At 37.0% G+C, this 57,671-nt stretch carries 48 protein-coding genes and 9 pseudogenes (2 of these 57 running past the window's edge); 37 read left to right on the top strand and 20 right to left on the bottom strand.

The genetic code is table 11. The features are described 5' to 3' along the window. Nucleotides 1–931, bottom strand: partial view of an IS701 family transposase gene (locus tag V3224_RS03510; protein ID WP_334468556.1) — the 5' portion only. 44 nt of this gene lie to the left of the window's left edge; the window shows 931 of its 975 coding nt (coding positions 1–931); the start codon lies at nucleotides 929–931; its stop codon lies off the left edge, out of view. A gap of 178 nt (nucleotides 932–1,109) precedes the next feature. Between V3224_RS03510 and V3224_RS03505 the strand changes: the two genes are divergently transcribed. The 3 genes from V3224_RS03505 (at nucleotide 1,110) to dapE (ending at nucleotide 3,498) form a co-directional block, all read left to right on the top strand. After that, complete coding sequence (locus tag V3224_RS03505; protein ID WP_334468555.1) at nucleotides 1,110–1,730, top strand: response regulator; 621 nt, start codon at nucleotides 1,110–1,112, stop codon at nucleotides 1,728–1,730. Between the two features lie 260 nt (nucleotides 1,731–1,990). Then, nucleotides 1,991–2,365 carry an ArsC family reductase gene (locus V3224_RS03500; RefSeq protein WP_442889797.1) on the top strand — a complete coding sequence of 125 codons (375 nt, stop codon included), beginning with the start codon at nucleotides 1,991–1,993 and terminating at the stop codon, nucleotides 2,363–2,365. 2 nt (nucleotides 2,366–2,367) lie between these two features. Further along, nucleotides 2,368–3,498 (top strand): succinyl-diaminopimelate desuccinylase, encoded by a 1,131-nt coding sequence (gene dapE, locus V3224_RS03495; RefSeq protein ID WP_334468553.1) that lies wholly within the window; start codon nucleotides 2,368–2,370, stop codon nucleotides 3,496–3,498. A 51-nt stretch (nucleotides 3,499–3,549) separates the two neighbouring features. Here the strand turns inward: dapE and V3224_RS03490 are convergent, their stop codons facing one another. Continuing rightward, complete coding sequence (locus V3224_RS03490; protein ID WP_334468551.1) at nucleotides 3,550–3,927, bottom strand: DUF454 family protein; 378 nt, start codon at nucleotides 3,925–3,927, stop codon at nucleotides 3,550–3,552. Between the two features lie 84 nt (nucleotides 3,928–4,011). On the opposite strand from V3224_RS03490, the gene V3224_RS03485 reads away from it, so the two are divergent. Beyond that, the gene (locus V3224_RS03485; protein WP_334468549.1) at nucleotides 4,012–4,194 is read left to right on the top strand and encodes a hypothetical protein; all 183 of its coding nucleotides are present in this window, start codon (nucleotides 4,012–4,014) and stop codon (nucleotides 4,192–4,194) included. On the opposite strand, the gene V3224_RS03480 is transcribed toward V3224_RS03485, so the two are convergent. The 6 genes and pseudogenes from V3224_RS03480 to dapA all read right to left on the bottom strand — a co-directional run bounded on the left by V3224_RS03480 (nucleotide 4,175) and on the right by dapA (nucleotide 11,352). Continuing rightward, complete coding sequence (locus tag V3224_RS03480) at nucleotides 4,175–6,205, bottom strand: tRNA(Met) cytidine acetyltransferase TmcA (RefSeq protein WP_334468547.1); 2,031 nt, start codon at nucleotides 6,203–6,205, stop codon at nucleotides 4,175–4,177. The genes V3224_RS03485 and V3224_RS03480 overlap by 20 nt on opposite strands. After that, entirely contained in the window at nucleotides 6,205–6,657 is a 453-nt protein-coding gene (locus V3224_RS03475; RefSeq protein WP_334468545.1) for a DUF441 domain-containing protein, read from the bottom strand. The genes V3224_RS03480 and V3224_RS03475 overlap by 1 nt, the downstream gene beginning before the upstream one ends. Before the next feature lie 124 nt (nucleotides 6,658–6,781). Continuing rightward, entirely contained in the window at nucleotides 6,782–7,660 is an 879-nt protein-coding gene (ypfJ, locus tag V3224_RS03470; protein ID WP_334468760.1) for a KPN_02809 family neutral zinc metallopeptidase, read from the bottom strand. A gap of 657 nt (nucleotides 7,661–8,317) precedes the next feature. Next, nucleotides 8,318–9,031 (bottom strand): phosphoribosylaminoimidazolesuccinocarboxamide synthase, encoded by a 714-nt coding sequence (gene purC, locus V3224_RS03465; protein WP_334468543.1) that lies wholly within the window; start codon nucleotides 9,029–9,031, stop codon nucleotides 8,318–8,320. A gap of 345 nt (nucleotides 9,032–9,376) precedes the next feature. Beyond that, a pseudogene (bamC, locus tag V3224_RS03460) lies at nucleotides 9,377–10,425 on the bottom strand (outer membrane protein assembly factor BamC). Nucleotides 10,426–10,434: 9 nt separating this feature from the next. After that, nucleotides 10,435–11,352, bottom strand: coding sequence for a 4-hydroxy-tetrahydrodipicolinate synthase (gene dapA / locus V3224_RS03455; RefSeq protein ID WP_334468541.1), 918 nt, complete (start codon nucleotides 11,350–11,352; stop codon nucleotides 10,435–10,437). Nucleotides 11,353–11,689: 337 nt separating this feature from the next. Between dapA and V3224_RS03450 the strand changes: the two genes are divergently transcribed. Together V3224_RS03450 and bcp are read left to right on the top strand one after the other, a co-directional pair. Beyond that, a complete protein-coding gene (locus V3224_RS03450) occupies nucleotides 11,690–11,974 on the top strand; it encodes an ACT domain-containing protein (RefSeq protein ID WP_334468539.1) in 285 nt (94 codons plus the stop codon). 278 nt (nucleotides 11,975–12,252) lie between these two features. Further along, nucleotides 12,253–12,723, top strand: coding sequence for a thioredoxin-dependent thiol peroxidase (gene bcp, locus V3224_RS03445; protein ID WP_334468537.1), 471 nt, complete (start codon nucleotides 12,253–12,255; stop codon nucleotides 12,721–12,723). Between the two features lie 57 nt (nucleotides 12,724–12,780). Here bcp and V3224_RS03440 read toward each other — a convergent pair whose 3' ends face one another. After that, on the bottom strand, nucleotides 12,781–13,845 hold the full coding sequence (locus tag V3224_RS03440; protein ID WP_334468535.1) for an AI-2E family transporter: 1,065 nt from the start codon (nucleotides 13,843–13,845) through the stop codon (nucleotides 12,781–12,783). Nucleotides 13,846–13,981: 136 nt separating this feature from the next. On the opposite strand from V3224_RS03440, the gene V3224_RS03435 reads away from it, so the two are divergent. Then, nucleotides 13,982–15,448: a M48 family metallopeptidase gene (locus V3224_RS03435; RefSeq protein ID WP_334468533.1), complete on the top strand. Its 1,467-nt coding sequence runs from the start codon at nucleotides 13,982–13,984 to the stop codon at nucleotides 15,446–15,448. A gap of 12 nt (nucleotides 15,449–15,460) precedes the next feature. After that, nucleotides 15,461–15,820 carry an arsenate reductase (glutaredoxin) gene (arsC, locus tag V3224_RS03430; protein WP_334468531.1) on the top strand — a complete coding sequence of 120 codons (360 nt, stop codon included), beginning with the start codon at nucleotides 15,461–15,463 and terminating at the stop codon, nucleotides 15,818–15,820. Nucleotides 15,821–15,860: 40 nt separating this feature from the next. Here the strand turns inward: arsC and hda are convergent, their stop codons facing one another. Together hda and uraA are read right to left on the bottom strand one after the other, a co-directional pair. After that, nucleotides 15,861–16,571, bottom strand: a complete 711-nt coding sequence (gene hda, locus V3224_RS03425) for a DnaA inactivator Hda (RefSeq protein WP_310511999.1) — start codon at nucleotides 16,569–16,571, stop codon at nucleotides 15,861–15,863. A 118-nt stretch (nucleotides 16,572–16,689) separates the two neighbouring features. Continuing rightward, nucleotides 16,690–17,985: a uracil permease gene (uraA, locus tag V3224_RS03420; protein ID WP_334468527.1), complete on the bottom strand. Its 1,296-nt coding sequence runs from the start codon at nucleotides 17,983–17,985 to the stop codon at nucleotides 16,690–16,692. 864 nt (nucleotides 17,986–18,849) lie between these two features. Here uraA and V3224_RS03415 point away from each other — a divergent pair. The 3 genes from V3224_RS03415 to V3224_RS03405 all read left to right on the top strand — a co-directional run bounded on the left by V3224_RS03415 (nucleotide 18,850) and on the right by V3224_RS03405 (nucleotide 20,538). Continuing rightward, a complete protein-coding gene (locus tag V3224_RS03415) occupies nucleotides 18,850–19,029 on the top strand; it encodes a hypothetical protein (protein WP_334468525.1) in 180 nt (59 codons plus the stop codon). Between the two features lie 143 nt (nucleotides 19,030–19,172). Continuing rightward, nucleotides 19,173–19,487 carry a hypothetical protein gene (locus V3224_RS03410; protein ID WP_334468523.1) on the top strand — a complete coding sequence of 105 codons (315 nt, stop codon included), beginning with the start codon at nucleotides 19,173–19,175 and terminating at the stop codon, nucleotides 19,485–19,487. A gap of 430 nt (nucleotides 19,488–19,917) precedes the next feature. Then, a complete protein-coding gene (locus V3224_RS03405; protein WP_334468521.1) occupies nucleotides 19,918–20,538 on the top strand; it encodes a hypothetical protein in 621 nt (206 codons plus the stop codon). Between the two features lie 679 nt (nucleotides 20,539–21,217). Here V3224_RS03405 and upp read toward each other — a convergent pair. After that, nucleotides 21,218–21,844, bottom strand: coding sequence for a uracil phosphoribosyltransferase (upp, locus tag V3224_RS03400; RefSeq protein ID WP_334468519.1), 627 nt, complete (start codon nucleotides 21,842–21,844; stop codon nucleotides 21,218–21,220). A 234-nt stretch (nucleotides 21,845–22,078) separates the two neighbouring features. Here upp and purM point away from each other — a divergent pair, with 234 nt between their 5' ends. The 7 genes from purM (at nucleotide 22,079) to V3224_RS03365 (ending at nucleotide 31,746) form a co-directional block, all read left to right on the top strand. Continuing rightward, nucleotides 22,079–23,119, top strand: a complete 1,041-nt coding sequence (gene purM, locus V3224_RS03395) for a phosphoribosylformylglycinamidine cyclo-ligase (RefSeq protein WP_334468517.1) — start codon at nucleotides 22,079–22,081, stop codon at nucleotides 23,117–23,119. Then, a complete protein-coding gene (gene purN / locus V3224_RS03390) occupies nucleotides 23,119–23,760 on the top strand; it encodes a phosphoribosylglycinamide formyltransferase (RefSeq protein WP_334468515.1) in 642 nt (213 codons plus the stop codon). The genes purM and purN overlap by 1 nt, the downstream gene beginning before the upstream one ends. 277 nt (nucleotides 23,761–24,037) lie before the next feature. Then, nucleotides 24,038–24,622 (top strand): spermidine N1-acetyltransferase, encoded by a 585-nt coding sequence (gene speG / locus V3224_RS03385; RefSeq protein ID WP_334468514.1) that lies wholly within the window; start codon nucleotides 24,038–24,040, stop codon nucleotides 24,620–24,622. 57 nt (nucleotides 24,623–24,679) lie between these two features. Continuing rightward, nucleotides 24,680–26,749, top strand: coding sequence for a polyphosphate kinase 1 (gene ppk1, locus V3224_RS03380; RefSeq protein ID WP_334468512.1), 2,070 nt, complete (start codon nucleotides 24,680–24,682; stop codon nucleotides 26,747–26,749). Between the two features lie 4 nt (nucleotides 26,750–26,753). After that, a complete protein-coding gene (gene ppx, locus V3224_RS03375) occupies nucleotides 26,754–28,283 on the top strand; it encodes an exopolyphosphatase (protein ID WP_334468510.1) in 1,530 nt (509 codons plus the stop codon). 188 nt (nucleotides 28,284–28,471) lie between these two features. Then, nucleotides 28,472–29,935 (top strand): magnesium transporter, encoded by a 1,464-nt coding sequence (gene mgtE, locus V3224_RS03370; protein WP_334468508.1) that lies wholly within the window; start codon nucleotides 28,472–28,474, stop codon nucleotides 29,933–29,935. Between the two features lie 725 nt (nucleotides 29,936–30,660). Further along, on the top strand, nucleotides 30,661–31,746 hold the full coding sequence (locus V3224_RS03365; RefSeq protein WP_334468507.1) for an MFS transporter: 1,086 nt from the start codon (nucleotides 30,661–30,663) through the stop codon (nucleotides 31,744–31,746). 138 nt (nucleotides 31,747–31,884) lie between these two features. Here the strand turns inward: V3224_RS03365 and V3224_RS03360 are convergent, their stop codons facing one another. Continuing rightward, nucleotides 31,885–32,937, bottom strand: a complete 1,053-nt coding sequence (locus tag V3224_RS03360) for a hypothetical protein (RefSeq protein ID WP_334468759.1) — start codon at nucleotides 32,935–32,937, stop codon at nucleotides 31,885–31,887. Between the two features lie 95 nt (nucleotides 32,938–33,032). On the opposite strand from V3224_RS03360, the gene V3224_RS03355 reads away from it, so the two are divergent. Then, nucleotides 33,033–33,905: an IS982 family transposase gene (locus tag V3224_RS03355; RefSeq protein WP_334468506.1), complete on the top strand. Its 873-nt coding sequence runs from the start codon at nucleotides 33,033–33,035 to the stop codon at nucleotides 33,903–33,905. Nucleotides 33,906–33,915: 10 nt separating this feature from the next. Here the strand turns inward: V3224_RS03355 and V3224_RS03350 are convergent, their stop codons facing one another. Together V3224_RS03350 and V3224_RS03345 are read right to left on the bottom strand one after the other, a co-directional pair. Further along, nucleotides 33,916–34,614, bottom strand: a complete 699-nt coding sequence (locus tag V3224_RS03350) for a pentapeptide repeat-containing protein (protein WP_334468757.1) — start codon at nucleotides 34,612–34,614, stop codon at nucleotides 33,916–33,918. A 131-nt stretch (nucleotides 34,615–34,745) separates the two neighbouring features. Beyond that, nucleotides 34,746–35,333, bottom strand: coding sequence for a pentapeptide repeat-containing protein (locus V3224_RS03345; protein ID WP_334468504.1), 588 nt, complete (start codon nucleotides 35,331–35,333; stop codon nucleotides 34,746–34,748). 337 nt (nucleotides 35,334–35,670) lie between these two features. Here V3224_RS03345 and V3224_RS03340 point away from each other — a divergent pair, with 337 nt between their 5' ends. From V3224_RS03340 to V3224_RS03255, 18 genes and pseudogenes are all read left to right on the top strand, one after another. After that, nucleotides 35,671–36,894: an MdtA/MuxA family multidrug efflux RND transporter periplasmic adaptor subunit gene (locus tag V3224_RS03340; protein ID WP_442889846.1), complete on the top strand. Its 1,224-nt coding sequence runs from the start codon at nucleotides 35,671–35,673 to the stop codon at nucleotides 36,892–36,894. Continuing rightward, nucleotides 36,894–38,499 (top strand): annotated as a pseudogene (locus V3224_RS03335) (efflux RND transporter permease subunit); the annotation flags it as partial. The gene V3224_RS03340 and the pseudogene V3224_RS03335, both read left to right, overlap by 1 nt. Before the next feature lie 200 nt (nucleotides 38,500–38,699). Further along, a pseudogene (locus V3224_RS03330) lies at nucleotides 38,700–39,326 on the top strand (efflux RND transporter permease subunit); the annotation flags it as partial. A 206-nt stretch (nucleotides 39,327–39,532) separates the two neighbouring features. Next, complete coding sequence (locus V3224_RS03325) at nucleotides 39,533–39,832, top strand: efflux RND transporter permease subunit (RefSeq protein WP_442889786.1); 300 nt, start codon at nucleotides 39,533–39,535, stop codon at nucleotides 39,830–39,832. A gap of 46 nt (nucleotides 39,833–39,878) precedes the next feature. Continuing rightward, nucleotides 39,879–40,902 (top strand): annotated as a pseudogene (gene istA, locus V3224_RS03320) (IS21 family transposase). Beyond that, a complete protein-coding gene (gene istB, locus V3224_RS03315) occupies nucleotides 40,889–41,650 on the top strand; it encodes an IS21-like element helper ATPase IstB (RefSeq protein ID WP_334467847.1) in 762 nt (253 codons plus the stop codon). Before istA ends, istB begins: the two are co-directional and overlap by 14 nt. A 57-nt stretch (nucleotides 41,651–41,707) precedes the next feature. After that, a pseudogene (locus V3224_RS03310) lies at nucleotides 41,708–41,962 on the top strand (efflux RND transporter permease subunit); the annotation flags it as partial. 197 nt (nucleotides 41,963–42,159) lie between these two features. Next, nucleotides 42,160–42,525 (top strand): annotated as a pseudogene (locus tag V3224_RS03305) (efflux RND transporter permease subunit); the annotation flags it as partial. A gap of 223 nt (nucleotides 42,526–42,748) precedes the next feature. Beyond that, nucleotides 42,749–43,479: pseudogene (locus V3224_RS03300) on the top strand (efflux RND transporter permease subunit); the annotation flags it as partial. A gap of 176 nt (nucleotides 43,480–43,655) precedes the next feature. Next, nucleotides 43,656–46,019: an efflux RND transporter permease subunit gene (locus V3224_RS03295; RefSeq protein WP_442889784.1), complete on the top strand. Its 2,364-nt coding sequence runs from the start codon at nucleotides 43,656–43,658 to the stop codon at nucleotides 46,017–46,019. After that, nucleotides 46,016–46,708 carry a HAMP domain-containing protein gene (locus V3224_RS03290; protein ID WP_334468501.1) on the top strand — a complete coding sequence of 231 codons (693 nt, stop codon included), beginning with the start codon at nucleotides 46,016–46,018 and terminating at the stop codon, nucleotides 46,706–46,708. Before V3224_RS03295 ends, V3224_RS03290 begins: the two co-directional genes overlap by 4 nt. A gap of 36 nt (nucleotides 46,709–46,744) precedes the next feature. Further along, nucleotides 46,745–47,245, top strand: a complete 501-nt coding sequence (locus tag V3224_RS03285; protein ID WP_334468499.1) for a histidine kinase dimerization/phospho-acceptor domain-containing protein — start codon at nucleotides 46,745–46,747, stop codon at nucleotides 47,243–47,245. A gap of 151 nt (nucleotides 47,246–47,396) precedes the next feature. Continuing rightward, complete coding sequence (locus V3224_RS03280; protein ID WP_032115191.1) at nucleotides 47,397–48,365, top strand: IS110 family transposase; 969 nt, start codon at nucleotides 47,397–47,399, stop codon at nucleotides 48,363–48,365. 25 nt (nucleotides 48,366–48,390) lie between these two features. Then, nucleotides 48,391–48,585: pseudogene (locus V3224_RS03275) on the top strand (ATP-binding protein); the annotation flags it as partial. Then, the gene (gene baeR, locus V3224_RS03270; protein WP_334468497.1) at nucleotides 48,582–49,274 is read left to right on the top strand and encodes a two-component system response regulator BaeR; all 693 of its coding nucleotides are present in this window, start codon (nucleotides 48,582–48,584) and stop codon (nucleotides 49,272–49,274) included. The pseudogene V3224_RS03275 and the gene baeR, both read left to right, overlap by 4 nt. 123 nt (nucleotides 49,275–49,397) lie before the next feature. After that, a complete protein-coding gene (gene trhP, locus V3224_RS03265) occupies nucleotides 49,398–50,780 on the top strand; it encodes a prephenate-dependent tRNA uridine(34) hydroxylase TrhP (RefSeq protein WP_334468496.1) in 1,383 nt (460 codons plus the stop codon). A gap of 459 nt (nucleotides 50,781–51,239) precedes the next feature. Continuing rightward, nucleotides 51,240–52,289, top strand: coding sequence for a class I fructose-bisphosphate aldolase (gene fbaB, locus V3224_RS03260; protein ID WP_334468495.1), 1,050 nt, complete (start codon nucleotides 51,240–51,242; stop codon nucleotides 52,287–52,289). Between the two features lie 388 nt (nucleotides 52,290–52,677). After that, nucleotides 52,678–52,902 (top strand): hypothetical protein, encoded by a 225-nt coding sequence (locus tag V3224_RS03255; RefSeq protein ID WP_032114875.1) that lies wholly within the window; start codon nucleotides 52,678–52,680, stop codon nucleotides 52,900–52,902. Nucleotides 52,903–53,254: 352 nt separating this feature from the next. Here the strand turns inward: V3224_RS03255 and V3224_RS03250 are convergent. The 5 genes and pseudogenes from V3224_RS03250 to V3224_RS03230 form a co-directional block, all read right to left on the bottom strand. Beyond that, nucleotides 53,255–54,229, bottom strand: a pseudogene (locus V3224_RS03250) (IS701 family transposase). Between the two features lie 625 nt (nucleotides 54,230–54,854). Continuing rightward, nucleotides 54,855–55,286 (bottom strand): enterotoxin A family protein, encoded by a 432-nt coding sequence (locus V3224_RS03245; protein ID WP_334468489.1) that lies wholly within the window; start codon nucleotides 55,284–55,286, stop codon nucleotides 54,855–54,857. A gap of 109 nt (nucleotides 55,287–55,395) precedes the next feature. After that, nucleotides 55,396–56,268: an IS982 family transposase gene (locus V3224_RS03240; RefSeq protein ID WP_334467716.1), complete on the bottom strand. Its 873-nt coding sequence runs from the start codon at nucleotides 56,266–56,268 to the stop codon at nucleotides 55,396–55,398. A 100-nt stretch (nucleotides 56,269–56,368) separates the two neighbouring features. Next, nucleotides 56,369–56,599 carry an enterotoxin A family protein gene (locus tag V3224_RS03235; protein ID WP_334468487.1) on the bottom strand — a complete coding sequence of 77 codons (231 nt, stop codon included), beginning with the start codon at nucleotides 56,597–56,599 and terminating at the stop codon, nucleotides 56,369–56,371. 842 nt (nucleotides 56,600–57,441) lie between these two features. Continuing rightward, nucleotides 57,442–57,671, bottom strand: the final stretch of a protein-coding gene (locus V3224_RS03230; protein ID WP_334468485.1) for a hypothetical protein. It continues 976 nt past the right edge of the window; the window shows 230 of its 1,206 coding nt (coding positions 977–1,206); the start codon falls outside the window, past its right edge; it ends in the stop codon at nucleotides 57,442–57,444.

The following is a 57,671-nucleotide window of genomic DNA, read 5'->3' as shown; positions in this document are numbered from 1 at the left end:
CACTTTTGATTACGTCCCAATTTTGTTGATAAAGGGTTATTTTTTCAGATATACGACGTTTATGTTGTTCAAACCACGCAGAAATAGCGAGAAAAATATGATTTCTTTGCGCTCGGCTCGTGCGAGCCTGACAGCGTTCAATACCACAGTTTTGTTTAACTTCTCGATGATAAACTTCAACAGACCAACGGGCATCCATGATAGATTTGAGGTATTGACGGGTGGGATTCTCTTTGTTTGTTACTATGTAATCAATACGGCCGTTTTTGGCTGTAAATTTGAAAACGGTTACCCAACCATATCCTCGCAAGTGTATTGACGTTCCTTCTTCTGAGATGTCTAACTTGTTCAGTTGTTTGTTATGGTTAACAATCCTATTTTTCCTCAGCGTGGTTACCCAGATCCAACCATGAGAGCGAATTGATTTCAGGTTATCCAGGCTAGAATACCAAGCATCCATCACTACCGCTTCTGGCATGATCCCTCTTTTTTTAGCAAGAGTGAGCATTTCGGAAAAGTGCGTGTTTTTTGTTTTTCCATCAGAATCTTTATCATAAATACGATAATTGATAGGAATTGATTCAACCTTCGTCAGATCATGCCAAAGCAAATTAACTAAACCTATGCCAGCAATAACATCATGTTCATTACCTAAATATTGATAATGGACCATCTCTATTTTTTTACTACGTGTTTTGGCAATCAATGTATCATCGGCAATTAGTACGCAAGGGCTTTTTTTGTCTATAGAAGGTTCAACTAATCGCCATAGGTCTTTAGGTCTAAAACATCTACTTTTTAGCCATCGGCTAACAGTGTCATGAGATAAAGGCGATGGGCTTACTTCTGATAACGCTAAACCAGAGTATCTTAAACTGCTTACTTGTAAGAATGTTTTATAGATATCTTTAATACATGGATAACCCGACAAAATATGAACACCCTGATTTTTTCTTGTTTTTAAATTTATACTTCTTTTTTGGAGATTGCGAAACTCGTGTCTTATATTCTTGCAATGTTTTATTTTTTCAAAAAACTTTAAAGACTAATAATTAAAATCAGTTGTAAAAACCCATTTATTTCTACAGGCATTTAAAAAGGAATATACTATGTCTAATCATTCAATAATGTTGGTTGATGAACATCCCCTAATACGTCATAGTTTAAAACAACTCATTAAAGCTGCAGATGAATTTAGTGTCGCCGGTGAAGTAAGTAATGGCGTTGATGTTATTAATATAGCCAATCAATTAAAGCCAGATATTATTATGATGGATATTAATATATCTAACATGTATGGTCCTGAAGTTATTCGTCAAATTAGAAAAGAGGGGATAAAATCTTATATATTAATTCTTTCTTTTTCTGCTAATAGAATTGATGTTTATAATGCTATCGATGCTGGTGCTAATGGTTATTTATTAAAAAATTGCGAATTAGATATGTTACTTAATAGCCTGAAAAGCGCCGCAAATGGTTTACCCGTTTTTAGCAATCAAATTCATCAGTATTTAAATAATCGTCATCAATATCAAGATCCACTTTCTTCATTAACAAAACGTGAATTTGAAGTATTACGTGAAATTGCTAATGGATTAAAAAATAGAGAAATATCTAAATCTCTTTTTATTTCTGAAGAAACAGTCAAAGTACATATTCGTAATTTGCTAAAAAAACTTAATGTGCGTTCTCGCTTGGAAGCCAGCCTAGTTTATATGCGCGCTAAATAAACTTAACATAGATAAAATATCATTAAAGGATGAAGAAATGATTTATTAAAACATCATCATCTAACACATAGTATATTTATATGCATTGCTTAATTAACACATCATTTTGTGTGATGTAGAATATATTTTATTGAATTTTTTTATAATCGATTTCTAATAAATTTAATAAGTATTCTACTTAATAGTAGCCTTATATAGATTATTATCGCATTTTGCAGCATTATAGAGATCTTTGCTACATATCAAAAAAGGAAATTATGATGTCAACTTCAGCAAGTTACATACTTTATGGTATAAAAAATTGTAATACTATTAAAAAGGCACGTCAGTGGCTGGATAATCATCATATAATCTATCAATTCCATGATTATCGCACGGATGGGATATCAATTGAATTACTCGAAATTTTTATTCAATACTTAGGCTGGGAAGCCTTGATCAATAAACGTGGTACAACCTGGAAAAAATTGTCCGATGAGCAAAAAGCGAATATTATTGATGTCGCTAGTGCTAAAGAGTTAATGCTAAAATATCCAGCAATTATTAAACGCCCATTATTAACAACTACTGGTAACCATTATCTACTCGGTTTTTCTATAGACCAATACCAACAATTTATTCATCACAGAGGCTAACTATGATTTGTCCTGTTCTTAAGCTTGCGCAACAACTTATTCAACAACCCTCTGTTAGCCCCGATGATAATGGCTGTCAAACAATTTTAATCAATAGATTGAAAAAACTTGGTTTTTCAATTGAAGTCATGCCCTTTGACGATACCACCAATCTATGGGCATATCATGGCGAACAAGGTGAAACACTAGCTTTTGCTGGACATACCGATGTTGTTCCGCCAGGTGCAACTGACAATTGGCGTTATCCTCCCTTTACACCAACATTAAATAACGGACTGCTCTATGGCCGAGGAGCAGCCGATATGAAAGGTTCCCTTGCGGCAATGATTATTGCCGCCGAAAGATTTATTAGCGATTTTCCCAACCATTCTGGCCGATTGGCCTTCTTAATTACCTCTGACGAAGAGGCTAAAGCCACTAACGGAACGGTAAAAGTGGTTGATGAATTAATGATACGCAATGAACAAATTGATTATTGCATAGTTGGTGAGCCATCTAGCCAGATTAAAATTGGTGATATTATCAAAAATGGTCGTCGAGGATCACTCACCGCCAAACTCACCATCGAAGGAACGCAAGGGCACATTGCTTACCCCCATTTAACCAATAATCCAATACATAGTTCATTAGCTTTTTTACATGAACTAGTTAATAAAAAATGGGATGCAGGCAATTCTTATTTTCCTTCCACCAGCATGCAGATTTCCAATATTCATGCTGGTACTGGTAGTAACAATATTATTCCTGGCCAGTTAATCATACAATTCAATTTTCGCTTTAGCAACGAACTCACCGAGCAACAAATTCGCCACCAAGTTGAAGCAATACTAGAAAAATATCAACTCGATTATAAAATTGAGTGGTCATTATCCGGCCATCCATTTTTAACAGAAAAAGGTAAATTAATTAATATTGCCAGCCAGGTGATAAAACAATATTGCGGCTATCAACCTCAGTTATCAACTGATGGAGGAACATCAGATGGCCGCTTTATTGCTAAAATGGGGGCACAAATTGTTGAATTAGGCCCTTTAAATGCAACCATTCATAAAGTTGATGAATGTGTTAGTGTTGCTGATCTTCAGAAATTAAGTCTCGTTTATCAGGAAATTATGCAAAAAATATTATTATGAACCCAAAATTTAAATTCACTAGCTATATCATTAGCTAAATAATAAATTGGGTTAATTTTTTCCCCCATCGATTTGTGGCAACCTTAATAGATAAGCAAGCAATATCGCTAAGATAATGAGGAGTGTCCCCCTGATCCACCAACTTTCTACAAACCAAAGCGAAAAAATAAAACTAAATAAAATAATAACAATTATCTTAATTTTAACCCCTTTAGGCAGCGCTTTATGTTGTTGCCAATGACGAATATATTTACCAAACCATGAGTTATGAAGTAACCAGTAATGAAAACGTGGTGATGAGCGAGAAAAACACCAGGCGGCTAATAACAAAAAAGGGGTAGTGGGTAATAATGGCAAAAGTATACCCAATATCGCTAAGATAATACTAAACCAGCCGACAATAATGAGTAAAATTCGTTGTAAACGCATACTTAAATCTATAATAGTTATACGATAAAGAAAAAAAGAGTATACTTTATTTACTACATTTGCTAATGGAAAAACAGCTATGCATTGGATTACTGGTGGATTATTATTATTTTGCTTCTGATTGGTATCATTTGGAGTGCCGTCAAACAGATGCAAAAAATCGATCCTAAACGTTTTTTAGATAACAAACCCAAACTTCCTCCTCACCGTGATTTTAACGACAAATGGGATGATGAAGATGACTGGCCTAAGCAGAAGAAGCATTAACCCATGATTTAAGTTTTTCTGCTCGCTGCCAGTCCAATTCTGATAATGCCGCAGCAATATCCTTGCGTATCTGTTTTAACCACATTTTTTGACCCGTCAATTTTAACTGCTGACAGCATATCTCAATAGATAAATTATGTTCACAGTGAATTCTAGTCGCTGTTAAAACCAGTGACGACTGCATTAATAACCGTCGGATTGCTGGATAGCTAGCTGAAAAACTTCTATTACCATAAGCAAAACCTACCAAAACCTGCCAATCTTCATCATTTAATTGATCATCGCTAATTGCTGTTAGTGCTAAACCGATTAGCTGATTGATATAAAAAGCGTCTCGCTTTAACAAATATTGCGCCCGTGACACTAATTGTTTAGCCGCTGTTGATAAAGGCAATACCGCCATAGCGGTATAATATCCACTGGTCGCTTCTTTACGGCTGCCAACTCTGACTAAATGAAAACCATTTTGCTGCCATAATGACTGCAACTGCTCACAATAGCCAAAGCTGACAGAAAAAAAATCTTTCCCCTCTTCCATCGCCTGCTGCTTATAAAAACTGAGTAATTTTGTTGCCACACCCTGACGACGAAAAGCTGCAGCAACGGTTATGCGGCTAATTCGCTGAGAATTCATTTGCGCCGCTTGCGGAAAATAGCTATGTGCAGCTAAAGATTGAGCAACTAAATTACCTCTAGGTCGACGCCGTCCAGCCCATACCTCATGGGCAAGCGACGCAGATAATCCACCTTCATCCACTAACCATAACACAGCTAACAAATTTTCCTTTTGCTGTGCAACCAATAAATGTATCCCTTGCGCATCCAATAATCGTCTTAAATCAATCGGTGAGGTACGATAATGCGCATTAGTCAGTAAACCATATATTGCTGATAATAATTTTGGTTTTTCAATTAATGAAGACTGTGATATAGGTAACAACACCATGTGTTGGTTATTTAATTTAGCTAGCGTCGTTGATTTTGGTATATATTCTTTTAATAACAAGCTATTATTTAACCAATTCTCCAACGGATCATTTGATGCCCAGCGGATCGGCGTGGTTAAAGTCAAAATGTGACATTGAGCTAATTGCGCATAAAGTTTTAGCAAAAATCCGCGCCCTGTACCTTCATAGCCATCAACAGTGGTAGTAAAGAGTAAACGTGGAAAATAGTGCGTTAATTGATTTAGTTGCGCAATCGGGATCATCGCCGCTTCATCAATAATTAACCAATCAACCTTACGTGGTTTTTGTAATCGACAATCAGCCAATAAATGGTCAATTGACCAATAGCGAATTTTTTTGTCGGTATAGTGTGTTAATACCATTGACGCTGATTTTGCCGGCGCACAAACCCAACATTCCCCCTGCCAACGTTCAATTAACATACCTGCTAACACAGATTTTCCACGGCCACGCGGGGCAACTAATGCCCAAACTCCCACCTTACCAGCTAGCAGGCGCTGCAAAATTCTTTGTTGTTCAATCGTTGATTGTCCATTCGGCTGATACCAGGCAGTTAATTGTGGTAGCTTATCAGCGGTAAAAGGTTTACCTTCACACCACAGCAAAACATTAGCATCATGTTGTAGATGATACTTTAACCAATAGACAAAATTTGGTACTGCTATTGTCGACGCCACTTCATTCCAGCGTTGACTATCTTGATCTGGCTGTTGAGACCAAGTCCCCCACTCAGGCAGGCAAAGAATGAGATAACTACCCGCTTTTAATGTCCCTGCCAACATCAGTAATGCTTCAGTATGAAAACCCTTAGTGGCATCAAAAACACCATGTAAGAACTCTTGTCCTAATAGTGACACCGCATTTTTTGGTGGTATAGCATCAGGCCAATGTAGTGAAATGGTTGGCCAATCGCCAATTATCCCCTGCCTAAGTGCAATTAGCTGTTCAATGATCCAGTTGCTATTACCGCTTAGCACGAGTAAGCGGCGTTGCCCCTGAATGCGTAACTGAGATTGTAAATTAATCAGGCTTGCAATAGTCACTAAAACTTGCCAATTAGTAACGAGAGAAGACCTGCTGCTATTAATGGACCAACTGGAACACCACGGAAAACAGCAACGCCTATCACTGTACCAACCAATAATCCGGCAACTGTTGACGGTTGATTAGACATCAAAGAGACGCCTCTACTGCCAAGCCAAGAGACCAAAATGCCAATCACAATCGCCAACAAAGATTTCCAGTTAAAAAAAGAGTTAATAACATCTTGCGGCGAGATCTTGCCACTGGCGATAGGGGCCATTACACCAATAGTTAAAATCAAAATACCGATGGTTAAGCCATATTTTTCAACCCAAGGGAAAAAATTATTAAGCAGCATAATGCGAACAACTAACAAAAATAGCATTGCCAATGCCACCGTCATGTTATGACTAATTATTCCTAAGCCAGCCAACACTAATAAAATAAGTAATGTTGGATCAAAATTACCCATAAAATTATTTACCAATAAAAATATATAATTAATTTATCCTATCAATAAATCATGACTGATCAAAATAAATAATAGAGCCTATTAGCCGTTAAAATTATGCAAACTCGAGGCAACTTTTATCGCGCTATAGTGCGCCAAAAGTATTACAACTTTTAAAATCCCCGCTATCATAGCCTTTTTTAAACCAAGTATAACGCTGCTCAGAGGTACCATGGGTAAAACTGTCGGGTACAATACGTCCTTGGCTTTGTTGCTGTAAACGATCATCACCGATTGCCTGGGCCGCCGCTAATGCTTGTTGTAAATCGCCTTCTTCTAGCAGACCTTGCTCATCCATTTTATTGCCCCATACACCAGCAAAACAGTCAGCTTGCAATTCAAGCTTAACAGAAAGTTTATTCGCGTCAGTACGACTCATACTTTGTTGAGCCTCTCTAACTTTCTGATCAATGCCTAATAAATGTTGAACATGATGACCTACTTCATGTGCCACAACATAGCCTTGGGCAAAATCACCACCTGCCCCAAGCTTATTTTTCATCTCTTCATAAAATGACAGATCAATATAAACTTTTTGATCAGCAGGACAATAAAATGGCCCCATAATTGCCTGACCAGTACCACAAGCCGTGGTAGTATAACCTCGATAAAGCACTAATTTAGGATAAGTATAACTACGCCCCGAGCGACTAAACTCTTTTTGCCAGACGTCTTCAGTTGACGCTAATATAACTGAGGTAAAATCAGCTAATTGTTGATCTTTAGCACTAACCGGTTGGTAATTTGCTTGGTGAGAGGAGTTAATGCTGGATCCGCCAGTGATAAAGCTGGTTAAATCGATACCATAATAGCCGGCAACGAGAACAACCACTAAAATGAATAAACCACTTTTCCCACGTAACGGCAATCGCATACCACCGCCACCAAAAGGTGATCCCATTCTACCCGATTGATTCCGTCTGTCTTCAATATTATCGCTCTTGCGATGATCCCGCCAGCGCATAATAATCTCCCAATATGACATGAATAATGAGCCCTTGATGGGATTATAGCGAATCATCGTCATTCTTGTGTAATTATTAACTCACAGTGGTGATAAAATTTAATAAATTCATTTCAATGCTACTGATTAAATAAAAAAATAGTTATAAGAAAAAACTAGCAAAAATCGGTAGCAGGTCACAGCGAACCAGTAAATATTAATACTACGACTCTATTGATTATCTGTATAATCACTCTTGTAGCGGCCATCATATTGTAACCAATCTATATCATAGCCAAATAGGTTAAAGTGATTTTTTTCATAACTATTGTATACATAATTAACTATCTAGTTATCTAATAGCCGTTTAATTCTGCCAGTATTTTAGTTAATAATTTAATATTAAAATTATTCCATATGTTCAACAATCAACCATCTACTTAACTTAATCGAATATTTTCATTTCATATTTATGAAATAAGATTAAAATCTCACTATAGTAATTCCCAATATAGTCTATTCAGCGACTTAATTTAATAAAACCGTGTGAGCAGCTAATTAATATTTAAGCTGCTCTTAGGTATGCTTTAATAAAAGTAAATTAATAACTAATGACAATAAAATAAAGTTTTTCTAAGCCAATCTTTACTCAACATCTTTTGCTAACAAAAAAATTTTTTAATCTAAGCAAATACCTATGCGCTTAGCAACCTCTTCATAAGCTTCAATTAATCCTCCTAGACTCTGGCGAAAACGATCTTTATCTAATTTATCCTTGGTTTTTTTATCCCATAAGCGACTGCCATCTGGCGAAAATTCATCACCCAAAACAACTTGACCATTAAATAAACCAAACTCCAGTTTAAAATCGACCAAAATTAACTCCGCTTTATCAAAAAGCGCATTCAATACTTCGTTCGCTTTATAACTTAATCGTTTCATTTCGCTTAGATGCGCTCTACTAACCCAACCAAAAGTTTCACAGTAAGATTCATTAATCATGGGATCATGCTGCGCATCATTTTTCAAAAACAAATCAAAGATAGGTGGCTCAAGCAACGTACCCTCTTCGATACCAAGCCGTTTAACTAAAGAACCAGCTGCTCGATTACGAATAACGCATTCAACCGGGATCATGGTTAATTTTTTTACTAATGATTCAGTATCTGACAGTAATCGTTCCATTTGGGTTGGAATGCCGGCTTGCTCCAGTTTTTGCATAATGAAATAATTAAATTTATTATTTATCATTCCTTTACGTTCAAACTGCTCTATACGCTCACCATCTAGTGCCGATGTATCATTCCGGAATTCTAATACTAATAAATTAGGATCATCCGTAAAATATACGGTTTTCGCTTTTCCACGATACAACTCCGCTTTTTTCTGCATTTTATTTACTCCGAAATTTGATCATTTTCACGAGTTTCGCACCAATAAAAAAACGCGCTATTTTTAAGTTTAATTCAGCATGATATATAAATAGACAAAACCTTATAAATTAAATACAAATTATTGTAATTTAATAAAATTTATGTGTTTTAGTAACTTGCGGATTAACCATTGCTTTTAAGCCATTTCTAGAACTTTATATGCCTGTGCGAAACTCGTGTTAGCCTAAAAACTGACCGAGCAAAACAAAAAAACAGATGATACATAGTGAATAAATCACTACCAACCATCCATCATTTATATAAGCAATGTTATAGTTAATTGTAATAAACCCAGTTTTATTAACTAATTACTACTCACTTTACTAAAGGCCGCTTTTAATGCCGAGACCATTTCATCATTTTGTTTTTGTGTTAAGGTTGTCCCTTTTACCGCCATAAATTGCAGACTACTACGATTATTCATATCGCCAACTTGTAATTTATAATCCCCTTTTGTCATGGTTGGATTATCGACGCCAATCGCTTGCCAATCACTATCACTCATACCATTAAAAGTAAGGGTAATTGATCCGGTCGAACGACTACGGTCACCAACTTGTATACCAATGCTTTCAAGCACAGAAGGTAATCTATCCCAAACAACATCATAAAGCGCACGTACAATTATTTGAGGTAAGCCACTACTATCACTACCCGTTTGCACATCAATAATGGCATAACGACCTTGGGCACCAGAACTGGTTGCGGTACTACGCAGCTTATTTATTGAATCAATCAACTCATTTAACATTAAAATATTATAGCGCTGTGTTTCTGCCTGATCGGTGATGCTATCTTCACCCTGCTTTATACCTTCATTAGTTACCGTGATGACTATTTGATTATTTTGTGGGTTCAGCTGAATTTTCTGTCGGGTTTGTATCGCAATATCTTCATCTCCTCGCGGCCAGGTAATCCAATCGGTAATCAAGGAGTGGTCAGGATCATTTTTTGCCTAACTTTAATCATTTTTTGTTGCAAAATAGCGTTAATTTGCGACCAAAGGGCGCGGTTTTCAGCTGTATTAGTTAAAAATAAACGACTCGCAGTTAAGCTATTTTCGGTATGGGTATCACTAAGTAACGAAAGTGCTTGAATAGGAGGACGAATATCTAATGCTTTACCTACAGCACCATTTTGATTAGCTGGCGGAATATCATATTCACCGTTTTGTAACGGTAACGATATACCTTGAGGGATCGTCAAATTTTTTAACGGAGGTGTATTTAAATATGATTCGTCACCACTGACTTGACGCTTATAACGTTGATTGCTCGTGCAGGCTACCAAAAATATAGCGAGTGACAGCCCTGCAAGCTTAATAGCCTTTGATTTGTGCAATATTGTTGCCATTAAATTTCCCTAAATTTTTTGTAAATCAGCGATCTTTAGCGCCTTTTGTACCGCTATCTGACCGGTCAGTGTTAATGGTGTCATCGGTAAGCGCAATGTATCAGAATTAATAAGTCCTAACTGATAGCAAGCCCATTTAACTGGAATCGGATTAGGCTCAATAAATAATTGATGATGCAATTCACTTAGTCGATAATTTAACTTATGCGCTTCGGCATACTTTTCTGATAATGCTAATTTGCATATTTCAGCCATTAATTTGGCGGCAATATTGGCTGTTACTGAAATTACCCCCTGCCCACCTAATTGCATAAATTCTAACGCAGTTGCATCATCACCGCTAAGCAAAATAAAATTTTCATCATTAATTAATCTGCGAATGCGATTCACACGACTTAAATCACCACTAGCTTCCTTAAGGGCAACAATATTACCTAACTTTGCTAATCTGGCAACTGTCTCGGGCAATAAATCACAACCGCTGCGCGAAGGAACATTGTATAAGATTTGTGGTAAATCTGTCTGTTCGGCAATCGCTTTAAAATGCTGATAAAGTCCTTCTTGTGAAGGTTTGTTATAGTATGGTGTTACCGCCAAACAGGCAACAACCCCGGTTTTTTCCAAAGATTTAGTTAATGCAATAGCTTGTTTGGTAGCATTTGCGCCACTGCCTGCAATAATCGGAATTCTGCCATCAGCATACTCTAATGTCGTCAATACCACATCAAAGTGCTCACTATGATCAAGTGTTGCTGATTCTCCAGTTGTACCAACAGATACAATCGCAGTTGTGCCATTATTAACATGATAATCAATCAGTTTTTTCAGACTGAGTTTATCTATTTGCCCTTTTATATCCATTGGGGTAACAATCGCAGCAAGACTGCCACGCAAAAAATTCCGATATTTAATAGAATTATTAACCATAACCTTTTTCCTAAATGAGACATTAAAATTATGGTACTTTTTCAGTCTAAAGAAAAAAACCTTCTTATACCCAAAATTTAATGAAATTTATTAATAAACACTCTGTTTTAAGAAAAATACATAATGATTATCATCCTATTTCCAGTTTATTTTTCTCGTTCAATTTATTATTTTATCAGCAAAAATGTGAACATTTCATTCCATCAAATATCATTTTATCTCTACTCATTATGTAAACTTATTATACTGATATATTTGTTTTTTTATCTTGGCAGAAGCTTTTTTTTATGGTTACCATAAGATATTCAGAATATCATAAATTCATAAGGAAAACGACTTGCCACATAGTGAACAACAATCAATCATTATTATTGTACTTGTTGCAGATCATCCCGGTAAGATTAATACCGTTATCCAACTAGTCAACAAATGTCAATGTAATATTGAAGATAGCTTTATCGCTATATTTGGCAAACAATTCTTCTTTATTACGATGTTATCAGATAGCAGGCAATCAATTTCTTTGATAGAAGCAATGTTGCTTAAGCATGATACTGAATTAAAATTATTATCTATTATGCAAAAACCACTTCTGGCGTTTGTAAAGAATATTTTTCAATAATAATTGTTAATGTCGCTCCCGCTATAGTTGAACAATTTACTTGTTTATTTATCACTCATAACTTCAACCTAGCCAAACTGGTTGCAAAAATACAACCAGCGACAAACAAATATGATCAACAACTTGAAATTGATATGAATGCCCAAAGTTTTATTGGTGATAATGAGTGAATTAACAAAAATAGATTTAAACAATTGTGCACAAAATTAAATGTCCAATGTACAATTAGCATTATCAGCAAATCCCAATAACATATAGAATTAAACGGAGAGAATCTAATGAGCCCATTGAAAGCCGGTGATAAGGCCCCCCAATTTAGCCTTCCTGACCAAGATGGCGAAATAATCAATTTATCTGATTATCTTGGTCAACGAATTTTGATTTATTTTTATCCTAAAGCAATGACTCCTGGCTGTACAATACAAGCTTGTGGATTACGTGACGAAATGGATAAATTAAAACAAATGGGTGTTGAAGTTTTTGGTATAAGTACTGATAAAGCAGAAAAGTTATTACGTTTCACTGAAAAAGAGATGCTAAATTTTACATTACTATCGGATCATAAGCATGAGGCAGCGGAAAAATTCGGTGTATGGGGAGCAAAGCAATTTATGGGGAAAACGTTTGATGGCATTCATCGCATCAGTTTTCTGATTAATGCAAAAGGTGAGATTGAACATGTGTTTGACAAATTTAAAACCAGTGATCATCACCAAATTGTACTGAATTATCTTAATACTCATCCGTGATTAAAATCGATTGTTAATTGCCCCTGCCTGTTTTGGTGGCAATTAACAATTAAAAAATTATTTTTCAGTTACGAGATTATCTTCCGGCCACACATGCATAACGGCTTTAATTAAAGTTGCCAATGGAATGGCAAAAAATACTCCCCAAAAACCCCAAAGCCCACCAAATACTACGACAGATAAAATAATAACTAACGGATGCAAATTAACCGCTTCAGAGAATAAAATGGGCACCAATAAATTGCCATCAAGCCCTTGAACAATTAAATAAGCGATTAGTAAAGTCCAAAAGTCAGACCCAATACCCCATTGAAACAAAGCAACTAAAACTACTGGGATGGTAACCACCACCGCACCAATATAGGGGATCAAGACAGAAATACCGACTACTACTGACAAAAATAGCGAGTAGCGCAAACCTAAAAAAACAAAGGCGATATAAGTACAGATACCAACAATAACCATTTCAATAACTTTACCACGGATATAGTTAGTGATCTGTTGGTTCATTTCCTGCCAAACTTGTCCGACCAATAACCGATCACGTGGTAAAATACGTTGTAAACCACGTATTATTTTAGTCTTATCTTTCAGTAGAAAAAATACCATTAGCGGTACTAAAACCAGATATATTGCTATGGTAATAATACCAATAAGCGAAGCAACAGAATACTTAACCACAGATTCACCTAAAGTCGATAAACGACCGCGTAAATTATCCGCTATCATATCAATAATACCGGCATCAACTAAAGCGGGATAGCGTTCAGGCAATGCTTTGGCATATTCATTAAAGCTATTTACCATTGAAGGTAAATCAAATAATAAATTCATGCCTTGCTGCCAGACAATGGGCACAATAATTAAAAAAACCATGGCACTAATACCCATAAATATTGTCAGTACAATGGACGCCGCCATCAGCCTTGATAAGCCTAACTTACCCAGTTGTTGGGTTGGCCATTCAAGTAAATAAGCCAACACGATAGCAACTAATAAAGGAGCTAAAATATCATGAAAAAAGAATATGATACAAAAACCGATAATCAGGCTGATAAACAATGCAACGACCTGAGGATCTGAAAATCTTCGACGATACCATTGCAAAAACATCTCCAGCATATATTCACTCCTGAATGTGGTAAATTAGTCTTTTAATGCACGAAATTATACCAATTGACAGATTATCCAGTAAGCTTTGCTATCATAAAAAATATCATTTAACAATATAATCAATCGTAAGGGATACTTCCGGTTTATGAATACAAAATTTACTAAACCACTCATTACTCTTGTAATAACAATAATGTTAGCAGTTCCTATGAAGCCTGTTTATACCGCTATTGAAGATAATTTGCCCGATATTGGTACCACAGCAGGTGGTACACTAACTATTGATCAAGAGATCGTCATTGGTGACACACTAACTCGCCAATTACGTGCTAGCACACCACTTATTTACGATCCCTTGTTAAACCAATATATTAATCATCTTGGCATGCGCTTAGTAAAAAATGCCCACTCAGTAAAAACTCCGTTCCATTTTTACCTGATAAATAATCCTAATATTAATGCTTACGCTTATTTTGGTGGCAACGTCGTTCTCCATTCTGCCCTGTTTCGTTATAGCCAAAATGAAAGTCAGCTGGCCTCAGTGATCGCCCATGAAATTTCTCATGTAACACAAAGACATCTTGCCCGTATGCTAGAAGATCGTGAACGGAATGCACCATTGGCCTGGATAGGCGCCATTGGTTCAGCACTGTTAGTGATGGCTAATCCACAAGCAGGTATTGCGGCACTGACAGGAACATTAGCTGGTGTGAAACAAGGTATAATAAGCTTTACTCAATCTAACGAACAAGAAGCTGACCGAATTGGTATACAGACTTTACGTCGCGCCGGATTCGATCCGCGCGCCATGTCTGATTTTATGCAAATTTTAGCCGATCAGAGCCGTTATATGTCAAAACCACCTGAGATGCTATTAACCCATCCATTACCAGATAGTCGTTTAGCGGATGCACTAAATCGTTCAAATCAATATCCGAAAGTGGATCTCCCACCATCATTGGATTTTATGCTAGCTCGGGTACGCATTCTTGCCATGTATACAGACGGGCAAAAACCGATCCTTGAACAAATTTTATCTCAGTATAGCCAAGGTGATACTAAAGAAAGAATGGCGGCTGATTATGGTCATGCGCTACAATTTAATGAAGATAAAAAATATCAGGCTGCTGGCAACATTGTGCGCTTACTTTTGGCTAAGCAACCTGCTAATCCCTGGTTTATTGATCTAATGACCGATATAGATATAGGGTTAAATCAGCCACTAAAGGCTATTTCTCGTTTACAAAATGCACTAACCAAAACACCAAATGACCCAATTCTACAAATTAATCTGGCAAATGCCTATATTGCTAATAATCAGTATGATCAAGGCAGTGAATTATTGCGTAAATACACCTTTGATAACCCCAATGACTTAAATGGTTGGACTTTGTTGGCAGAAGTTTCAGCTAAGCAAGGTAAGCGTAGTGAACAGTTAGCAGCTTATGCAGAAGCTATGGCTTTGCGTGGTAATTATGGTACTGCCATTCAATATATTACCGATGCCAGTCGGCTAACAAAAACCGGGAGTTATGATCAAGCAAGATATGATGCCCGTATTGATACACTACGCCAGTTAGAAACACGTGATAAACAATTACAAAAACGCTAAGGATATTACCTTATGTCTCAACAAGTGACGATTTACCATAACCCTCGGTGTTCAAAAAGTCGACAAACCCTACAGCTTTTAGAAGATATGGGGGTTAAACCACGCATTATTGAATATCTTAAAACACCACCAAGTATTAATAACTTGAAAACTTTACTTTCACAACTGGGTTTCACTGAACCGCGTCAATTAATGAGAAGCAACGAAACAATTTATCAAACACTTAATTTATCTGACAGCTCGTTATCAGATGAGATCTTACTGCAAGCAATGCATGATAACCCAATATTGATTGAGCGACCTATCGTTGTCGTTGATAACCATGCTCAGCTAGGACGTCCACCAGAACAAGTAAAAAAGCTATTTAAATAACCCTGTATCTTTAAGAGGTAAAATAAGTTTACCTCTTAAATTAAAGTTTAAGAATATCCTTAACAAAGGGAATAGTCAGTTTACGTTGAGCAACAATCGAAGCATGATCTAACTCATCTAACATAGTAAATAATGTGCGGGTTTTCCTATCCAAACGCTTTAAAACAAAACGACTAACCTCTTCAGATAACTCGAAACCGCGTAATTTAGCGCGTAATTGCAGTGCCTGGATCTTATCTTCATCACTCAGTGGATGAAGTTTATAGATCTGTCCCCAATCAAGTCTGGATGCTAAATCAGGTAATGCTAAATCAATCAACCTAGGCGGCCTATCACCGGTTATCAATAAACAGCTTTTGCCGTTTTCCAAGATACGATTATATAAATTAAAAAGTGCTATTTCCCACTCTTCATCATCGGCAATACAATGAGCATTATCAATGCAAACCAGAGCTAAATGTTCCATACCGTCTAAAACATCAGGGACAAAATAGCTACGTTTATCCAGAGGAACATAACCAACTGCCTCGCCTTTTTGTGACAATTCACTACATGCAGCGTGTAATAAATGACTTTTTCCACTACCTTCTTGCTGAGACCAAAAATAAATATAGCTGCTATGGGATTGATTGATAGCAGATTTGATAGCCGCTAATAAAATACCATTTTCGCCAGTAATAAAACTGGCAAAGGTTTCATCATCAGGCGTGGATAAAGGTAATGAAAGCTGCGACGGCGTATTCAGAAGCACCTCTTTCTGTATAGATAAGAAAACACATACAGCTTAACACAAAAGTTGTAATTAGATGAACTTAAACAATATCATCCGATGGAACTAATAATTTACCTATTATTCCAGTAAAAATTAGCTATTTTTTAATCGTCTCTACCGACTCAAGCTTAGTAGTTATATAAGTTTTTTCCGGACGAATAATATTAATCAGGCGAAAAACTAACGACATAATAATACCGATAATGGTAGCAAGCGCCATCCCCTTCAACTCAGCAGCACCAATATGGATAGTCGCACCACTTACCCCAATAATCAGAATAACGGAAGTCAATATTAGATTTTGTGGTTTATTATAATCTACCCGAGAATCAATTAACACTCGGATACCTGATGCCGCTATAACACCATAAAGTAATAGCGAAACGCCCCCCATCACAGGAACAGGAATAAGCTGAATTGCCGCCGCTAATTTACCAACACAGGAAAGCAAGATAGCTAAAATTGCCGCACCACCAATTACCCAGGTGCTATATACTTTAGTTATCGCCATTACACCGATGTTTTCACCATAGGTGGTATTCGGTGTTGAACCAAAAAATCCTGAAATGGTAGTTGATAAACCATTAGCAAACATTGAACGGTGTAAACCAGGATCTTTTAATAAATCTCGCCCAACAATATTCGCAGTCACAACCAAATGACCTACATGTTCCGCAATAACAACTAGCGCTGCAGGCAAAATAGTCAAAATAGCAAACCACTCAAATCGTGGAGAATAAAATGTTGGTAATGAAAACCATGGAGCGGTAATAACTGGAGTTAAATCCACTTTTCCCATTAAAAATGCAAGTAAATAGCCGACAATCACACCAAGCAAAATAGGAATAATCGCTAATACGCCACGAAAAACTACCGAACATAGAATGGTCACGATCAACGTCACCACTGAAATAATCAAACTGCTTGAATCAACTGGAATATCCGCTTTAGGTAAAAGCCCCGCCATGCCAGCCGCCGTTTGCGCTAATTCCAGACCAATAACCGCAACAATCGCGCCCATTGCCGCAGGGGGGAAAATAATATTGATCCAATTTCTACCTGCTATTTTTACAATCAGTGCGACTAAACAAAAAAGTAGCCCACAAATAATAAATCCACCCAATGCTAACTCATAACCTAGCGGTAATAACAATAAAACTGGTGAAATAAAAGCAAAACTTGAGCCCAGATAAGCAGGAATACGTCCTCGACAAATGATCAAATAGAGTAGTGTACCAATACCATTAAACAATAGAACGGTTGCAGGATTGATGTGAAATAAAATGGGGACTAATACTGTCGCCCCAAACATAGCAAACAGATGCTGAAAACTTAATGGAATGGTTTCTCTTAACGGCGGCCTTTCTGCTACGCCAATTACACGGCGGGTCATGATCAATGTCCTCTTGATAACTCATAATTAATATATTATTACTCATCAAAACTCATCAATAAAGCCCACCTTTTGATATTTTAATTTCATAACAGAAAATTGTATGAAATATTCGTTAAACCATATTAACATAATGGTAATAAAATTCTTAAACTAACTTATCTATAAAAAAACAAAAATAGTTATTCATAAAAAATTTTTCTGTCCTCACAGTGCACTGAACTTTATTTTTTATCTATTGATAAAAAATAACTTATACCAAGCATTAAAATTCAATATAAAATATCAATTAATAAAATTATTTTTAGGCTATATTAAATATAGCTATATAAATAAGCACAAAAAAATAAATCAATCACATGTTGCCTATAATTGCATTAGGTAACTTTCATTCTAAACATTAAGTTACAAAAAATGGACATTTATACATCCAAATATAATATATAATTAAAATTAAAATACATTAACAAACCCACATTCTTAATTAATTAAATTATTTAGCTTGTAAAAAAAATAAACCTATAATTACATTTATTGTTTTATTATATTAAAAAACACTCACACTTATAATAAATATAAATTTCAAGTTATTTTAATAAGTATTTAAAGTGAAAATTATTTTTGTAATATAAAATAACAAGTTTATATTAATTAATAACCTTCTTAAATTAATAAATAATTTTATTATAATGAAAAATTATTTATTTTTAACTTTATTTTTATTATAAACAAGGCATCTTATTAACCAAATTAAGTAAATTTCTAACTAAGTTCATTCGAGTGATATTTAAACTTTAAATAAGGAATATTCTGAAAACGATAGACATAAATACAGAATATGAAAAACTTGCTAATTGGTTCAAAATGCTTAAAGCAATACCAGCACCAACATTCACAGGTTATAATGATTCAAAGATTATCGCTTCTAGCGGAGAAATTATTGGCGCACAGCAAGATGCTGACTTAGTCGTTTCGGCCCTTCTTTACGACACGAGTTTCGCACCAATAAAAAAACGCGCTATTTTTAAGTTTAATTCAGCATGATATATAAATAGACAAAACCTTATAAATTAAATACAAATTATTGTAATTTAATAAAATTTATGTGTTTTAGTAACTTACAGATTAACCATTGCTTTTAAGCCATTTCTAGAACTTTATATGCCTGTGCGAAACTCGTGTACGAAATGAACAGTAGCGGTGCTTCATCTGATAAAACCACAGAAGAATTAGTAAAATCACCAGCTATTGCACTAGCAATGATGAGTACCATGGCAATGACGAGTACTGGATACAATGCGACAAAACCCAACCTAATAGGTAATGTTCATGCTTATGCTAATTATACTAACCTGATGAGAGAGAATCCTTTTTTGATGATTTCATCAGATAGATCTATCGACGTTAATTACCAATGCGAGAATTATAATGATTTGATTGATAAGGTCATTAATGTATTTGAGGGAATTTTCGGATTTGATAAAAATAAAATTAAAAAATGAGTAACTGATCTGGCCAAGGCAGCACTATCCCACGCAGAACTGAAAAATACCGATACTACATTTACCCAGGGTGCCATTGATTCCAAAAGTAAAAATGACTTAAATTTTTATATTAATACCTCTAATATCGAATTAGCAAGAAACAGTGGTGGAAACGGTAAAAATGCACCAGCAGATAAATATAAATCACGTGTACAACTAAATAACCAGGTTATGACTTTTCATACTTATATGTTGGATATAGAAATAGCAAAAATGATCGTTGGTGAAACAAGAAACGACCTAAAATGCTGGTTATGTCGGGTAAAAACACCAAATAAAGGAAATAAAGATGATTGTGCAACCTGTTTAGAAAAATAATAATTATTCATCATTAGGACTTAATAAGACAAATTATATTAATAATATTTACAATCAAAGGAATTAAATTATGTCAAAAAAACAAAATGAAATGCTACATTTGCTACTAAATAAAGCCTATAATAAAAAATCTCAGCTTATTAATAATATTAAAAATCAAGATACTAGCCAGCAAGCAAAGTTAGTAACCAGCGGCGCTTTAACCTTGGGGGACGATATCGAAAAAGCATTAGCGGCAGAGTCCCTATTAAAAGATATGTATCGATATAATAATGTTAATCTTGCGACAAAATTACTTGACTACCCACAACATGTGGTAACTTGTTTATTAACTATAGCCAAAGACTATAGCGGTTGTGCACCCGATGAACCTGATAATGAAGGCAATGAAAAAAAATATTATGAATATATTGCCGCTCAACAAGAAACAAACATGTTTGTCACTGATGAATACGCTAACAGCAAAGTCAATTACAAAGCTAATAATTATCAACAATTACTTGAAAAAATAACAGATTTTTATTCATATACCTCACAAGAAGAATATCAAAAAATTTACTCATCACTAAAAAAATTAATCGAAAATTCTTTAACTAAAGATAATACTACAATTTTATTTACTCATACTATTTTAAGCTCAAAGAAAAATATACACGAGTTTCGCACCAATAAAAAAACGCTCTATTTTTAAGTTTAATTCAGCATAATATATAAATAGATAAAACCTTATAAATCAAATACAACTTATTGTAATTTAAGAAAATTCATGTGTTTTAGTAACTTGCAGATTGATCATTGCTTTTAAGCCATTTCTAGAATTTTATATGCCTGTGCGAAACTCGTGTATATTTCAAATTTTAATAATCGTTCAAGTAGTTTCAAAACTACCAACCCACAGCAATTAGCTGAACACATTATTGCCACGCATAAATTTATTGACAATAATGAACGCGCTAGTTTAATCCATGAATTAACAACTCATCTAACAGATTTTGTAAAATTTAATGAAGAGGATCACAATTTTATTCAATTTATTACCCCTATCATAAAAGCAGATAATCAAGCCAAATTGTTCTATTACAGTATCTATTCTAATCCCGCTTCCGGCTTCCGGCTACAGTTTTAATTATGTCGCTCAAGAGTTTGTTTTTGATCATAACAAACTAACGGTAGAAAATGCCAAAGTTGAATTAAATAAAACCTATGCAGGACTAAAACGTTGGTTAGATAGAAATAGAGTGAAAAAAACGCCGAAAAGTTAACGCACTAAATTTAAAATAATATTCAAACTTAATAAGATTGGTATCTCTATCCAATCTTATTAGCTCTCAATAACTATAATTAATAAAAAATAACATAAACAATAAATGTCACTTGGTACCAAATATCTTATCGCCCGCATCACCCAAACCAGGAACAATATAACCATGTTCATCCAAATGATCATCAATAGATGCAGTATAAAGTTCAACATCAGGATGAGCAGCTTCCAGTGCCTTAATACCTTCCGGCGCGGCAACTAGTACCAATATTTTAATAGCATGACAGCCCTCTTTTTTAAGTAAATCTATCGTGGCAATCATTGAGCCGCCTGTGGCCAACATCGGATCAACAACCAATGCCATCCGTTCATTAATATTTGAAGCCAGCTTTTGAAAATATGTAATAGGCTCCAGCGTCTTTTCATCACGATAAACACCCACAACACTTATACGGGCACTGGGAATATTTTCCAGCACCCCATCCATCATTCCCAATCCAGCACGTAGAATTGGCACGACAGTAATTTTTTTTCCCTTAATTTGCTCGATGTTTACCTGCCCACACCATCCTTCTATTGCAATTGTTTCTGTTTCTAAATTTGCTGTTGCTTCATAAGTTAACAGACTGCCCACTTCTGAGGACAATTCACGAAAACGTTTAGTGCTAATATCTTTATCCCGCAATAAGCCAAATTTATGTTTAACTAACGGGTGTTTTACCTCAACGATTTTCACGCTACTCTCCTTCAGTACAAACCATCTACAAATAAAAAATTATCAGATTATAGCGCTTTTTCAGACCTGTTCCACTGATAGATTAAGGTTTTTCTTGCAGGGAATTCATTTTTGCTGGCTCTTGAGTTTTATTATAAAAACCAAAATAAGTATCTCGCAAACCTTTGCTTAGGCTGGTAGAATTATTTCTGTTTCCATCTATTTTACTAAATGCAATCGCCTTGGGAGCTTGCTGTGACAGATAAAATTTCTCTCAGCTATAAAGATGCTGGTGTCAATATCGATGCAGGTAATACACTGGTCGAACGTATTAAAGGTGCTGTTAAAGAAACCCGCCGCCCAGAAGTAATGGGAGGATTAGGCGGCTTTGGCGCACTGTGTGCCTTACCACAAAAATATCGTGAGCCAATCTTAGTTTCAGGCACAGATGGTGTCGGAACAAAACTGCGATTAGCAATGGACTTAAAACGCCATGATACAATTGGCATTGATTTAGTTGCTATGTGCGTTAATGATTTGATTGTTCAAGGTGCCGAGCCACTCTTTTTTCTCGATTATTACGCCACAGGTAAACTAGCCGTCGATACAGCGACCAGCGTGATCAAAAGCATTGCAGCAGGCTGTAAACAATCAGGCTGTGCCCTAGTCGGCGGTGAAACAGCAGAGATGCCTGGTATGTATCATGGTGAAGATTATGATATAGCAGGCTTTTGTGTTGGCGTGGTCGAAAAAACAAAAATTATTGATGGTAGCAAAGTTAAAGCTGGCGATGCCCTAATTGCGTTAGGCGCTAGTGGCCCCCATTCCAATGGTTATTCATTAATTAGAAAAATTTTACAGTTAAACCAAATAGATCCAGCCACAGTACAACTAGAAAATAAGTCACTGGCTGATCATTTATTAGCCCCAACACGCATCTATGTTAAAAATATTCTAGCGTTGATTGAAAAACAGAATATTCATGCCATTGCCCATATAACCGGTGGTGGCTTTTGGGAAAATATTCCACGGGTTTTACCCGCCAATACCCAAGCGCAGATCGATAGCACTAGCTGGCAATGGCCGGCGATATTTAGTTGGTTACAACAAACCGGTAATGTATCGACCCATGAAATGTACCGCACCTTCAATTGTGGTGTTGGCATGTTAATTGTTTTACCCGCAGAAGAAGTCTCTGATACATTACAACTACTCAATCAACTGGGTGAAAAAGCCTGGCAAATTGGTAAAATTGTCGAGATCAACGCGGATGAACCGCAGGTAACAATCAGCTAATGAAAAATTTTGTAGTATTAATTTCTGGCAATGGCAGTAATTTACAAGCCATTATTGATGCTTGCCAAAAACAAAGTATTGCCGCAAAAATTAGTGCAGTTTTCAGTGACAATCCAACTGCTTATGGTTTAGAACGGGCCAAGCAAGCCGCGATCCCAACTGTTGTGATGCAAAAAACGGATTACGCGGATAACCATGCTTATGATGCTTCACTGATGACCGAAATAGCACGATATCAGCCAGATCTGATTGTGTTGGCAGGTTACATGCGCATTCTCACGCCACACTTTGTCAGCCATTATTTAGGTAAAATAATTAATATTCACCCTTCCTTATTACCTAAGTATCCTGGATTAGATACTCACCGTAAAGCGCTAGCAAACGAAGATAAAGAGCACGGTACTTCGATTCACTTTGTCACTGAGAAATTGGATGCAGGTCCAATTATTTTACAAGCTAAAGTGCCTATCTTTGCTGGAGATCAACCGCAAGATATTATTGCGCGCGTTCAAACACAAGAGCATCGTATTTATCCATTAGTTATTAATTGGTTTGTTAAAGGCCGCTTAGCTATGGTTAATAATTCAGCCTTCCTGGATGGCTGTAAACTACCTGAATACGGTTATGCTAATGAAGATTAGCAGTATCTGTCCCTATGTGATGCCAATGGCATCACAATTTTGTATACTGATGCTAACCCATATTGATATAAATTCTAATTGATAACTTTGTAGTAATAATCAACCAATACTTGACTAATTAGTTATCGAAAACTTAGTTTATTGCTAAAATATAGTTGCTCTCATTTATCACTCAGCTTGATTCTGCTATTGTTTACTAACCAAACCGACTAAAAATACAGAACATCCATAGTAACTATTTTAATATGCTAAGTTTTACTCCCAATCGAGGTATCCAATGCCTGCTGGCAAAAAAAATGAGTCAATTACGCTACGACCTTTAGAACGTGAAGATCTGCCATTTGTCCATCAATTAGATAATAACGCCAGTGTTATGCGTTATTGGTTCGAAGAGCCTTATGAAGCTTTTGTTGAATTAAGTGATCTGTATGACAAACACATTCATGATCAGTTAGAGCGTCGGTTTATTATTGAAAATGAAGGCACTAAAATTGGATTAATTGAATTAGTAGAAATAAATTATATTCATCGTCGAGCTGAAATTGGCATTATTATCGATCCGGCCTTTCAAGGTAAAGGATATGCCGCCAAAGCCACCAACCTAGCGATGGATTATGCTTTTTCAGTGTTAAATCTCTATAAAGTCTACTTGATTGTGGATAAAGAAAATACCAAAGCGCTTCATATTTATAAAAAATTGGGCTTTCATATTGAAGGCGATTTGGTTGATGAATTTTTTATTAATGGTAAATATCGTACCGTCATTCGGATGAGTATTTTTCAACATCAATACAGTGAAATGAGAAAAAAATTCTCGCCAGAGGCCAATAAAACACCTGAAAAATCATCAGTAATCAGATAAGCTGTTAAGTATCAATATCCTGTATTACTAAATAACAATATTGGTTATGGAGTAAAGATGTCTCAAGATCGGCTCTATACTGAAAAAGAGATCAGTTGGTTATCATTCAATGAGCGAGTTTTGCAAGAAGCAGCAGATAAACGTAATCCGCTGATTGAACGCATGCGATTTTTAGGCATTTATTCCAATAACCTTGAAGAATTTTATAAAATTAGATTTGCTGATGTTAAGCGACGTATATTAATTAATGAAGAACGAGGAACCGCATCCAGTTCACGCCAGCTATTAAAGCGAATTGAAAGCAAAGTTGCCAAACTCGATCAAGAATTTGACTCATTATATAACGAGTTATTACTTGAAATGGCGCGTAACCAAATTTTCCTAATTAATGAACGGCAAATTTCGCCAAATCAACAAATTTGGTTACGACAATTTTTTCGCCAACAACTTCGTCAGCATATTACGCCTATCCTGATCACGCCGGAAACTGATTTAGTCGAATTTTTAAAAGATGATTATACCTATTTAGCCGTTGAAACTATCAAGGGACAAAATATTCAATATGCCTTACTAGAAATTCCAGCGGGCAAACAACCTAGATTTATTCATTTACCGCCTGAAATGCCAAAGCGCAGGAAATCAATGATCCTGCTAGATAATATTTTGCGTTATTGTCTAGACGAAATATTTAAAGGCTTTTTTGACTATGACCAATTAAACGCCTACGCGATGAAAATGACGCGCGATGCGGAATATGATTTAACTACTGAGATGGAATCCAGCATGCTGGAGTTGATGTCATCCAGTTTAAAACAACGTCTTAATGCCGAACCGGTTCGTTTTGTTTATCAACGTAATATGCCTGATGAAATGGTAGAACTACTGAGAAAAAAACTCGGACTATCAAGTGATGATTCAGTCATTGCCGGTGGCCGTTATCATAACTTTAAAGATTTCATTAAATTTCCAAACGAAGGTAATAAAAATTTACTGAATAAACCACTGCCGCGTTTACGTCATCGTCGTTTTGATAACTTCCGTAATGGCTTTGATGCGATCAGAGAAAAAGATGTTCTCCTCTATTATCCTTATTACACTTTTGAGCATACGATAGAATTATTACGCCAAGCCTCTTTTGATCCCAACGTATTGACAATCAAAATCAATATTTATCGTGTAGCCAAGGATTCGCGCATTATTGAGTCGATGATCCATGCCGCGCACAACGGTAAAAAAGTCACCGTGGTGGTTGAATTACAAGCGAGATTTGATGAAGAAGCCAATATTCATTGGGCTAAGCATCTTACCGAAGCCGGAGTACATGTCATTTTCTCTGCACCTGGCCTAAAGATCCACGCTAAACTTTTTATTATTTCTCGTCTCGAACAAGGTGAAATTATTCGTTATGCTCATATTGGCACCGGAAATTTTAACGAAAAAACCGCTCGCCTTTATACCGATTATTCCTTATTAACGGCAAATCAACAAATTACCAATGAAGTAAGGCGGGTATTTAACTTTATTGAAAACCCTTACCGACCTGTCAATTTTGAAAATCTAATGGTTTCGCCGCAAAATTCACGCACTCGGCTGACGCAACTGATCGATCGGGAAATTAGCAACGTTCAAGCGGGAAAAGCAGCCGCTATCTTGCTAAAGATTAATAACTTAGACGACAAAGAATTAATTAATCGTCTTTATGATGCCTCCAATGCTGGCGTAAAAATTCGTCTGCTGATCCGCGGCATGTGTTCGCTGGTTCCCGGCCAAGCTAATTTTAGTGAAAATATTCAAGTTACTAGCATTGTCGACCGTTTTCTTGAGCATGACAGAGTTTATGTATTTAGTAATAATGGCAACGAAGAAGTCTTCATCTCATCAGCTGACTGGATGACCCGCAATATCGATTTTCGTATTGAAGTGGCTGTTAAATTGGTTGATCAACAACTGAAACAACGCGTGCTCGACATTCTTGAATTACAATTTAATGATACCGTTAAAGCGCGTTATATCGATAAAGAGTTAACCAATCGTTATGTACCACGCGGTAATAAACGCAAGATCCAGGCACAGCTTGCTGTCTACGATTATCTAAAATCACTAGAACATCCAGAAACAAGAGCTTAACACTATGCCATTAATAAAACCTTCAGCATCGAGGCCGATGGAAATTGCTGCCATAGATCTTGGCTCTAATAGCTTTCATATGATTGTTGCACGAATAGTTAATGGTGCCTTACAGATTTTAACCCGCATTAAAAAACGTGTTTATCTGGCTGACGGTTTAGATGAACATAACAAATTAAGCGAAAAATCAATTCAGCGTGCCTTGACCTGCTTAGCGCTTTTTGCTGAACGTTTACAAGGACTTACCGCTGATAATGTTTGCATAGTTGGAACTCATGCCTTACGAGAAGCAGTTAACGTCAAAGAGTTTTTGCAACGAGCTAAAGCCATTATACCCTACCCAATTGAAATTATTTCAGGCCAAGAAGAAGCGCGGCTGATTTTTATGGGGGTTGAGCATACCCAGTCAGAAAAAGGTCGGAAGCTGGTGATCGATGTTGGCGGTGGCTCTACAGAACTTATTATTGGTGAAGATTTTAAGCCTCTATTAATGGAAAGCCGTAAAATGGGCTGCATCAGCTATGCCCGCCAATTTTTTGCTAATAATCTAATTAATGAAACTAATTTTGCGCGCGCCTATTTTGCTAGCCGACAAAAACTGGAAAATCTTGCTTGCCAATATCAAATGCAAGGTTGGGACTATGCCTTTGGTGCTTCAGGAACCATAAAAGCAATTCATGAAGTACTTTGCCAGTTGGGTGATTCAGATGGCATTATAACCCATGAGCGCTTAGTTAAACTAAAAAAATTAGTACTAAAGTATAAAAATTTTAAGTCACTCGATCTACCCGGCTTATCAGCAGAGCGTGCTCACGTTTTTGTTCCGGGATTAGCCATTTTATGTGGCATATTTGATTCTCTGCAAATCAAGCAGTTAACGCTCTCTGACGGTGCTTTACGTGAAGGGGTTCTCTATGAAATGGAAGGACGTTTTCGTCATCAAGACATTCGCCAACGCACTGCATTAAGTTTAGCTGAACACTATAATATTGACCGAGAACAAACGCAGCGAGTATCAAAAACCATCGAGATCCTTTATCAACAATGGGCAAAACAAAATCCCAAGTTGATTAACCCACAATTGAAAGTGCTACTTATCTGGGCCGCTATGCTGCATGAGGTTGGATTAAATATCAATCATAATGGCTTACATCGTCATTCTGCCTATATTTTATACAACACCAATCTGCCAGGATTTAACCAAGAGCAACAGTTATTACTAGCGACATTGGTCAGGTATCATAAAAAAAGTATCAAAGCTGATAAGTTCCCTAAATTAAATCTATTTAAGAAAAAACAATATTTACCCATGATCCAACTATTACGGTTAGCTACGCTACTTAATAATCAACGTCAATCGACAACCACGCCAAACTCACTACGTTTGAAAACCGATCAAAATCATTGGACACTCTATTTTCCTCCCCACTATTTACAGCAAAATGCGTTAATGCTGCTAGATTTAGAAAAAGAACAAAAATATTGGCAAGATGTTCCTAGCTGGAAACTAAAAATTAAAGAGGAATCTGCTTGATATTTTGGTATGATTAAAAATAAAATCTAGCAACCATAAATCTAACTTAATTGCTTCTTTTCTATTCAATAACTTATCTATCCTGCTGCTGATAGTAGTTGTTTAAATAATGTGTGCATTTAATCGAAAGTCATTAAAAATGATAATACCTGATAATAGGTTACGACTATTAGTATTTAAGGATAACCATGTCTCAACCAGCCTTTTCATCGAATATTAACTCACTTATTAATCCACATTCACAAAAGCTGGCACAAATTAGGCAAGATATTTTGACGCTTTTCATGGAAAATGAAGAGACGATTAAAATATTAGCCACTCAACATGACAAACAACAAACCTTATCGATCGTAAAGCACTATAAAAATATCATCCAAATTAAATCACTATTAGATGCCTTACATGCAGCCGATATTGCGAATCTTTTAGAAATGTTGCCTTATGATGAACGCTCATCACTATGGTATTTAATTGATAATAATAAACGCGGTCAGGTTTTAGTCGAAGCCTCAACCTCGGTCTGGGAAAGTTTACTCAAGAACATGTCAGATAGAGAGTTGCTACGCGCTGTTGCTAATCTACATGTTGATGACCAAGCCTATATTGCCGAACACTTACCGCCCGACACGATGCGTCGTTTACTGACTTACCTTGATCCCAGTTTACGTAATCAGATCCGTGAAGTACTGCAATACCCTAAGGATAGCGTTGGCCAAATGATGGATTTTGAATTTATTACCGTTAGGCCTAACATTAGCCTGAAAACTGTTCAACGCTATCTACGCCAGCGCTGTAATATCCCTGAAGCAACCGATAAAATTTTTATTGTCGATATACAAAATCGCTTGCAAGGAGAATTGCCATTAACGACGATTTTAACCTCATCACCAACAAAAACAGTGGCTGATGTGATGAAAACTGCCACGATGAGTTTCTTGCCTGACGAAAAAGCAGAAGACGCTGCGAGTGCTTTTGAACGATACGATTTGATTTCAGCTGCGGTGGTTGATAACAATGGTTTATTAATGGGACGCTTAACCGTTGAAGATATAGTTGATAATCTTAATGAAGAGAGTGATAGCAACATCCGGCGCATGGGAGGATTAAGCCCTGAAGAAGATGTTTTTGCACCCGTTGGGCAAGCAGTAAAAACTCGCTGGACCTGGCTTGCCATTAACCTCTGTACCGCCTTCATTGCCTCACGAGTGATTGGTGTGTTCGAAAATACCATTTCACAACTGGTCGCACTGGCAACACTAATACCTATTGTCGCCGGCATTGGTGGCAATACCGGTAACCAAACTATCACTATGATTGTTCGAGCAATTGCCTTGCATCAAATCCAAACTGGTAATTTCTCATTTCTGTTACTGAGAGAATTAGGCGTCGCGCTGATCAATGGTATTGTCTGGGGCGGGATCATGGGCATCGTCACCTATTTACTCTATGGTAACCTTGAGATGGGTGCGGTGATGACTTTAGCTATGATATTGAACTTAATGATGGCCGCATTAATGGGCGTTATTATCCCATTAATTATGGTCAAACTGGGTCGAGATCCGGCCATTGGCTCAAGAGTGATGATAACCGCGATTACTGATACCGGTGGCTTCTTTATTTTCTTAGGTTTAGCCACTCTTTTTCTAATTTAAATCGTCAGCGCTAATCTACATTGCAACCTTAGAATAGCGCCTTAAAACAAAACTTATTAAACCTCTTTGCTATCTCAATCTATTTAAATTAATAGCCAAATTTTTCTCTATCTATCAATTGAAAAATAGCAGATTAATATATTTATATAATTAAAATAGAATGCATTACTATCTAAATTCCATCCTTGATTTTGCTAACCATTGATTTAATTAAAAACAAATAACCCAATATTTCTCCGGTTTAAAGGTTATCCAGAGTAGGATAAAATAATATCCGCTTTTTATGTTTATATAGACAATGACGAAAAAAACCAGATTATTGGTTATAACTGCCGGATGATAAACAGATAATTATTATCGCTAAATCAAGATATCATTATTTTTTATTATTAAAAAATAAAATCAATTAACAAATTGCACCTATTGTTTGAATTATTTATTCAGCGAATTAATACACTATTTTGCCTATTAATAAAAAGGATTAAAAAAACATGCCATCGCTAACCAATACGCAAAGTCAGCCTGTTGCTAGGCCACTAAATCGGCAAGATTATAAAACGCTGGGTCTATCTTCGTTAGGTGGTACACTTGAGTTCTACGATTTTGTTATTTTTGTCTTTTATGCCAAAACCATCTCGCTACTTTTTTTCCGACTGGTAATCAATTTCTCGCTCTGATAGCAACCCTTGGGTTATTTGCTGCCGGCTATCTGGCTCGTCCATTAGGTGGCATTATTATGGCACACTACGGCGATAAAATTAGGCCGTAAGCGCATGTTCAGTTTGAGTATCTTTATGATGGCCCTCCCCACTTTGGTTATAGGGGCGCTGCCCACTTATGCCACAATTGGCATTGCTGCGCCACTATTATTACTATTGATGCGTATTATGCAGGGAGCGGCAATTGGCGGAGAAATGCCAGGTGCCTGGGTGTTTATCGCTGAACACACGCCAAAACAGCGTTATGGTTTAGCTATTGGAACCCTGACTTCCGGCATTACTGGCGGTATTTTGCTCGGCTCTATTATTGCCATTACCATTGAATATCAATTTACCGAACAACAGATTGTCGATTTTGCCTGGCGCATTCCGTTTATTGTCGGCGGGTTATTTGGCCTTATTGCTGTCTATTTGCGACGCTTTTTACAGGAAACCCCAATATTCAAAGAATTAGCAGCACAAAGAGCGTTTTGTAATGAGTTGCCAGTTAAGACCGTTTTAACATCACATAAGCAGGCTTGTTTGATCACCGCGCTACTAACCTGGTCTCTATCGACCTCAATTATCGTGATCATTTTAATGACGCCTGATGTTATTTTACGCGGCACCTACCATATCGATCGAAATAGCGCCTTACAAGCCAACTGCTTTGCAGTGTTGATGTTAACTGTTGGCTGTATTTTTTGGGGTTACTTAAGCGATAAAATTGGCTCCCGCCTCACCATGTTAGTAGCCTATAGCGGCCTGATCATCAGTGCCAGCTATTTCTATTCCATACTATCACCGGCTATTTCATTTTTAACATTAAGTAGTTATTACGGCATTATGGGATTATTCGTCGGCGCCGTCGTTTTAACCCCGATTATTGGCACTCGGGCATTCCCACCTGCAATTCGTTTTTCTGGTCTGTCTTTTGCCTACAATATCGCCTATGCGATTTTTGGCGGTTTAACGCCGATCATCACTGGCTTCTGGCTACAACAATCTCCTCTGGCGCCGGTTTATTATGTTAGTGCCGTTGCAATGCTGGCTATCTTGGTTGGTTTTTTGCCGTTAGCATATCAAGGGTGGCAACATCAGCGGGCAAAATAAATCTAACAAGCAATAATATCCGCTTTTACTCGCTGCTAATTAGTTAATAACTTCTGATTTAATAATAAAAAAGTGCATCATTTATTAGACTGATGCTCTTTATACAACCATAAAAAATCTTAATTTCACCAACATCCATCAGCGCCAGGCTGGCGGCATGATGCCGGCAATGATGGTTGGAAAATGAGCCTTAATATAAGTAACCATCATATTTGATAGCACTGCCGAACAGGTGAACTCTCTTTCATGGCCTAATAATCTATTAGTCCAATCTTTATACTGAGCCTCATTTTCGAAGGTTTGCGGTGATAATTGATGAGCCTGCTCCATTAGCGCAAAAGCAAAATACCTTAATGTATTCGGTGATTCAGTTTCCGTACCAAATATTGCACTGGAAGAATATTTGCTAAAAACGGCAGCCAGGCTTAACAACGTTTCGGCTTGCGTGTTTGTGTCAGCTGCCGTGAGCTGATATGCCACCAGTAATTGCTGCTTATATTGGTCAGTTAAGCGATAACCTATTACGCCATTCTCTATGTATTGCTTAAACTTATTGTCAAATATCGCGGCCAGTTTGGCTTGACTGCCAAAATCGATTAATTTAATTGCAGATGAGCTTTGATTTGTTGCGGTTTCAAAGGTGGCTTGCCATTCACCTAAATCTAAAGTAGCTAATAATTGGCAAAATTTGGCTTGCTGCTGTTGAAATAGATAGTTAGATGCAAATAATTTAAAATGATGTTCCAAAAGATCATCTAACTGATAATCTGCCAGGCCAATATTCTTTTGTCCTTGATAAAGATAAAAACCATGCCAATTGATATTCTCTGGTTGCGCTGACTGAATACCTAACATCCGCTGTAGCTGGTTCTGCGACATCGTCATAGCATAGTGACTATCATGTTGGGCAGAGAGCAGAATAAAATTATTCGCATCTTTATCAGACCAATCAGGTTTACCAGCATAATCACCGAAATCACCTTTAGTATAAGGCTCAACACGGTTATCTTGCAGATAACTGTTATATAGGGTTTCAACCTGTTCTTTATGGCTACTCTCACCCGCCATCACCTGTGAAATTAACTGAATAAAGGCACCATTATGACTAACCATCATTTGCGATTGGTGAGTAAAACAGTTTAGCAAGGTTGTTAAAATATTAGTAGTTAACCTGAGTTCGGGATAAGAAATAAAGAGAAAGTCTTGATATTCAAATAGTTGAATGAGCCTGTTTTGTTAAAATACTCTAACAGTCTGGTTAAAGAGTAGAGCATTGTTAAACAATTATGGAAAATCTTACTAAACTTTATTGCCTGATGGATGATTTTTGCAAAGACTTCGAGCCAAAAATGCATGAATATTTGCTGACTAACGGTACTAAGCGTCGTAGACGGTCTACTCAGCTTTCGTTGGCGGAAATGATGACACTGGTTGTGTTGTTTCATCAACTCCGATTCAGGCAATTCAAGGTATTTTATCTCTATTATGTCCGCTTATATCTCCGGAAGGAATTTCCTAACTTGCCATCCTATTCACGCTGTGTAGAGTTACTTCCGCGTAGTGCCTTAGCGTTAACGGCACTGTTTGAGTCAATTAAGGGAAAATGCACGGGGCTATCGGTTGCCGATTCTACTCCGATAGCGGTGTGTGATAACTTACGGATCCGCAGACATAAAGTCTTCAATGGGATAGCTGAACGGGGAAAAAATTCAACAGGTTGGTTCTTTGGTTTCAAGCTTCATGTAATTATCAATCATTTGGGGGAAATACTCAGTTTTCGACTCACACCAGGAAACACCGATGATCGGAAACCATTGCCTGAGCTGACAAAGGATCTTTCTGGTTGTTTGTACGCAGATAAAGGGTATTTATCGGCTTCACTGAAACAGCAACTCAAAACGATGGGAATTAGCCTTATAACGAATATCAAGAAGAAAATGAAGCCTATTAAACAGACTTGTTTCGACAAAGCCATCTTGCGTCATCGTTCTGTCATTGAAACGGTATTTGATGAGTTAAAAAATCTTTGTCAAATAGAGCATACGCGACATCGCTCTCCGGCTAACTTTGTAGTGAATTTATTAGGCGGACTGGTTGCATATTGTTTAATGCCATCTAAACCAAAGATACCTGTTGCAGGTACGTATCTTCAAGTATAATTGATAATGCTTATCCCGAACTCAGGTTAGTTAGTACCGGCATCGTGCTGACAGCATATTTCGCCAGATAAGACGGTAATATTTTATTATTAAGCCAGTTAATAATTTTCTGATCCTGGTTATAGGGCGCTTTAGCGAAAGTCTCTAATAAGGGTTCTACTACTGATGACAATGAAACATTTGAGGGGCGCTTATCTAAGGAATTAATTAATTGATGAACCAGCGCTATTTTCTTGTCATTATATTTAGCATCAATACTGTCGATGGCTGTCAGCAAACTAGAATCATTATTAATATGGCTAAGGTATAAATCTAAACTATCATTATTCCAATCAGGTAAAGCGATATAATTTAGATTTACACCATCTAAATTAGCGCCAGTTAAATCAGCACCATTTAGATTAACGCCTTGCAATTTAACGGTGCTCAGATCAACGCATCTTAAGTTAGCACAACTGAGATCTTCATAATTTAAATTAGCATTAATCAAATTAGTTTGGCGAAAATCGACTCTCTCTAAACAAGCCATCTCCAAATTGGCATTTTGCAAATTAGCATTTTTTAGCTCAGCAAGAGTCAGATTAGCGTTACGTAAATCAGCATCCCTTAGATTAGCGCTATCCAGATGAGCTTTCTCCAGTGTAGTATTCTTTAATATTGCTGTATTCAACTTAGCTTTAACTAAGTCACGAGTTTCGCACGGGCATATAAAATTCTAGAAATGGCTTCAGAACAATAATTAATCTGTAACTTGCTAAGACGTATAAATTTACTTAAATTACAATAAGTTATTTTCAATTTATGAGATTTTTTCTATTTATATATTATGCTGAATTAAACTTAAAAATAGAGCGTTTTTTTATTGGTGCGAAACTCGTGTAAGTATGCTTCTTTAAGATTAGCATTGGATAGATCTGCGTGATTAAAATTGACACCGTTCAGATAGGCAAATTCCAGTTTGGCATTCCGCAAATTAGTCTTTTCTAATTTAGCATTGAAGAGATTAGCACTAATTAAACAGGCTTCACTCAGATTGCTATGACTTAAATCAGCCCATTTTAGACTAGTATTAGCTAAATTAGCATGACTCATAGTAATAATATTCAATTTAGCGTGCTCTAAATTAGCACTCTCTAGATTAACCATGCTCATCTTAGAATGCTTCATATTTACTTTATGCAGATCAATACCAGACAAATCGATGCTACCCAGACTAACTTTTGTCAAATCAAGGGTTGAATCAGCTCTGCGCTCTTTAATGAATTTATCCACAATATCACACTTTTGCTGTCGTAAATCCTTTTTGTCATCAAGGCTACAATTATCCGGGATAACTTGCCTTAAAATATCTAAGTCAGAAAGCGGTTCTGATGGCGTATCAGTTGAGCGAAAAACGGAATTAGTAGTGTTAATCGAAAGTACTGTCATAATTATTCCTTGATTAATTAATAATTAAAAAGAAGTAATATATGAGCGATTGAAAAAAAATTATTGTAAAAAACCGCTATTTAATTGCGATTAACGATTCTTTTAGGTTATTAGACATTTGTTAAGGCGACATTAATATACAAGTTTGCTAATGATAACTATCTTAAATATATATAACATTTAGCTAATTTATGCTTATCTCACACTGATTATTACAATTTCCACATTTCCTCCATTTTTTTATATTAAATAGTCACTAAACTATAGTGTATAAATAATTTATTTATGAAATTAAAAATATCTGCTGATACCTGTACAAAAAAATGCTAAGGACATGATGAACAATAATACTCACCGCCGAAAAATTGTTATATCTGCTATTGCCATTATTTTTTTATCCCTTAGCGGGGTGTTTGCCTGGCGTTATTTTCATTCGCAAACCCCCACGACAGCTGCCTTATCAAGCACGCAAGTATCAAAGCAAAGCTCAACAAAATCGCGTAAAACGCCGCTACCGCCGGTGCAAGCGGCATTATCCGTGCGACAAAGTATTCCCCACATTTTGACCGCCTTAGGTACAGTGCAAGCCGCCAATACCGTAATGGTAACCAGTCGGGTGCAGGGGCAACTAATGGCGCTACATTTTACTGAAGGACAAACAGTTAAAGCAGGCGATTTATTAGCCGAAATCGATCCACGGCCATTTCAGATCTCGCTAGCGCAGGCAGAAGGACAATTGCTCAAAGATCAGGCGCAATTGCATAATGCCCGACAAGATTTAGCCCGTTATCAAAAATTAGCTACCAGTAAGGTTATTTCTCAACAAGAGTTAGATAAGCAACGAACCTTGGTTCAGCAAACAGAAGGCAGTGTTAAAATCGATCAGGCGGCAATTAGTAACGCTAAACTGCAACTAACCTATAGCAGGATCACGGCTCCTATTACCGGTCGAGTTGGTTTAAAACAGATCGATATTGGTAATTATATTACCAGCGGTTCAACTTCACCTATCGTTATCATCACCCAAACAACCCCTATTGACGCCGTATTTGCCCTGCCTGAGGTAGATATTCCGTTGATCAAAATTGCTCAACAGCAAAAAACCAAAATTCCAGTGATCGCCTGGGATCGTAATAATAGCGCCAAAACTGCCGCCGGTTACCTATTAAGTACAGATAATCAAATAGATAGCACAACTAGCACATTAAAAATGAAAGCACGTTTCGCTAATCAGGATAATAGGCTTTTTCCTAACCAATTTATCAATATCCAAATTCAAGTTAATACGCTAAAAAATGTGGTAGTGATCCCAACCGCTGCTTTACAAATGGGTAGTATTGGTCACTTTGTCTGGACATTAGATAAAAATAATTTAGTCAAAAAATATAAAGTCACGGTGGGTTTGCAGGATGGTCAAAAAACCATTATTAGCGCTGAGTTAGATGCTGGTGTTTTGGTTATTACCGATGGTGTTGACCGACTAGTTGATGGAGTAAAAGTTCAGTTGGTTACCCCAAAAGATCGATTAACATCTTATGCGAACACGACGGAGAAATCTTAATGCAGTTTGAGACTCCGTTAAAAAGTGGTGGCCCATCAAGGTTATTTATTCTACGCCCGGTTGCAACCACGCTATTTATGGTTGCCATTTTATTAGCTGGTATTATCGGTTACCGTTTTTTGCCAGTCTCTGCCTTACCACAAGTTGATTATCCGACGATTCAAGTGGTTACCCTTTACCCTGGCGCCAGTCCTGATGTGATGACATCAGCTATCACCGCACCATTAGAACGCCAACTAGGTCAAATGTCTGGTTTAAAGTAGATGTTTTCCCAAAGCGCAGGCGGCTCTTCAGTAATTACGCTAACTTTTCAATTATCGCTAGCACTGGATATCGCTGAACAAGAAGTGCAAGCAGCCATTAATGCGGCCAGTAATCTATTACCGAAAGATCTCCCCTATCCGCCCATTTATAATAAAGTCAATCCAGCTGATCCGCCCATTTTAACCCTAGCCGTGACCACTAACGCCCTGCCAATCACTGAATTGCAAGATATGGTTGAAACACGGGTAGCGCAAAAAATTTCTCAGGTTGATGGCGTAGGCTTAGTCACCCTCGCCGGCGGGCAACGTCCGGCTGTTCGTATTAAACTAAATCCACAAGCCGTCGCCTCTTGGCAACTGGATAATGAAACTATTCGGTTAGCTATTAATAATGCCAATGTCAATTCAGCTAAAGGCAGCCTTGATGGCCCTACTCGGGCAATTACGCTTTCAGCTAATGATCAAATGAAATCATTGGCAGATTATCGCTCACTAATTATTGCTTATAAGCAAGGTGGCGCAATTCGGCTAGGTGATATTGCTACCATTTCACAAGCAGCGGAAAATACCGAATTAGGCGCTTGGGCCAATAAAAAACCAGCAATTGTGATTAATGTCCAACACCAACCTGGGGCGAATGTCATTAAAACCACTGATAATATTCGCAAAATCTTACCTGAATTAGTTAAAAATTTACCGAAAGCAGTCAATGTTAATATTCTGACCGATCGAACGACCACAATTCGTGCTTCAGTTAAAGATGTCCGATTTGAATTAGTACTGGCGATCGCATTAGTTGTTATGGTGGATTTATCTGTTTTTGCGCAATGGTATCGCAACCTTAATTCCGAGCATCGCCGTTCCCCTATCACTGGTAGGTACTTTTGCCGTCATGTATTTTTGCGGTTTTTCAATTAATAACCTCACTCTGATGGCTTTAACAGTAGCAACAGGATTTGTCGTCGATGATGCGATTGTGGTGATTGAAAACATTTCCCGCTATCTGGAAAAAGGGGATAAACCGTTAACAGCAGCGCTAAAAGGCGCTGGAGAAATTGGTTTTACCATTATTTCATTAACATTTTCATTAATTGCGGTGCTGATCCCACTGTTCTTTATGAGTTATATCGTGGGCCGCTTATTTCGGGAATTTGCCATTACGCTGGCTGTGGCTATCTTAATTTCTGCTGTTGTATCCCTAACTCTAACACCAATGATGTGTGCCCGTTTACTCAAATCTGAAGCAAAAACTAAATACAATCGTTTTGAAAAAGGCTGTGAGCTGTTTTTTGATAAATTGATTGCTATTTATGGTGTCTGGCTTAAACGCATTCTCAATCACAAATTCACGAGTTTCGCACCAATAAAAAAACGCTCTATTTTTAAGTTTAATTCAGCATAATATATAAATAGAAAAAATCTCATAAATTAAAAATAACTTATTGTAATTTAAGTAAATTTATACGTCTTAGCAAGTTACAGATTAATTATTGTTCTGAAGCCATTTCTAGAATTTTATATGCCCGTGCGAAACTCGTGGAATGGCTAGTACTATCTGTCGCCATTAGCACATTGATACTAACAGCATTGCTTTATATTATGATCCCAAAAGGTTTTTTTCCCTTACAAGACAATGGATTATTGCAAGGCGTAATCGAAGCACCACAATCGAGTTCTTTTGCCTCAATGGCAGAAAAACAGCAACAAATTGCGGAACAAATATTAGCCGATCAAGCGGTAGAAAATGTCATCACTTTCGTCGGTGTTGATGGTAGCAATTCAGCCCTTAATAATGCGCGATTACAAATTACCCTTAAACCATTAAATCAACGCCATGAGCGGATAGATGTCATTATCCCTCGGTTACAACAAGCAGTTAATAAGATTCCAGGTATCAAGTTATTTTTACAGCCGATGCAAGATCTGACTATTAATAGCCAGATTTCCCGCACCCAATATCAATTTACTTTACAAGCGACTTCTATAGAACAACTCTCATTTTGGCTACCCAAGCTTCTCAACGCTTTAAAAGCCAATCAGCAACTTACTGACGTAAGTAGTGATTGGCAAGATAAAGGTTTAATCGCCAAAGTAACTGTTGATCGCGACACAGCTAGCCATTTAGGCATTAGCATGTCGGCCATTGATAACGCATTATATCACGAGTTTCGCACCAATAAAAAAACGCTCTATTTTTAAGTTTAATTCAGCATAATATGTAAATAGATAAAACCTTATAAATTAAATATAACTTATTGTAAATTAAGTGAATTTATGCATTTCAGTAACTTGCAGATTAATCATTACTTTTAAGCCATTTCTAGAATTTTATAGGCCTGTGCGAAACTCGTGTATATAATGCGTTTGGCCAACGAATGATCTCGACAATCTATACCCAGGCTAATCAGTATCGAGTTATTCTTGAGCATGGCGTTGAAGGAGGTGTTGGTCTGGCGGCGCTAAATAATATTCGTTTACGAAGCAACCAAAACACTATGGTGCCGCTAACCATATTAGCTAAAGTTGAACAGAGTTATGGCCCTTTATCAATTAATCACTTAGCCCAATTTCCTTCGGCGACATTTTCCTTTAATGTCGCTAAAGGTAGCTCGTTGGAAGGCGCAGTCAATACATGTCACCGATCATGCAAAACTGATCCACTAACGATCATCTAAAACTGATCCACTTGGTATTATTCGCACATTTTTGTACGGATAATTTATGTTAACCAAGGAGATATTTGTGGATATTCATGTTCGCTTTGCACAAGGACAAAGCCTTCGAAAAATTGCCCGTGAATTGGGCATATCCCGTAACACCGTAAAACATCATTTACAACAACAGACAATGCCAACTTATGCTAAAAGAAGTCAACAACCGACTAAATTAGCACCCTTTAAACCTTATTTGCTTCAGCGAATTGAACTGGCTAAACCTGATTGGATCCCTGCAACAGTCTTATTTGATGAAGTAGTTGAAAGCGGCTATCAAGGCGGTATTGCTCAATTACGCCGATTTGTTTGTCAATTTAAACCAAGCATTGTTCCCGAAGCTGTCGTCCGTTTTGAAACACAGCCAGGTCAACAAATGCAAATCGACTTCACCAGCATCCGGCGAGGTAAAAAATCACTAAAAGCGTTTGTTGCAACGCTAGGCTATTCGCGTGCGAGTTATGTAAAGTTCTTTGATAATGAACGAGCAGAATCCTGGCAACAAGGTTTACGAGAAGCTTTCGACTATTTTGGTGGTGTACCACACGAAATATTGTGTGATAACGCAAAATCCCTCATCATCGAACGGGATGCTTATGCAGAAGGTGAACATAAATTACATGTCGAAAGATTACGGGTTTAAATTGTGTGCTTGCAAGCCCTACAGGGCAAAAACTAAAGGGAAAGTAGAGCGCTTTAACCTCTATTTAAAAAACAGCTTTATCGTACCATTAAATACCGACCTTCGTGCTCATAATCTTGAACTGGATATTGAGATAGCTAATGCAAGAGTGGGGCCCTGGTTACAACGCGTTGCCCATCAGCGGATTCATGGAACAACGTTAGAGAAGCCAGCAGATAGACTAGCTAAGGAAGTTAAGTATCTTCTACCCTTACCAGCAAGGGTTTGCCAATCTATCCCGCAGACTGATACGCTTAATATCCGTATCGTACCGCCCCTTGAATCTGTCAGTTTGCAACACTCAATCAGCGTATACGAAGCATTGCTGGGAGGTGAACATGTTATTGCATGAACAAATTGAACACCTGTGTGAGTCATTGAAATTAAATTCTATTCCGACTCATTGGTCATCACTTGCCGAACAATGCATTGCCCAAGACAAAAGCTACGGAGAGTTTTTACTGTCCCTATTAAAATGTGAGCAACAACAACGAGATGAACGAACCCGTAATCTTTTGAGTCGGATGGCAGGATTCCCAGCACATAAAGAACTTAATACGTTCGATTTTAAGTTTGCAACGGGGATCCCCAAACAACACATACAGGAATTAAGCGCATTAACGTTTATTGAACGTAATGAAAATGTCGTGTTGCTTGGCCCAAGCGGTGTGGGCAAAACGCATTTAGCTATTGGGTTAGGATTAAAAGCAGTACAGGCCAAGAAGAAAACCCGCTTTACCACGGCAGCTGAACTGATGTTGCAACTCTCAACTGCCAAACGACAAAATAAGCTCAAACAATATCTATCACGTTCGGTGATGGCCCCGAAATTGTTGATTATCGATGAGATTGGATACCTGCCGTTTGGGCGAGAAGAAGCAAACCTGTTTTTCAATGTGATTGCCAAGCGTTATGAGCATGGCAGTGTCATATTGACGAGTAACTTATCATTTGGGCAATGGCCAAATGCTTTTGCTGATGACGCAACATTAACTGCCGCTATGCTTGCTCGTTTACTTCATCATTCGCATGTACTGCAATTAAGCGGTGAAAGCTATCGATTGAAAGATAAGCGGCGCTCAGGAGCAATGACTGAGTAAAAGTGGATCAATTTTGATTGATCGGATTTAGCTAAAAAGTGGATCAGTTTTCGGTGATCGTTGACAACAATCAAACAGATAGAAAATCAGCTTGAATTACCCCATGACATTATTACCCAATTTCAAGGAGCAACATTAGCCTTTGAAAAAGCACTGGCTAATACTTTGTGGCTTATTTTAGCGGCAATTATTGCCATGTATATCGTTCTCTGTATCTTATATGAAAGTTTTATCCACCCAATTACCATTCTTTCTACCCTACCTACTGCTGGCGTTGGCGCGCTATTAGCTTTAATGATAGCCGGTTATGAACTGGACACGAGTTTCGCACCAATAAAAAAACGCTCTATTTTTAAGTTTAATTCAGCATAATATATAAATAGAAAAAATCTCATAAATTGAAAATAACTTATTGTAATTTAAGTAAATTTATACGTCTTAGCAAGTTACAGATTAATTATTGTTCTGAAGCCATTTCTAGAATTTTATATGCCCGTGCGAAACTCGTGCTGGATATTATTGCCGTCATCGGCATCATATTACTGATAGGCATCGTCAAGAAAAACGCCATTATGATGATTGACTTTGCGCTAGCCGCAGAGCGAGAGCAAGGTTTATCACCCGAGGAAGCTATCTATCAAGCTTGTTTATTACGCTTCAGACCTATCTTGATGACCACAATGGCCGCTCTGCTTGGCGCTCTGCCTTTAATGTTAAGTACCGGAGTCAGCGCTGAGTGACGCCGACCGCTAGGAACCTGCATGGTTGGTGGCTTAATTTTGAGTCAAATATTAACGCTTTTTACTACGCCTGTGATCTACACGAGTTTCGCACCAATAAATAAACGCTCTATCTTTAAGTTTAATCCAGCATAATATATAAATAGACAGAATCTTATAAATCAAAAGCAACTTATTGTAATTTAATAAAATTTATGTGTTTTAGTAACTTGAAGATTAATCATCGATTTTAAGCCATTTCTAGTATTTTATACGCCTGTGCGAAACTCGTGATCTATTTACTTTTTGACCGGCTAGCTAGCCATTGGAAATCTGGCCATCACCATAATCAGGCATCAAAGGGAGAGGAGCCGTTGCTGTGAAATTGTTCGCATTATTTATCGAACGTCCGGTAGCAACAACCCTACTTAGCGTAGCAATTACCCTATGTGGTGTTTTAACTTTTATGTTACTGCCTATCGCACCTTTACCACAAATAGATTTCCCCGTCATTAAAGTAACCGCCTCACTACCAGGTGCATCACCGGAAACCATGGCTTCTTCAGTCGCGACACCATTAGAGCGGGCTTTAGGTCAAATTGCTGGTATTAACGAAATGACGTCCAACAGTTCGCTAGGTAATACTAACATCACGCTGGAATTTGAGCTTGATAAAGACATCAATAGTGCTGCTAGAGAAGTCCAAGCGGCATTAAATGCAGCGCAAAGTATGCTACCTACCGGTATGCCTTCACGCCCACGTTACTACAAAACTAATCCAGCCGATGCCCCAATCATGATCCTAACCTTAACTTCCAGTAGCTATCGAATCGGTGAAATATATGACATCGCTTCGACCCGGCTGGCACAACGTCTTGCCCAAATAGCCGGTGTCAGTGAAGTTTCTTTTAGTGGCGACTGCCAGCGGTACGTATTGAACTCAATCCCACGGTACTATTTAATCAAGGCATTGCCCTAGATACAGTAAGAGAAGCGATTAATAATGCCAATGTTCGTCGCCCACTTGGCTATTTAAATGATGAACAATCACGTTGGCAAATAAAAACCAATGATGAATTAAAAACCGCTGCCGATTATCAACCCATTATTACATGAGTTTCGCACAGGCATATAAAGTTCTAGAAATGGCTTAAAAGCAATGGTTAATCTGTAAGTTACTAAAACACATAAATTTTATTAAATTACAATAACTTGTATTTAATTTATAAGGTTTTGTCTATTTATATATCATGCTGAATTAAACTTAAAAATAGCGCGTTTTTTTATTGGTGCGAAACTCGTGTATTATTCATTCTCATAATAACCCAGTAGTTAGACTACAGGATGTTGCTAATATCAAAGACTCGCTACAAGACATTCGCACCGCCGGCATGACTGCTGGCAAACCGGCTATTATTTTAGTCATTCGACGCGAGGCTGGCGCCAATATTATCGCTACCGTCGATCGTATTCGTGCTGAGCTACCTGAACTTAGAAAAATGCTACCAGCAAGTATTGATTTAGCCATTGCCCAAGATAGAACCCCGACCATTCGAGCCTCGCTGACAGAAGTTGAGCGAGCATTAACGATTGCGATCGGTTTAGTGATCTTAGTGGTTTTCCTATTCTTACGTTCTGGCCGGGCAACAATTATTCCCGCTATTGTGGTACCCGTTTCACTAATTGGTAGTTTTTCAGCGATGTATTTATGTGGTTTCAGCCTTAATAATCTATCACTAATGGCATTAACGGTCGCGACCGGTTTTGTTGTCGACGATGCCATTGTGGTAATTGAAAACATTATGCGCCACATCGAAAACGGTTTAACACCGCATAAAGCTGCCATTATCAGTGTTAGTGAGGTTGGTTTTACCGTATTGTCGATGAGTATTTCTTTAATTGCCGTTTTTATCCCGCTATTCTTTATGGGAGGACTAGTTGGCCGTTTTTTCCATGAATTTGCCATTACCTTAGCCACAGCAATTTTGATCTCATTATTTGTTTCACTTACCCTGACCCCCATGATGTGTGCTTATCTATTAAAAGAAAGTAAAAAATTTAGTACCCATAAGATAAGGGGCTTTGGCCGGTTATTATTAAAAATACAACAAAGTTACAGTGTCACATTAAATTGGGTTTTAGCTCATCAACGAAATGTATTGTTAGTTTTACTCGCCACTATCGGTTTAAATATTTATCTTTATATCAGTATCCCAAAAACATTCTTCCCCGAACAGGACACTGGCCGGTTACTAGGTTATGTACGGGCCGATCAGAGTATCTCTTTTCAATCCATGAAAACTAAAATGACCCGTTTTATGACGCAGTTGGATATGGATCCTAGCATTGACAATGTGACCGGTTTTATTGGTGGCAGCAGAATGAATAGCGGTTTCATGTTTATTGCTTTAAAGCCCCTAAATAAGCGGAAAGAAACGGCAAATCAAGTAATTGTGCGATTGCGAACTCAACTGGCAAATGAACCGGGTGCTAACTTATTCCTTATACCCGTGCAAGATATTCGGGCTGGTGGGCGTCAGGCTACTGCCAGTTATCAATTTACTCTTCTTGCCGATGATCTAGATGAGTTACGTGACTGGGAACCACAAGTTCGTAAAGCACTGGCAGCACTGCCCCAACTCGCGGACGTTAATTCTGACAAAGAGGATAAAGGCACTGAAATGGCGATAACTTATGATCGTGACAAAATGGCACAATTAGGGATTAATGTTAAAGAAGCAAACAATTTACTTAACGATGCATTCGGCCAGCGACAAATATCAACCATTTATCAGCCAATGAATCAATATAAAGTTGTCATGGAGGTGGCACCTGAATATACCCAAGATACCAGTACATTAGATAAAATGTTTGTGATTAATAAACAGGGTAAACCGATTCCGCTCTCCTTTTTTGCCAAATGGCAACCCACTAATGCGCCATTAAGTGTTAATCATCAAGGATTATCTGCCTCATCAACTATTTCTTTTAATCTTAATGAAGGCTACACCCTTAATGATGCCATTAACGCAATAGAAATGACCATGATCCAATTAAGTGTGCCGTCTACTGTACGTGGTACCTTCGCAGGTACCGCTAAAATATTTCAACAAACCTTAAAAACGCAATTATTTCTGATCATTGCCGCCATAGTCGCGGTCTACCTTGTACTTGGTATCCTTTATGAAAGCTATATCCATCCATTAACCATTATTTCCACTTTACCGTCTGCCGGTTTAGGGGCCTTATTAGCATTAGAATTGTTCAATACCCCTTTTAGTTTAATTGCATTGATAGGTATTATGTTATTAATTGGTATAGTTAAGAAAAATGCCATTATTATGGTGGATTTTGCCATCCAGGCACAAAGAGAAAGTCTACTCAGCGCACATGATGCCATATTTAAAGCTAGCTTATTACGTTTTCGCCCCATATTAATGACCACCATTGCAGCAATTTTTGGCATGCTACCTCTGGCTATAGGTAATGGTGATGGTGCTGAATTACGCCAACCCTTAGGAATAACCATTGTTGGCGGTTTAATTGTTAGTCAAATATTAACACTTTATAACACCCCAGTGGTTTATCTCGCTTTCGATAAGCTGCAGACATATCTACAACAAAAGCGCTTGTTTGCGAGGCTTGAATGAAAGTACAGTTTAGGGGGGTTACCCATAAATTTTTTTTTGCTATCTTTGCCCTCTGTCTGTTGATCGTTTTTACTATGCACTGGGGAATTAGATTAAGTTTTGAGCAAGGTTTTATTGGCTATATAAGACAAAGCAATGAATTACGTACCAGCCTAATTGCTCAAGCACTGACTGAACAGTACCAGCAAACCGGCAATTGGACGTTTTTGCATCATAATGGCCGCGCCGTAACCCAGATCATTAATACCCTGGAACAAGAAAATGATCTGCCGGTTCAATCTTCAACCAAAAGCTGGCGTACTCAAGTTTGGATTGTGGATCATAATATGACCAGACTTTCAGGTCGTGGAATATTACCCACTGCTAGCCAAGATATTATTCAAAAACCGGTCAAATATCATAACCAGATCGTAGGTTGGGTTATTAGTAATGCAGCTGATAAAATCAGTCGTGAAGCGGATATTAATTTTGATCGCCAACAACATCTCACCAGTTCTCTGGTGACCATGTTCTCATTGCTGGTAGCGCTAATCACCTCATTGCTATTAGCCAGAAATTTTCTCAAACCAATCAAACATATCCTTAAGGGTACCCACCAACTTACTGCCGGTAATTTTGCGGTTCGCGTGCGAATTTCGAGTCGAGATGAACTAGGTCAATTGGCTAAAGATTTTAACCAGCTAGCCTAAACTTTAGAAAAAAATGAACATATGCGGCGTGATTATATGGCAGATATCTCTCACGAATTACGCACACCATTAGCCATATTACGTGGTGAGCTCGAAGCAATTCAAGATGGTGTCCGGCCGCTTTCGGTCACAACATTACATTCTTTATTAGCTGAAACGAATAGATTAACTAAACTTGTCAATGATTTACATCAGTTATCCCTGTCTGATCGCGGTTCACTGGTTTATCGAAAAAAAAATATCAATTTGGTACAACAAATTGAGTTAGCTATCAATAGCTATCGCGGCAGATTTGCTGATAAAAAAATAACGTTAAATATCACTTTACCTAGTGTGGTAACTTTACATGCTGATCCTGATCGTTTAGCCCAACTATGGCATAATTTACTGGAAAACAGTTTACTTTATACTCATTCAGCTGGCTCACTGAGGATCCAAGGTTATGTTTCACAACAGCGATTTTATCTCATTTGGCAAGATAGCGCCCCAGGCTTATTAGTAGATCAATATCCCTTGTATCTTGAAATTTGGTTATAATAATAGCGATTAGATTTGGCAAGGTGTATGTAATCCGATTGTCCCTGGGGTTTATAGCCCGTAGCAAAGCGAATGATGCATACACTTAGCCACTCATCTGAAACCCGAACAGTTGTCCGTAATTCATAACGTATTTGCAAGGATGGGTAATATGAGTCAGCTAAATCCAATTTGTGTAGGAATTGATGTTTCTAAAGCTTCATTGGATATTGCAGGCACCAATAACATTGAGCAGTTCAGAGTCAGCAATAACCCTGACGGGTTCGATACCATCATTTATCAACTGAAAAAGAACAACATAGCCTTGATTCTGATGGAAGCTACAGGTGGTCTCGAGGCAGCGATTGCATGCGCTCTTCAGGCTGAAGGTTTTGATGTTGCCGTTATCAATCCCAGGCAAGCCAGAGACTTTGCTCGATCCATGGGCTATCTGGCAAAGACTGATAGAATAGATGCCAGAGTTTTAGCTCAGATGGCTGATGTCATTAACCGCCATCCTGAGCGGTCACGTTTTATCCAGGCTATTCCTGATGCAGAGCGTCAGATTCTTGCTGCTATGGTGGTGCGCAGACGCCAGCTGATTGCAATGCTTGTAGCTGAAAGAAACCGGATGCATCCATCTCACCCGCAAAACAGAAAAAGCATCAGTAACATCATCAATGCACTAGAAAATGAACTTAAACGGATTGACGAGGATATGCATAAGCATATTACGGATCATTTCAACGAGCTTGCAGAGCGGCTAAGTACTATCAAAGGCATTGGTATGATGACTGCTGCTACATTGCTGGCAGAAGTCCCTGAGTTAGGGAAACTCTCGCGCAGGGAGATCAGTGCACTGGTTGGGGTAGCTCCTGTTAATAGAGACTCGGGAACCATGCGTGGCCGACGAACCATTTTTGGCGGTCGGGCCGGAGTTCGAACCTCTTTGTACATGGCTGCACTGGTTGCAACTCGTTTCAATCCGGTGATAAAAGCATTTTACACACGGCTGGTTGCAGCAGGAAAAGCCAAAAAAGTGGCGCTGGTTGCCTGTATGCGCAAACTGCTGACTATCCTGAATGCGATTCTCAGAAAGAACCAAGAATGGGATGAGTCGTATCATAACGTTGCTCCATAAATATACTGTTCAAGACAGTTGCTTTATTTTTGAGCGTTTTTATCGGGTTGAAAGTTCGCGTAATCGCGCCAATGGAGGTTCAGAACTCGGTTTGGCCATTTGTTATAATATTGTTGAAGCCCATGGTGGCAAAATTATCGCACAAGCCTCCTCTTTAGGAGGCGTAAAAATTAGCATAGAATTTCCATTAGATGATAACCATAAAAGCCAAAATGTATGAGTTGCGATAATCACTGCTACCGTATTTTAGTTGTTGAAGATGAACCAAAGTTAGGCCAATTATTAGTTGATTATCTACAGGCCGCTGGTTTTCAAAGCGATTGGTTACTCGAGGGTAATAGTGTCGTTAACCAAGTAAAACATTTTCCACCGGATCTGATTTTACTTGATCTTATGTTGCCAGGTATAGATGGCTTATCAATCTGCCGTCAATTACGTCAATTTTCAGACATCCCTATTATCATTGTGACAGCGAAAACGGAAGAATTTGATCGCTTAGTTGGCTTAGAAATTGGCGCTGATGACTATATCTGTAAGCCCTTTAGCCCACGTGAAGTAATCGTTAGAATTAAAACCATTTTACGCCGTTGCTATCGACAAACTACAGCAGAAAATAGTGACTTTAAGCTAATTATTGATGAAAGCGCCTATCAGATACATTATCAAAATCAAACCATTGAATTAACACCGGCGGAATTTCGATTATTAAAATATTTATCCCAACATCCGGGTAAAGTTTTTTACCGTGATAAACTGTTGAATAACCTCTATGATGATTATCGAATTGTTACTGATCGCACCATTGATAGCCATATAAAAAACTTGCGCCGCAAGCTGCAACAATTAGATAAAGAGCGGCAATTTATCCGCTCAGTATACGGTTTAGGTTATCGTTGGGAATTAGTTTAATTAAATTTTGCTAATCCGCTCGCCGGTTGATTTGGATTTCATCACATAAGGCGTTAGAATTAGCTACTTAAAACTTATCCGATTAAGAATAAGTACTGACTTGTTATCAGATTGAGAAATTATATGTTTACGCCAGAATTACTTTCTCCTGCAGGTTCGCTGAAGAACATGCGTTATGCTTTTGCCTATGGCGCGGACGCTGTTTATGCAGGACAACCGCGCTATAGCCTACGGGTTCGTAATAACGAATTTAATCATGAAAATTTAGCTAAAGGCATTAAAGAAGCCCATGAAATGGGAAAACGTTTCTACGTGGTGGTTAATATTGCACCACATAATGCTAAATTAAAAACCTTCATTCGTGATCTTACTCCGGTCATCGAAATGCAACCAGATGCCTTAATTATGTCCGATCCTGGCCTAATTATGCTAGTGAGAGAAACATTTCCAGCAATGGAGATCCATCTTTCTGTCCAGGCAAACGCTGTTAACTGGGCAACAGTAAAATTTTGGCAACAAATGGGATTAAGCAGAATTATTTTGTCTCGTGAGCTCTCTATTGAGGAAATTGCCGAAATTCGTCAACAGGTACCTGATATTGAATTGGAAATTTTTGTTCACGGTGCACTTTGCATGGCCTATTCTGGTCGTTGCTTACTATCTGGTTATATTAATAAGCGCGATCCCAATCAAGGCACCTGTACCAACGCTTGCCGTTGGGAATATAAAGTACAAGAAGGAAAAGAAGACGCAATCGGTAATATTGTTCATCATCATCAACCGATTAAGATAAAAAATATTCAGCCGACATTAGGTAATGGACAGCCTACCGACAAAGTTTTTTTAATTGAAGAAAGCAAACGTCCTGGTGATTATATGACCGCTTTTGAAGATGAGCATGGCACCTATATTATGAATTCGAAAGATCTACGGGCAATCGAACATGTTGAACGCTTAACTCAAATTGGTGTCCATTCTTTAAAAATTGAAGGTCGTACCAAATCCTTCTACTATTGTGCTCGAACTGCTCAGGTTTATCGTCGGGCGATTGACGATGCCGTTGCGGGTAAACCTTTCGATCCCTCATTACTAACCACACTAGAAGGCTTAGCTCACCGAGGTTATACCGAAGGTTTTTTACGTCGGCATAACCATGATGCGTACCAAACCTATGAATATGGTTATTCTGTTTCGGATAGCCAGCAATTTGTTGGTGAATTCACCGACCAACGTAAAGATGGGCTGGCAGAAGTGGACGTGAAAAATAAATTCTGTCTGGGTGATAATTTAGAGTTAATGACACCAGCAGGGAATATTCAATTTACCTTAACTGACTTATTTGATAAAAAAAACCTACCTATTCAAGTTGCACGAGGTAATGGCTATAAAGTTTATCTCCCGATCCCTGAGGATGTTGATCTGCAGTTTGCGCTATTAATTCGCAATTTGGCTGGCACAACGACCAGAAACCCTCATAACAAACAACAGATTCAAACAATGAAGTAAGTTCAAAAACTAAAGTAAACAGTAATATGTTTGCTTTAGTTATAAGCAATTTTAGTAATCTTAAAAATAGTGATAATAACAATACATAATTTAAGGAAAAATTCCATTTTTATGTATTAGATCACAGCAATACGATATTCATTATCATAAGATAGTTAATGAAAAATGTAGAACTAAAAATTAATAGTAAGACTAGGAACCACCTTCTTTGCTAACTCAATCTGCGTTGAGTTAGCTTTTTCTTTTTGTGGCCGATAAAATTCCACTCTTCTTATCAGCAACTATTATTAATAAATAACCATAAATAGTTAATAAAATAGTATCCATCACTTTAATAACCAACGCTAAAACTAACATTAAACTGAAGCGATCCAACTCACTTAACTAAAGCAATCGAGCTTGTTTTTCACACTATAATGGATAACAATCAATCACAACATCAATAAACGGGAGTAAATTATGACCGATATCGAGACATTGCTAGGCGCGGAAGCTGACAATCTATTACAGCATCGCTGCCAAACCATCGCCCAAGAAAAATTATACCTACCCGGCACCGATTTTATTGATCGCGTTATGATAGATAATAACCGTCCAAACCCAGTTTTACGCTCGATGCAAACCCTATTTGATCACGGCAAACTCGCAGGTAGTGACTACCTTTCAATTCTTCCAGTAGATCAAGGCGTAAAACATTCGGCGGCTGCCTCATTCGCGGCTAATCCACTTTATTTCGATCCTAAAAATATTGTTGAATTGGCTATTGAAGCCGGCTGTAACTGTGTCGCCTCCACCTACGGCGTTTTAGCCGCAGTTTCACGTCGTTATGCACACAAAATACCCTTTTTAGTAAAACTGAATTACAATGAAACACTTAGCTATCCAACTCAATATGATCAAACGCTTTATGCCAGTGTTGAGCAAGCTTTTGAAATGGGAGCGGTAGCAGTTAGAGCTACCATTTATTATGGTTCATTGGAGTCCCGCCGTCAGATTGAAGAAATTGCCGCTGCCTTTGAACGTGCCCACGAACTGGGTATGGTGACAGTACTATGGGCATATTTACGCAATTCAGCTTTTCAGAAAGGAAAAACTGATTATCATACTAGTACCGATCTTACTGGCCAAGCAAACCATTTGGCGGCAACGATTGGTGCTGACATTATTAAACAAAAAATGGCTGAAAATAATGATGGCTACAAGGCTGTTGGTTTTGGTTATACCGATGAGCGGGTATATAGCCAATTAACAACCGATCATCCGATTGATTTAGTTAGATATCAATTAGCAAATTGCTATATGGGTCGTGCTGGATTAATTAATTCAGGCGGTGCTGCTGGTTCAAATGACTTAAAAGAGTCAGTTCGTACTGCAGTGATCAATAAACGTGCTGGTGGTATGGGATTAATTCTCGGTAGAAAAGCGTTCAAAAAATCGATGAAAGAAGGTATAGCTCTTATTAATGCAGTGCAAGATGTTTATTTAAATAAAAAAATAACCATTGCTTAATTTTATTATTTACAAAAATATAATAACGGAATTAATAATATAACGTTGACGGTGATAAACATCTACTTTTATCACCGTTTATAATTTTTATCTTATTAAATAATATAAAATCATCTATACCATATATTGAAATTCTCGCTATCAGTTAATATCGATATGCAACAAAAAAAGCTAATTACAGTAGATCCTTATAAAATTAATAACAATAATGTTAGAATTAGGTAAACAATAATCTAGCTCAGCTAATTAACAGTTTATCAACAGATCTAGCTAGCCAAAAACAAATATTATTTAGTTAATACATAAAATTAACATTTTATTATCATAATATTGCTTAAAGATGATAATTTATTTGTAAATTAGATTATTTTATTAGGAGGTAAAAATAATGTTAAAATACCCATATAGCTTTGATACTTTTACTAATTTTTTAACGAAATGTGGTTTAGTTGAAATAGAATTAATTTCAAAAGGATATTGCTTTTGTTATCTACTACCGCAGGGAGTAAGCATCTATTTATATAAGAACGGTACCATACTAATACAAGGCAATCCTGCAATCAAACATGCTATTGAAATGACAATCAAAGAATTGCTACAAAAAACAAGTTAATACATTTAGTTAATGAAGGAAATTTGAGATTACACATAGATAATGGCTTATTATTAATAGCGGAATTCAATATCGTGATATTAGTAATAATATTCATGAGCAGAATTATTCTTATTTACTTTAATGCAATAACAAAGTAAATCAACTAGCTAAAATAATAAAATTTATTTTCATATTTCAATTTTTTATTAATTATATGAATGTACAATTTCTTATATCAATTAAATTGATACTGCCTAATAGTAATGCTACTTAAATCAAGCTGATAAATAGAACAGATCATTTCATCTAGTCAAATAAGTTTTAGCAATATTTTACCCTTTTTATACAATAACACGAGTTTCGCACAAAACTAATTTGGGTACGCTAATAAAACACGGATTTGCTCAGTAATAGCACTTTTGATTACGTCCCAATTTTGTTGATAAAGGGTTATTTTTTCAGATATACGACGTTTATGTTATTCAAACCACGCAGAAATAGCGAGAAAAATATGATTTCTTTGCGCTCGGCTCGTGCGAGCCTGACAGCGTTCAATACCACAGTTTTGTTTAACTTCTCGATGATAAACTTCAACAGACCAACGGGCATCCATGATAGATTTGACGTATTGACGGGTGGGATTCTCTTTGTTTGTTACTATGTAATCAATACGGCCGTTTCTGGCTGTAAATTTGAAAACGGTTACCCAACCATATCCTCGCAAGTGTATTGACGTTCCTTCTTCTGAGATGTCTAACTTGTTCAGTTGTTTGTTATGGTTAACAATCCTATTTTTCCTCAGCGTGGTTACCCAGATCCAACCATGAGAGCGAATTGATTTCAGGTTATCCAGGCTAGAATACCAAGCATCCATCACTACGGCTTCTGGCATGATCCCTCTTTTTTTAGCAAGAGTGAGCATTTCGGAAAAGTGCGTGTTTTTTGTTTTTCTATCAGAATCTTTATCATAAATAAGATAATTGATAGGAATTGATTCAACCTTCGTCAGATCATGCCAAAGCAAATTAACTAAACCTATGCCAGCAATAACCTCATGTTCATTACCTGAATATTGATAATGGACCATCACTATTTTTTTACTACGTGTTTTGGCAATCAATGTATCATCGGCAATTAGTACGCAAGGGCTTTTTTTGTCTATAGAAGGTTCAACTAATCGCCATAGGTCTTTAGGTCTAAAACATCTACTTTTTAGCCATCGGCTAACAGTGTCATGAGATAAAGGCGATGGGCTTACTTCTGATAACGCTAAACCAGAGTATCTTAAACTGCTTACTTGTAAGAATGTTTTATAGATATCTTTAATACATGGATAACCCGACAAAATATGAACACCCTGATTTTTTCTTGTTTTTAAATTTATACTTCTTTTTTGGAGATTGCGAAACTCGTGTGCAATATAACATAAAACATTATTAGGATTTTGTGCCGCAGCATAACCGACAACCGTTCCCTGAAGCTTATATTCTGTCTGTGTACTTACTTCAGCATAAGTGGTAAATGATATACTAGATAATATAAAAAGAAAAAACAGAAAACATTTAAAATTTGTCATTAAAAACTCCTTTATTAAATAATAATTTTCACAAAAAACTTGATGGTTTTTTAATTTTTATAAAGAATATTGCTTTCGCCCCCTAGATTTAGTTTTCAATTATTGTTAGTAAATAATGAATATTTATTGCAATAAAATTTTGTCTATTGTAGTAATAACTTAAATTTATAGAATTGTAATTCAGTTATTTTACGCCTATCTAATAAACTCATTTTTTATTACAGCTTAATAAATAAAAATTTACTGTTTGCATATTTTGTTATATTTATAGCTTGTATTTATTTAAACGTTGCCATCTATTAATTAACGCTTTATTCCATATAAGAATATATTCATCTGAATATGTTTGTTCTATAAATTACTACTACCTTATGATATGTATCATCCATTACTGCTAAATCACAGCAAACCATTTGGCAATTTTTTGTCTAAAAGAGTCCCAGAACATAGCTTCTCCATACCCCTGAGCAGTTTTCTTAGGGTAACATGAAGACATAGGAGCAGTTTTTAATTCACAGTTAGCAAAAGGAAACCACGGTTGGATCCCCCATGCAGGGAGACCATCAGGAAAACCTGCCAGCTGCGGTTGAGGGCCTGATGATGCTAAATTGCTGTATAAGCGTTCTCTGTAGTCTGGATTAGCGATGAAAACGCCAACGACACCACCTCTGACTCGCTCCCAACCAATAATTTGACTCCAATAAATAATACCTAAGGCAGCAGTTTCAAGTTCCTCTGCATGGGAAGAATAATTTCTTAATGTTACGTTAACATCAATAAAGTTTGGGGTTGCCCTAATATGATAGACGTAACCGTTATGATTCAAATGGTCGTTAACCCAGTTTATTGCAAACCCTCATGCAGTCGTGCTCGATACATAGCAAGAATCATGTCGAGCCATACCTGTAACCTGAGTTCGGGATAAGCATTATCAATTATACTTGAAGATACGTACCTGCAACAGGTATCTTTGGTTTAGATGGCATTAAACAATATGCAACCAGTCCGCCTAATAAATTCACTACAAAGTTAGCCGGAGAGCGATGTCGCGTATGCTCTATTTGACAAAGATTTTTTAACTCATCAAATACCGTTTCAATGACAGAACGATGACGCAAGATGGCTTTGTCGAAACAAGTCTGTTTAATAGGCTTCATTTTCTTTTTGATATTCGTTATAAGGCTAATTCCCATCGTTTTGAGTTGCTGTTTCAGTGAAGCCGATAAATACCCTTTATCTGCGTACAAACAACCAGAAAGATCCTTTGTCAGCTCAGGCAATGGTTTCCGATCATCGGTGTTTCCTGGTGTGAGTCGAAAACTGAGTATTTCCCCCAAATGATTGATAATTACATGAAGCTTGAAACCAAAGAACCAACCTGTTGAATTTTTTCCCCGTTCAGCTATCCCATTGAAGACTTTATGTCTGCGGATCCGTAAGTTATCACACACCGCTATCGGAGTAGAATCGGCAACCGATAGCCCCGTGCATTTTCCCTTAATTGACTCAAACAGTGCCGTTAACGCTAAGGCACTACGCGGAAGTAACTCTACACAGCGTGAATAGGATGGCAAGTTAGGAAATTCCTTCCGGAGATATAAGCGGACATAATAGAGATAAAATACCTTGAATTGCCTGAATCGGAGTTGATGAAACAACACAACCAGTGTCATCATTTCCGCCAACGAAAGCTGAGTAGACCGTCTACGACGCTTAGTACCGTTAGTCAGCAAATATTCATGCATTTTTGGCTCGAAGTCTTTGCAAAAATCATCCATCAGGCAATAAAGTTCAGTAAGATTTTCCATAATTGTTTAACAATGCTCTATTCTTTAACCAGACTGTTAGAGTATTTTAACAAAACAGGCTCATTCAACTATTTGAATATCAAGACTTTCTCTTTATTTCTTATCCCGAACTCAGGTTACCTGTATCGGCACCATGGACATGATCCCATAAATTTATATTTGGTGGTGGCTGATTTGGCCTAGTTCCATCCATTCCTCTTGGATAAAATCCTCCAGCTCGTTTTACATCTTCTGGTGGTTCCATTGCCGCACGATAGACCTTTTCTGAATTATCGGCTAGCGAACAATGTGAAAACACTAATAAACATAGCAAAATACAGTAACCCTTCACTTATTTTCCTTATTCTTTATAAAAGAAATCTGACTAATTTTTTATATTAAAAAATGAGTATGGTAATGATGTATTTAAGTATTCTCTGTTATTAATAATAATGTTATGTTTTGCTCCTTATTATTTATATTGTCATATATTAATAATTTTTTTAATTTACTTAAATATATATCTAACACAAAAACAATCAGACCTCTAATTAAAATGAATTAATATTTTTTATCAAAAAATGGCTTTAATGACATTTTTTTAATTTATTATTTTTTATAAAACCTATTGTTACAAAAAAATAATTAAAAAATTTTACTTATATATTTTAAATTATTACAAATAAATATAGGATTTTTTCTTTTATTTTACTGTTTTTTATTTTAATAAAGTTAATTTTGCAAACTTAATAGCTTTTTCCTGTTTAAACGATACACAAGTTATCATTCTATAATGAAATAAAAAAGTATGAATAATTATCAAAAATAAGGCTTAAAGAGATAAATAACCTGGAGTCCAATGGCGGTAATTTATTAATAAAATATGGATATAAAGGATTGCCAACTTTTACCAAGAAAGTTTATCTTTTAAATCTTTGCAGTCGTTTTTTGTACGAGAAAAAATATTGCGAAAGTTAATGCTAATTAAATTATGTCATGAAATTATAGAAAAATTAGTTAAGGCAAATATATACTCAACCTAATTTAAACAAAAAGCAAATAATACGCAAAAGCAAATAAAAAATTGATTATAATTATGCCCCTGTCTAGCAGGGGTTTTATATTCTGGATGAGATATAACTAAAATAAGCATTAATTATAACATTATTTACCTTTCAATATCTTTCTTAAAACTTATTCCTCATTGATAGTTATATCAATAATTGAAGAATCTCCATAATGCGATTTGATTGTAATAATCCCACTATTACCATAACTATCTATGACTTCCATTTTAACAACCGCATTTTCATTTTGATTATACCAATTGAATTTTCCAACATTCCTTAATGGAATATTACATTGCAAGATGAAGACTGCCGCACTTGGGCTACTAGAACTTAAATTTGGACTATCAGAGCCAC

It is taken from the genome of Arsenophonus sp. PmNCSU2021_1 (assembly GCF_036919435.1).
GTDB lineage: Bacteria > Pseudomonadota > Gammaproteobacteria > Enterobacterales > Enterobacteriaceae > Arsenophonus > Arsenophonus nilaparvatae.
This window is presented reverse-complemented; position numbering and strand designations above follow the sequence as displayed.

Coding starts and splice junctions, on each gene's coding strand:
- V3224_RS03345 (WP_334468504.1), bottom strand. CDS start 35,333: ATGACAGTACTTTCGATTAACACTACTAATTCCGTTTTTCGCTCAACT.
- V3224_RS03255 (WP_032114875.1), top strand. CDS start 52,678: ATGTTAAAATACCCATATAGCTTTGATACTTTTACTAATTTTTTAACG.
- V3224_RS03475 (WP_334468545.1), bottom strand. CDS start 6,657: ATGGGTAATTTTGATCCAACATTACTTATTTTATTAGTGTTGGCTGGC.
- V3224_RS03410 (WP_334468523.1), top strand. CDS start 19,173: ATGAACAGTAGCGGTGCTTCATCTGATAAAACCACAGAAGAATTAGTA.
- V3224_RS03405 (WP_334468521.1), top strand. CDS start 19,918: ATGTCAAAAAAACAAAATGAAATGCTACATTTGCTACTAAATAAAGCC.
- V3224_RS03505 (WP_334468555.1), top strand. CDS start 1,110: ATGTCTAATCATTCAATAATGTTGGTTGATGAACATCCCCTAATACGT.
- V3224_RS03280 (WP_032115191.1), top strand. CDS start 47,397: ATGAGTCAGCTAAATCCAATTTGTGTAGGAATTGATGTTTCTAAAGCT.
- V3224_RS03285 (WP_334468499.1), top strand. CDS start 46,745: ATGGCAGATATCTCTCACGAATTACGCACACCATTAGCCATATTACGT.
- istB (WP_334467847.1), top strand. CDS start 40,889: ATGTTATTGCATGAACAAATTGAACACCTGTGTGAGTCATTGAAATTA.
- speG (WP_334468514.1), top strand. CDS start 24,038: ATGCCTGCTGGCAAAAAAAATGAGTCAATTACGCTACGACCTTTAGAA.
- uraA (WP_334468527.1), bottom strand. CDS start 17,985: ATGACCCGCCGTGTAATTGGCGTAGCAGAAAGGCCGCCGTTAAGAGAA.
- V3224_RS03500 (WP_442889797.1), top strand. CDS start 1,991: ATGTCAACTTCAGCAAGTTACATACTTTATGGTATAAAAAATTGTAAT.
- fbaB (WP_334468495.1), top strand. CDS start 51,240: ATGACCGATATCGAGACATTGCTAGGCGCGGAAGCTGACAATCTATTA.
- V3224_RS03435 (WP_334468533.1), top strand. CDS start 13,982: ATGAATACAAAATTTACTAAACCACTCATTACTCTTGTAATAACAATA.
- V3224_RS03240 (WP_334467716.1), bottom strand. CDS start 56,268: ATGGAAAATCTTACTGAACTTTATTGCCTGATGGATGATTTTTGCAAA.
- V3224_RS03325 (WP_442889786.1), top strand. CDS start 39,533: ATGATCTCGACAATCTATACCCAGGCTAATCAGTATCGAGTTATTCTT.
- V3224_RS03415 (WP_334468525.1), top strand. CDS start 18,850: ATGCTTAAAGCAATACCAGCACCAACATTCACAGGTTATAATGATTCA.
- ppx (WP_334468510.1), top strand. CDS start 26,754: ATGCCATTAATAAAACCTTCAGCATCGAGGCCGATGGAAATTGCTGCC.
- V3224_RS03355 (WP_334468506.1), top strand. CDS start 33,033: ATGGAAAATCTTACTAAACTTTATTGCCTGATGGATGATTTTTGCAAA.
- trhP (WP_334468496.1), top strand. CDS start 49,398: ATGTTTACGCCAGAATTACTTTCTCCTGCAGGTTCGCTGAAGAACATG.
- arsC (WP_334468531.1), top strand. CDS start 15,461: ATGTCTCAACAAGTGACGATTTACCATAACCCTCGGTGTTCAAAAAGT.
- V3224_RS03490 (WP_334468551.1), bottom strand. CDS start 3,927: ATGCGTTTACAACGAATTTTACTCATTATTGTCGGCTGGTTTAGTATT.
- bcp (WP_334468537.1), top strand. CDS start 12,253: ATGAGCCCATTGAAAGCCGGTGATAAGGCCCCCCAATTTAGCCTTCCT.
- purC (WP_334468543.1), bottom strand. CDS start 9,031: ATGCAGAAAAAAGCGGAGTTGTATCGTGGAAAAGCGAAAACCGTATAT.
- V3224_RS03340 (WP_442889846.1), top strand. CDS start 35,671: ATGAACAATAATACTCACCGCCGAAAAATTGTTATATCTGCTATTGCC.
- baeR (WP_334468497.1), top strand. CDS start 48,582: ATGAGTTGCGATAATCACTGCTACCGTATTTTAGTTGTTGAAGATGAA.
- ppk1 (WP_334468512.1), top strand. CDS start 24,680: ATGTCTCAAGATCGGCTCTATACTGAAAAAGAGATCAGTTGGTTATCA.
- dapA (WP_334468541.1), bottom strand. CDS start 11,352: ATGGTTAATAATTCTATTAAATATCGGAATTTTTTGCGTGGCAGTCTT.
- ypfJ (WP_334468760.1), bottom strand. CDS start 7,660: ATGCGCTGGCGGGATCATCGCAAGAGCGATAATATTGAAGACAGACGG.
- V3224_RS03290 (WP_334468501.1), top strand. CDS start 46,016: ATGAAAGTACAGTTTAGGGGGGTTACCCATAAATTTTTTTTTGCTATC.
- mgtE (WP_334468508.1), top strand. CDS start 28,472: ATGTCTCAACCAGCCTTTTCATCGAATATTAACTCACTTATTAATCCA.
- V3224_RS03440 (WP_334468535.1), bottom strand. CDS start 13,845: ATGCTGGAGATGTTTTTGCAATGGTATCGTCGAAGATTTTCAGATCCT.
- purN (WP_334468515.1), top strand. CDS start 23,119: ATGAAAAATTTTGTAGTATTAATTTCTGGCAATGGCAGTAATTTACAA.
- dapE (WP_334468553.1), top strand. CDS start 2,368: ATGATTTGTCCTGTTCTTAAGCTTGCGCAACAACTTATTCAACAACCC.